Source organism: Gammaproteobacteria bacterium, from assembly GCA_022450155.1.
Lineage (GTDB): Bacteria > Pseudomonadota > Gammaproteobacteria > Arenicellales > UBA868 > REDSEA-S09-B13.
Genome location: JAKUQR010000023.1, coordinates 1 through 45243 on the forward strand (window position 1 = coordinate 1; position 45243 = coordinate 45243).

Sequence of the window (45243 nt, forward strand, 5' to 3'; positions counted from 1 at the left end):
ACTTTATGGAGTTAACTAGTTAACTACTAATGAACCGGTGACCAACAACATATAGACTTGCATTTCCACGCTGTAATCATACTGATCAACTGGAGGATAACCATGAATGTCTTAGTCATTGCACACCTTAAAGCAAGCTACGAAGACTGGAAATCACTCTTTGATGCTGACGAAGAACGCGCCGATTTTTGTGACGAGAGTCAGACTAAAGTAGGCCGAGTGGATGAACATACTGGCCTAATTACACTATTTGACGTGGACATGGAGGCTATGGGGAAACGTCTAAGCAGCCCTGATTTTCAGGCCATGATTGAAGACTACGTGGACCACCATGACGTATTCACTTTTGAACCTCTGGCTCCACCCGATTAAATCTCACCCATAATGAGGCGTTGGAGAAGTGTCAGGTCCAGTTAGAGCCACTTTGCAGTTGAGACATAACGTACATAACGAATGTCTTGACTAGATAAGACATTTCATATCCACGCTATGCCTCATCTAGGCAGTCGCCACAACACTCTTGTGGGTGTTTCGTTAGTATTCTCTCTTTCAACATGCATCTCGTCGAAAGCAACTCGTTCTATCGTCTTGACACTGCACTCTACCTGTCGACCGACGGCATCTACCAATTCCTCCTTAAGATGCCAGTCACCATCTTCTAGCACACTCTCTAGAATATCTCTGACAGAAGCACCTGTCGCACCTCTACCGGTTGAGACACTCTAGAACTCATCCAAACTCCTACCCAACATCGGGGTTCGTTTTAATTGTTTTCTCTCAGCTCAGTGTGGCGTATTTGTGGTAGGAGCAGAGGATTTGGTGGGGAGATTGGGTTAGCAGTTCACACTTGCATCAGTGTTGAGGGTTCATCGAATTGAGCCGATAAATCTTGATAAATTCAGATGGTCTGAAATGCAGCGATTCATGCATTCATAGTTCGTTGAATACAGGAATATATCTAGACAAACATAAATCAACAATATCTAAAATCCATATTTGTAAACCATTTTCATGCAGTCTGTACCAAATGGCGGTCCTTTATTGTCAACAGCCCACTAAAACTGTAAACCTTTCTGCCTTTTCGGCGATGTCTGGAAGTTCAAGCTTGTCGATCAACTCGCACAGTGAAATTGATTGCCATCTGCGCCGTACGTGTACTCGGCCAATCTTCTAGCCCACATTGCCTTACTTGACATAGAAATCTATATGTTGGGATAGTTATTCAACTGATAACTGTGGATAGGTATCGACGATGGTTAACTACATGCTGACTATTCACGGGGTATAACTTACTTGCGTTCCGTCGGTGCATACCGCTCCTCCTACTGGACAGTGCATTGTTACAGTAGAAGGACAACCCGTACATGTGCATGATCGCTACCACGATCATCAGTTCTATCAATGTGAATCCGAAATTAATGCGTTTCATACCGCCATCTTATTCCTGTTCGGTTCTACCCCGTTTCCGTACACCTATACGCGTCTGTAAACAAATTAACACCACTGTTATTTGAATCGTATATAGGGAGGGTTGAAATAACGCAATATGGAAATCAATGATGAAGGTGGTGATAATTGTCTTGATCTCGCTCAACAAAAGAGTACAGTGACTAGAGTGAAAGACTCTAATTTGCCAATTGCAGGCGGTATGTTGGTCGGACTGGCTGGTGGGTTGTGTTGTGCAGGGCCGCTGGTTCTGATACTACTTGGGATCAGTGGCTCCTGGATCGCTACTTTGACTTTGCTAGAGCCATACCAGCCTCTTTTCATGATCGCGGTGGCAGGTGCTTTCGGTTATTCCGGCTGGCAGTTCTTTCGGCCCATAGAGCAGTGTGCGCCGGGCAGTGCTTGTGCCATTCCGCGTATTCGCCATCGCCGTCAGACAGTCTTCTGGATCAGTTTACCGGTAGCCGTCACCCTGGTCTCAAGTTCTTATTGGATTCCACTGGTGGCCTAGGAGAGATACTTAATGAGAACGCTGTTATTGCTTTTGTTCCTGGCGCTGCCTATCGGCGCCGTCGCCGGTGAGCAGACTGTGACCTTGTCGGTGCCAACCATGAGTTGTGCGGTGTGCCCGATCACCGTGAACAAGGCCCTTATGCAAGTCGATGGCGTGGTCGAGGCGATTACCAATTATGAGACCAAGACCGCGCTGGTTATCTATGATGATGAGATCGCTGATGTTGAATTGCTTACCGAGGCGACCACCAACGCAGGCTATCCCTCGACGATAGTCACGCCTGATGTTTGATGGAGGTTATTTCAGACTCTGAGATCAGCTGCCCGACCTGTGGCCATAAAAAGGTCGAAACCATGCCGGTAGATGCCTGCCAGTGGTTTTATGAGTGCGAGCACTGCCATACGCTGATGAAGCCCAAGACCGGGGACTGCTGTGTTTTCTGCTCTTATGGCTCGGTGCCGTGTCCACCTAAACAGGAGAATCAATCCTGTTGTGGCCAGTGAGGGCGCAGCTGGTGGTGGTTTGTCAGGCGACGACTCAGGTCGCTCTGCCTGAGGTGAAGGTGGGTAGAGCCAGCCGTGACAACTTAGGGAAGTGGCCGAAAAGGTAGGGAGGTTTACGGAATTAGTGGGGTGTTGGGAGTAGGATAGATGGTATGAAACCTCTGCCTACCCAATAGGAGGATCAGATGAAACGATCACTCTCTGCGGTTGGTCTTTGCTTCGTTCTGATGCTGGGTTTGTCTCGGGAAGCTGGTGCCTTTGATGAGACACAACTCCAAGAACTACAATTACTTGGTGAAAACTGTCCTTCCTGTGACCTAAGTGGGGCAAAACTGAATAGAGAAGATTTAAGCAAGAAAAATCTAACTGAGGCAGATCTGACACAAGCATATCTAAATGGGGTAAATCTGTCTGAAGCGAATCTTAGTTGGGCAAACCTAACGGGTGCACATCTGGGCACTGCCAATTTGAGTAAGGCAAATCTGGAAGAGGCAAATTTGTCTTGGGCAGACCTAAGTGGAGCAGATCTAGTTTCAGCAGATTTGACTGGAGCAAATCTTAGTTGGGCAGAACTGACCGGGGCAAATCTGATGTGGGCAGTTCTAACTGAGGCAAATCTGACTGGAGCAGACCTGACTAAGGCTAAATTGAATTGGGCAAATCTAACGGGGGCAGATCTGACTGAGGTAGAACTGACAGGGGCAAGTCTAACTGGGGCAAACCTGACCAGAACTATTTTCTGTGAAACTGAAATGACAGATGGGACAATGAACAACTCAGGTTGCTAGAAGATAATCAGCCCAATCTTTCCATCAACTCTTCTGCTATTAAGTGCGTACAGCGCATCAGCAATTTGGTGTCTTTGTGTTCCGTAATGGTGGCCACCTGGGCGGGGTTGAGACTTTTTTCAAAAAGTCTCTATTTGCTTCGTGACGTAAGTCATGGAAGTGCAGATCAGCTATTTAATGGTTGGTTTGCTCGCCCCCAGGAGGCAGAGGTCAGGGGTTCGAATCCCTTCGAGAGTGCCAGTATTCTACTGTGTCCGCTGTACTGGCAACCTAAGTGCATCAATTACTTATGTCAATTCAGTTGTCGTTTTGTTCATCTCTAAATCTGCAACGCTCGAAGTTCGTTTTGACTACTTTTGACACCTAAATGTGGCCTACGTGTGGTAGAAGCAAAGGGCAGACATCATCTCAACTCTGACTAGTCCTCTGGGCTACGTGTCTTTGACCCGTGGCCGGCACCGCTCTATCCGGTTGAGCGACGGGCGCACTCTACACCGTGGGGCGAATTCGTTCTATAATTTTGGACGTAACCCAGACCACAGGATGCCAATCCTCCACTTAACCTCTGCTCCATACCTAGATCGTGGAAACTACAAAACCGACCCGGAAACTCGCGACAATCATGGCAGCTGACTGTGTGGGTTTCAGCAAGCTGATGGACAGCAACGAAGAGCTGACTCTTCAGAATATCAAGATCTGCCGCAGCCTGATTGATCCGATCATCAAGGAACATGGTGGCCGGATTTTTCATACCGCCGGCGATTCCATGATTGCTGAGTTCAACAGTGTGGTCGATTCTGTGAATACGGCCATTGAATTTCAAAAAGTACTCAGCGAACGAAACGCCAGCGTTGACGAAGAATCGCGGATGGAATTCAGGATCGGCATCCACCTAGACGACGTTATCATTGAAGGCGCCAATATCTATGGCAGTGGAGTCAATGTCGCAGCAAGACTAGAGGGTCTCTGCGAACCCGGTTGCATACTGCTATCCCGAACGGTGCATGAAAAGATCGTCAAGCGGATCAAAATTGCGATTGATAGTCTGGGTAACGCTAAACTGAAAAACATTGAAGGCGATTTTGAGATCTACCAGATCTCACCAACCCTGAAAGATCCAACCGGGTCGGCCGAACAAAATACTGCGACTGGTCCTCCGACAGAAAACAGAGTCGCAAAGTCAAGGAAAGATGGCGAGGCCAAACCCCGCCTGATGCTGCTGCCTTTCAGAAACCTGAACAAAAGTGAAGCTAATGATTTTCTCGTCGATGGCATTGTGGACGACATCATCACTGAGCTTTCAATGATCAATTCGATTGAAATCATGTCGCGTAACACCACCTTTGATTACAAAGATAACCCCATCGACGTAAAAGAAGCTGCCGAAAAGTACAAACTGGACTATGTGATCACTGGGAGTATCCGGTCAGCGGGAAATCGGGTACGCGTTTCTGCCGAACTGGGAGATCCCATTTCAGGCAATTCGATATGGAGCGCGCGCTACGACAAGACTATGGATGACGTTTTCGAGATTCAGGATGAGATCGTCAGCAAAATGGCGAATACGGTTCTGAGCGAAATCGAGGTCACCAGCCTGCAGCGAGCCAAACGCAAACCGACCGACAAAATGACCTCGTATGAGTATCTCCTCCAGGGCAAGTTCCACAAGCGAAAGTTAACCAAGGAGGACGCCAATATTGCGGTTGATATGTTCACCAACGCTATTGAGAGTGACCCGAGCAACGGAAGAGCATACGCCGAGCGTTGCTGTACCTGGGCCGATGGGCTCGGCCAGAGCTGGTTCGACGAATCAGACGACGATCTACACAACAAAATTCGGGTCACACTGGAAGACGCCTACGAACTGACCGGTCACGACTGGGACTGCCATCGGTTGCTGTGCAACATCTCCCTGTACCTTGATCTGAACTACGACAAAGCAGAAGAACATGGGAAGAAAGCGTATGAGCTGAATCCAAATAATCCGACCGTGCTGGCATCTTACGGGAAATCGCTTGTACAGAATGGAAAATGCGAAAAGGGAGTCGAATTACTCCGCAAAGCCCAAGAGCTCGATCCTTTGAGCCAGCAACTGATCGACGACTTCATTTGGGGGTCCTATACCCTAGGTGACTACGACACCTGCATTGAATTCTCCGAAAAAATCAGAAAGATCAGACCCAATACGTGGCTGTTGAAAATAGCAAGCTTTGGAGCTCTCAAGCGGCAGGGAGAAAGAGATGAGGAGATCAGTCAGTTCATCGAATCTCACGGGAAAGATGAACTGAGCGTTCAGCTGGAGAAGCTGAATTTCAACAGTCAAGAAATTGGTGAGGTCACAAGAAATTTTGTCTTGAACTAGATTGTGCCTTTTGCGACACTGGATAACCGGTGATTAGTTCGACCCTGCGTGATTAATTCAAAGACTAAGGCGGTCCAAGGCCCGCCTTAGTAGAAGGTGAACAGAACCAACTTACGGGCACAGTTGTTTAAAAGTGGCCTGTGAGTGTTTCAGCCGCCATGTCTGGGATACCCGTGAATTGAATGTCTTACCCTGGTGATCTTAAGCGGGGTCAGGCCAAACGAAATCAGGATGTAGACCTTCGTGGACGGGTCGACCATCATCCGGGGTTGGTGCGCCACTGGAAGGATCAAAAAAAGCGTGGTACGTCGCTGGCATGCTTTCCGGATCGTATCCCATTAGATTGGGGACAATTATTCGGACTCTTCGCTGCTTGTCATCAAGCATTATGGGTGTTCCACAGTCTGAGCACGTACACAATTCGAGTGGACCATCCGGATTTTGGTCGTTGAACGGCTGACGATTTAGTTTGCTGAGGTCGTCGATTTCGACGTCGGAGTGTTTGAAGAAAACGACATGAGTTGTGTCTTGACCAGTAACCCGTTTACAGACAGAACAATGACACGTGTGACTGTCGATGTTTCCGTCATTTGTGTGTGTGTGAATGTGATCACATCCTCCGGTTTGTTTTTCTGTCATAGCTGGCTTCCTCCTTAACGTTGATTAATAATAATCGATAAATCTGATTTTGTAGTTTGCTACAAACCAGACTATTACAGAATCATCAGAAATTTGCGAGAGCAAGAGGGCAAAATATCGAGATTGCTCCGGAAAACTGGATAATTCTGGAGAGGGTAAATCAGTCGCATAGAACACTGTCTGGGAAATGCCGTCTAGGACAGTCTTGGCCTCGCGCAAAGGCTGAGTATCTTTGAGTGGGCTTGTATGCTCAAGTATGGCCTATGTGTAGTAGTACATATTCAGAAGGCAGTAATGGAGCTTTAATCAGCTACTTAGACAATTGCGTGTTTGCACGCCGAAGGTAGAGATCAGGGGCTCGAATCCGTTTTAGTTTTTAGGCCATCGAGCCACTTTATTGTGCTGAGGGCACACCAGCCGCCTTTGCTTCGGCTACTAGATAGTCCCTGCCGCGGATCATATCGTCCAATGTTCGGAATCCATTGGTGTAGTGGCCTGTATACCCCATGCCTTCCAGACGCGAAAACAAAGCCTGGAAATCGATACTGCCCTTTCCTGGGAACATGTGCATTTCTTTGTCTCCTAAGTTGTCAGCGACGCGAACCTCACGCATCCGGTCGATTCCAAAGGTATCCAGAAATCCATCAATCCCTTCCGGTACCAACGTCGCGTGGTTGATCGTGAAGGTTCAATGCAGATTGTCTGACCTCAGGTTTTCAAAATAGAACAAGCATTCCTCCAGTGTATAACCGAGATAATTTACTTCCGCATCATCTGGCTCCCGGTTCATATTCTCCAGCAACAAATGAACGCCTCTATCTTCGGCATAGGACGAAGCCCGTTGCAGCCGTTCAAGGCTTGCTTGCGTTGCTCATAGTCGGCAGTGAAATGGAATCCGGCGTGAACGACGATCCATTCGGCGTCAAGACGGGTCGCCATGTCAATGTAGGCCTGGAGGTACTCGTCGGCAGCTTGCCGAAAGAAGTTGCTGAATTCCGAAGTCATTGATGTCTCCTAGGGCTTATCTGTAGCCGATTCTTTAGCTCATCGGGAGATGGCCGCGAAGTGTTTGGCAACCGCCAACCTTGTTCAACCGCCTGAATTCTCACGATACTCACGTTAGCATGTCGATCTTTTGTCTCCACCCACTACGGGGAACGGATGGATAAAGATTAAGACTTGGACTAAGATCACATTGTTCGGATCAACTCAATAAGTCATCAGATTCGCTTTGACAGGGCAACAAAGGTAGTTTGTGGGTAAGGGCAATTTGTTAATGGACGCTCTGGCACTCTGCCGCGAAGGCAAGTGGGATGCGGCTCACAAAATTGTTCAGCAGGACAACAGTCGGCTGTCTGCGTGGCTCCATGGTGTGATTCACCAGGAAGAAGGTGATCTCTCGAATGCCCGCTACTGGTTCAATCGTGCAGGTCGGCATGAGCCCGATGCCACGATTGCCGATGAACTCAATCATTTCGAGCGCGAACTGATTGGCCCAAACGTGGACAAGCTATGATTTTAGATGGGTTTGGGACCTGTGCCTGGCACACTAATAACCTGGTATTTCGGTAAATTTGACTGAAATTGACGACCTCCGCCATGTTTCAATCAGACATTGATGGGCTGATCAGGCGTCAGCAATCCGGCTGGACGCTGGAGCAGGCATTTTATCGCAGTCCAGAAATCTATCAATTGGAGTTCCAGCAGGTCTTGTCTCCTCAGTGGTTATACGTTGAACACGAGTCAGAACTGCCGGAACCTGGTGACTTCCTCACTTATGAAATTGGTGAAGAGTCCATCATTATCGTTCGCGGGTTCGATCAACAATTGCGGGCATTTTTTAACGTCTGCCGTCACCGAGGATCCCAGATCTGTTTGAAAAAGAACGGTAATATCCGGCGTTTTGTCTGTCCTTATCATGCCTGGGCCTACGACCTTGATGGCAAACTAATTTCGGCTCGGCATATGGCAGATGATTTTGATCATTCGCAACACGGGCTGCATCGCTGTCAGGTCGAAGTCCTGGAGGGTCTTATATTTATAAGTCTAGCGTCACAAGGCAACGCGGAGTTTGATCAGATCAGGCGCAACCTGTTGCCTTATCTCAAACCGCATGGTTTGGCACAGACCAAAGTTGCCCATCGGGAGGTTTATCCGACCAATGCGAACTGGAAGCTTGCAGTAGAAAATTTTCGTGAGTGCTACCACTGTCTGCCCTCTCATCCGCAATACAGCCAAGTTAACGACTATGTCCGTGCGGGTGAACGTGGTTCCAAAGCCTATGAGGCAATGACCAAACAGTTCGCGGAAGTCGCAAGGAGTAAGGGTCGAAAGGCTGGTATGGAACATTTCCCATTGCCTATTCAGCCCCACCAGGTCTGGCGGCTTCCCATACAGGAAGGTTATAGGACATTGACCCGTGATGGCAGCCCGGCAGGTCCATTACTGGGTGAGTTTGAGGAGTACGATGGCGCTGAAACCGCCACTTTTATTGGGGCACTCTCATATTTGTATGTCACAAATGATCATGCAACCACCTTTCGATTTACACCGAAGACTCCCGAATTTACGGAAGTTATGGTGTCCTGGCTGGTACGTGAAGATGCGAAAGAAGGCGTTGACTACGATCTCGAGCATCTGAAATGGATGTGGGACGTGACCACGATCCAAGATACAAAGATCATTAATGATAATCAGAAAGGTGTGAATTCAAGCCGCTATTCACCGGGGCGGTATAGTGAGCATGAACTCTCGACGGCTAACTTTGTTGCCTGGTATTTGTGGCGGCTTTCTGGGCCTACAGACACCGAATGCCCGATTAGGGAAGCTAGGTTTTTTTACGAAAAAATGTCTTAGTCTGATAATCCAGATCCTGTAACAAAATCGGAGCAACGATCAGAGTTTCTTCTTGGGGATGGTGCGAATGTTCAGATCAGTGATCAGGGTTGAGACATAGCTCGATACTTCTTTCTTGGTGCCCTGGCGGTAGCCGGTTACTGTGGACACTGAATTAGCAACGACATACTTGTAGCAACGACCGTTGGAGCCACCGCTGGGCAGGTCAGCTTTCTCGATTTCGAGCATACCATATTCGAGGTGGGCAAAATTTTCGAGATCTAGCACTATGGGTGCTTCGCCTTTTCTGTGTATTGTCTTTATGTCCGCCATTCCTGACCTTGAGTTGATTTAAGACTGTCTTTAAAGCCGGCCGGTTACTGAACAGAGATCTCTTTGTCAGCCGACAAGAAGTATTTGTTAACGCATGCATGTCACACACTACAACAAGTTGAGTATAACATTTTTGTGTAAATGAAGCCAGAATGCAGGATGAGGCGTCATAAGAAGTTACTATCTAGGCTGAAAACAGATCGAGATTGATTGAATTACGTGGTTCGTTCTGTGATTCTTGGTGTCATTCAGGCGGTCGGCCAATTTCATTATGATTATTGAACAAGGTTATTCAGGATTTGGCGGCGCAGTGACAGCGCCTCATCACCTGGCAGCACAGGCGGGCGGGCGAGTGCTGGCTGATGGCGGTAACGCAATCGAAGCGATGATTGCAGCGGCGGCTTGCATCGCAGTGGTTTACCCGCACATGAACGGGTTGGGGGGTGATAATTTTTGGCTTATACACCCGGGTCGAGGTATCCAGCCAGTTGGGTTTGATGCCTGTGGTGCTGCTGCGAAGCTTGCCGATGTTGAGTGGTATCGGGCGTCAGGATATGAGCGCATGCCCGCTCGTGGACCCAAGGCTGCGTCGACAGTTGCCGGTGCCGTATCAGGCTGGGGAAAGGCCTATGAATGGAGTAGCAGGCACTGTGGTGGGGAACTGCCATTGACGCGCTTGTTTGAGGACGCCATTTACTATGCCAGAGCTGGATTTTCGGCAACGGATACGCTCGCGAGCAATGCGCGCCTTAAGCGGGATGAGTTGGAATCTGTTGAAGGTTTCAGCAATCTATTTATGGGTAATGGCTCGACCCTGAATCCTGGAGAAAGGTTTTGCCAGCCACAACTGGCACAAACACTTGAACGGCTTGCGACCAGGGGTTTCGATGATTTTTATACGGGCGAGCTGTCGCACGATATTGCCGAAGACCTGGAACGGGTGGGCAGTCCGCTTCGATGGGCAGATCTTAATCGGCATCAACCCATTCAAGTAGACCCTTTGCAGCTGAGACTGGGTGAGACAGTGTTGTTCAATATGCCGCCACCGACCCAAGGCATCTCATCGCTGATGCTGCTAGGAATATTTGCAAGGCTGAGAGTTGAGTATGCAGATTGTTTTGAATATATACACGGTTTGCTGGAGTCGACAAAAAGAGCGTTTATGTACCGGGATCGCTATCTGACAGATCCTGAGCACATGACTGTCGACCCTTACCAATTGCTGTCTGATTCTTTGCTCGACCGTAACGCTGCAACAGTAAATTGGGACCAGGCAGCCCCATGGCCTGCCAAGGAGGACGGTGGCGATACTGTCTGGTTAGGGGCTGCCGATGCTGAGGGCCGGGTAGTCAGTTTCATACAGAGTCTTTATTGGGAATTTGGTTCCGGCGTTGTGCTGCCACAAACAGGCATCACCTGGCAAAACCGGGGGTCGAGTTTTTCATTGGATTCTGGGCACCACAACTGTTTGAAGCCCTTCCGGCGTCCGTTTCACACAATTCAACCGGCGCTTGCGCATCTGTCCGACGGCCGTGTTGTGGCCTATGGGAGCATGGGCGGGGACGGACAACCACAGACCCAGGCGATGATTCTTTCCCGTTATGAATGGTATGGGCAGGGTATTGGGCAGGCTATCAGCGCCCCGCGTTGGCTTCTGGGGAGGACCTGGGGTAGTGAGGTCACAAATGTCCGAATAGAAAACAGATTTCCAGCCGAGGTTCTTGATCGGCTGTTGTCTGTCGGTCACGAACTGGAGGTGATCGGTCCTTATGACGATACCATGGGCCATGCGGGCGCAATTGTGTTACACCCCGACGGACTGATAGAAGGCGCCAGCGATCCGCGTTCAGACGGCTCGGTCGCGGTGGTGTGAACCCATCAATCTAACGATTGGTGATATGTATCGCGCGGCCGTGTGTTGCCAGGGCGGCTTCGTGGATTGCTTCTGACAGGGTTGGGTGCGCATGTATGGTTTTCGACAGGTCAGTAGCTGTAATTTTCGCCTTCATCGCAAGCACTGCTTCCCCTATCAATTCAGAAATATGTGAACCAATCATATGTATTCCTAGAATCTGGTCAGTAGCGCTATCCGAGAGGATTTTAACGAAACCTTCGGTATTGCCTTGGGCTTTGGCGCGTCCGGTTGCCGCAAACGGGAACAATCCTTTCGAATAAGACCGTTCAGTTTGTTTGAGATTGGCCTCGGTTAAGCCCACCCAGGCTAATTCCGGGTCGGTGTAGATGATCCAAGGAATCACATTGAGGTCAACGTGGCCTTGACCGGTCGCAATTTGCTCTGCCACAGCCACACCTTCTTCAGAGGCCTTGTGGGCGAGCATGGGGCCGCGGACTGAGTCGCCGATTGCCCAGACATTGTGTTCACCTGTCAGGCAGTTTTCATCGACTTCGATAAAACCGCGACTATCGAGTGTCAGGCCAGTCGCCGGATCGAAAAGGTCATCCGTGTTTGGCTGGCGGCCTATCGCGACAACCAGTTTGTCGACCGTAAGTTTCAGTTCATGTTCCCCCTGAATATAGACTACCTCACAACCATTATTCATTGCGGTCGCACCTGTTACTCGGCAATCCAGTTGAATATTTAGATTCTGTTTCTTGAACTGGCGCAGGGCTTCACGTGCGATCTGTAGGTCAGCTGCAGGTAATAAATTTTCTGTCGCTTCGAGGATCGTCACCTTCGCACCCAGTCGGCGCCAGACGCTACCGAGTTCAAGACCGACAACACCGGCACCGATAACGCCCAGTACCTTGGGAACTGAAGGAAGTGACAGTGCAGCAGAAGAATCAATGATGTGTTCACCGTCAAAGGGTAGGCCGGGCAGGGACATCGGCTCAGATCCTGTCGCGATGACCACATGTCTGCTGCTTAGAATGTCGGGTGTTTGCCCGCCTGCTACCAGTGTGACTTCGACGTGGTGCTCAGTTAGAAGCTTGCCATACCCGTGAATTGCAGTCACGCCGTTGGCCTTAAAGAGCATGCCGATCCCATCAGTCAGTTCAGCGACAATCCTGTCTTTGCGGTCCATCATCTGTGGAATGTCCAGTTCTACCGTGTCAACAAAAATACCGTGCTTGGTAAAATCCTGGTGCAGTTGTTCAACATGCAACGAGCTGTCCAGTAGTGCTTTGGATGGAATGCAACCCACATTGAGGCAAGTCCCGCCGGGTGCAGGTTCGCCCCCGTTGTTTACCCGTTGATCAACACACGCAGTACGCAAGCCGAGCTGGGCGCAGCGTATGGCGCAAATGTAGCCGGCCGGTCCGGCACCGATGACGACAACATCGAAAGTGGCTTCAGCCATCTTCAGCTCTGTTCGACTGGTTTGACGGTCGGTTGGGTACGGTTACAGTGCCTGTACAGTCGAAGTCCGGACTGTCCGGCGTATCGCGAGATCTGTAATCACGCAGTTCCGGTATGCCCGAAACCACCATCGTGCCGATCACTTTGTTCAAAGGAATCAACGACTTCGAAAACAACTTTGACGACGGGTAGGAACGTCATCTGGGCAATTCGATCCCCCGGTTCGATCTGGAAATCCGATGAACCACGATTCCAGCAAGACACTTTGACTTCACCCTGGTAATCGCTGTCGATCAATCCCACTAGATTACCCAGAACGATACCGTGTTTGTGACCCAGACCGGACCGCGGCAGTAGCACTGCACAGACATTGGGGTCAGCGATGTGAACGGCGAAGCCCGTTGGTATCAGTTCACAACCACCGGGTTTAATCGTCAGGGTTTTATCAAGACAGGCCCTGATATCCATAGCAGCAGAGCCGTCTGTTGCGTAGGCGGGTAGCCCGAATGTCTCAGCAAGGCGAGGATCAAGTACTTTCAGCTGGATCTTTTGCATAAAAACGTTTTGCAATTTGGTCAATCAGATTTGCTGCCAGTTTGACCTTAGTGTCCTGGCCCAAGTCGGTTTCTGTATCCCGGTCAACGAGAATAAGGGCGTTTTGATCGCTCCCGAATGGCTTGTCTTTGCCTTCTACAAGATTTGCAACCATTAGGTCGACGTTCTTACGTTTGAGTTTATCGCGAGCGTTGTCGATGGCTCGTTCCGTTTCAGCTGCGAAGCCGACGATGAAGGGAGGTGACGGTCGAGCGGCCATTGAAGCGAGTATATCGGGGTTGCGAACGAGCTTGATTGTCATCTCGTACGCGTCCTTTTTTATTTTCTGGGGCATGCTTTCCGCGGGGCGGTAATCTGCAACGGCCGCAGCACAGATCAGGATATCAGTTGAATCAATTTTTAATTCAACGGCGACCAGCATTTCCTGTGCAGAAACAACATTTTCGACCTGAACACCCACTGGTGGTGTCAATGCAGTCGGACCGCTAATCAGTGTGACTGAAGCGCCTGCGATTCGAGCGGCAGTTGCCACTGCATAACCCATTTTTCCAGAACTGTGATTCGTCAAGGCCCGCACTGGGTCCAGAGCTTCCCAAGTGGGGCCGGCAGTCACCATAACTTGGACACCATCAAGGCTGCCGGGAGATCGACTCTGCTCCAGATGCTCGATGATCACTTCTGGCTCCTGCATACGGCCGGGGCCAACTTCACCACAGGCCTGTGGGCCTGTTCCTGGATCAAGGACGGTGACGTTCCAGGTACGCAGGGTGTCCACATTCCGCTGGGTGGCCGTCTTTTCCCACATCACATGATTCATTGCCGGCGCAATGGTAATCGGTGCTTCCGATGCCAAGCACAGAGTACTAAGCAGAGTATCGGCAAGGCCAGTCGCTAAGCGCGCGATGAAGTCAGCGCTTGCCGGCGCAACAATGATCTGATCCGCCCACCGGGCCAATTCGATGTGTCCCATCCCAGCTTCTGCACTGGCATCCAGCAGGGAATCGTGTACTGGATTTCCGCTGGTCGCCTGGAGAGTTAGAGGTGTGATAAACGCCTTGCCTGCGGGGGTTACAACGACGCGAACGTCGGCCCCGGCATCTCGCAGCCTGCGGGTCAGCTCCACGCTTTTATAGGCTGCGATCCCGCCGGTAATTCCAACTACAATGTTCGTGCCATCAATAGCGCTCATAAGCGGAAGTCTAACGGTTGTAGATTGGTCGGGAAACAAGGTGTCTGCTGATAATGGCCTGTTGTGCCCCAATAGCCTGGTTTTTGGCCGGACTTTCAGGGAAAGCCGATTTCTGGTATAAATCCCCCCCCTTGAATACCAGAAAAGAGCAACAGGTCAATGGCTAGAGTGTGCCAGATTACGGGAAAGCGGACAGTGTCCGGCAACAATGTTTCCCACGCAAACAACAGAACGAAGCGTACTTTTAAGCCGAATATTCATGATCGGCGATTTTGGGTCGAAAGTGAAAAGCGTTGGGTACGGCTTCGCGTGTCTCACAAGGGACTGCGGATTATCGACAAGAAGGGCATTGATTCAGTGCTTAAAGACCTTCGCGCTCGCGGTGAACGAGTTTGATAATAGTATACTGAGGGCATCAGGCTCAGGGAGAAACAGGCATGAGAGACAAGATTCGACTGACATCATCAGCTGGCACGGGTCACTTTTACACGACGACCAAAAATAAGCGGACAACACCAGATAAGATGGAAATTAAGAAGTATGATCCGGTTGTGCGTAAACACGTGATCTACAAAGAAGGTAAGATCAAGTAGATTTGTTGTTTTCGACTCGCGCCAAAGCCCTCCTCGCGAGGGCTTTTTAAATCCGATCCCAAACGAAGGATCAGTTGAGCAGTAGCCGGTATCCCTTGAGCTTTTCTGCAAATAGTTCGAGTGAGCGAATACCTGATGATTCAGCATGTCGGCACCAGTCGTTCAACTGCTGAATCAGTATCTCACTCGATGCTGAGGAACGTTGCCAGATTTCCTGGAGCCGAAGTTTTGCCTCGTACACAGTGCTGATTCGTGGCGACAGGGTCAGAGCATGAGTGAGTTTTTCCTGAGCGCGGGAGTTCAATCTGGTTTTTTCACGTAGAATCAGTTTTGACGCTCTTCGGAAGAGCCTGAACTTGGACCGACTGATGTTTCGGATTGCATGGGCTTCGTCTTGGCACACGGTAGTCACGACCTCACGCGCGTAGTCAGCCATGATCTCGAATCGGTTACCGATCAACGCGCGAAGGGTTTCGATATCACAGTGAGTTGTCTCTGACCGTGTAATCAGCACCGGTGGTTGCTTGGGTGCTTTTGCGAGGCTGAGGTATTCAAGTATTCTGATGTAGAGCCACCCGAGATCTATTTCCCAGGGGTTTGCCGAAAAGCGAGCGGATCCCGCAAATGCATGATGATTGTTATGCAGTTCCTCTCCGCCAATCAGAATGCCCCAGGGGACGATGTTTCGACTTGCATCCCCCAGTTCGTAGTTTCGATAACCCAGGAAGTGGCCGAGACCATTGATGACTCCGGCAGCCCAGAAAGGAATCCAGACCATCTGGGCCAGCCATACCAACGTTCCGGCAAGTGGCCCAAATGCAAGAAGTTCCAGGATCAGCAGCAGGGTGATACCGGTATTGGGGAAACGCGTATAGATATTTCTTTCGATCCAGTCATCCGGTGTACCGCTTCCGTATTTGTTCAGAGTTTCGCGGTCGGCTGCGGCCTTTCGGTAGAGAAATAGGCCAAGCCACAACACGCGGTGAACACCCAGTATCTGCGGACTGTGAGGATCATCGTTTGTTTCAACTGTAGCATGGTGTTTGCGATGAACCGCGACCCACTGTCGTGTGACAATACCTGCTGTTAGCCATAACCAGCCGCGGAAGAAATGACTGACCACCTTGTGGAGTGAAAACGCTCGATGTGCCTGGTTGCGGTGCAGGAACAGCGTTACCGAAATGATCGTCAGGTGGGTCGTTGCCAGCACGATCAGGATGTATCCCCACCACGGAAGTGTTGCCATAGCTACAAAGGTAACGTATTGATGAATCGGTCAGTATGGAATCTGTAAATCAGTCCAGAGCCATCTGAGATTGCACTGTGCGTCAGCGGGCACGGTAGGTTATTCGACCTTTGGATAGATCATAAGGGGTGAGCTGGACAGTAACACGGTCCCCACGCAGGATTCGAATATAGTTTTTTCGCATTTTCCCGGAAATGTGGGCATGAACAACGTGCCCATTATCTAGTTCAACCCGAAACTGGGTGTTTGGCAGGGTTTCGAGCACCTTGCCTTCCATTTCAATATGTTCTTCTTTTGCCACTCGTAAGATTGCTCCTCCTACCGCACACATGTTTCCGGAGGAGAGTATAACGGACGAGTTCGTCTTCATCCACATTGTGCCGTATCGAGAAGATGACGGTCGATGATGAGTTGTGTCAAAGTGTGCCTTTGCGTACACAAATGTTTCACTTGATTTACGGGTGGGGATTAAATGATTGATCTTTATTACTGGCCAACGCCTAATGGACTGAAGATAACTGTTCTGCTGCAGGAAATTGGACTGGAGTATCGATTGTTTCCAATCAACATTGGTAAGGGAGATCAGTTTGACCCGGAATTTTTATCTGTATCACCAAACAACCGTATACCTGCCATCGTTGATCATGAACCTGAAGGTGGTGGAGATTCGATCTCAGTGTTTGAATCTGGTGCGATCCTGTTGTACCTAGCGGAGAAATGCGGGCAGTTTCTGCCGGCAGACAAGCGATTGCGGGTACAGACTATTGAATGGTTAATGTGGCAGATGGGCGGTCTTGGGCCTATGCTCGGGCAGAACCACCACTTTAACCGGTATACCCCTGAAGACGTACCTTACGCGATAAAACGCTACAGTGACGAAACACTGAGGCTCTATGCAGTGCTGAACCGTCGACTGATCGATCGGGATTACATCGCCGGTTCATACTCTATTGCGGATATAGCAGTTTATCCGTGGGTGAATCGTTACGAGTGGCACAAAACTGATATTGATCGCTTTCCGGAAGTGAAACGTTGGTATCAAACCATCGGTAGACGACCTGGTGTTGTTCGTGCCTATGATGAAGCAAAAACGATTAACCCTGGTAATGTCGCCTCCGACGAGTCACGTAAAGTACTTTTTGGACAAACAGATATAACGATACGGCAGGCTTATGCTGAAGTTAAAGGATCAGAGTGAACTGAAGTTTAATCTGGTGGCGTATTCGGTAGTGTGACTTGGATGTTGAGGCCAGGGTTGGAGTTGGTAAGCTCTATGTGAGCTGCATGCAGATCGGCTACTGCTCGTACCAGGCTAAGGCCCAGACCATTGCCAGGTAGGGAACGACTTAGTTCCTGACGGTAGAATCTTTTGAACACTCGATCCTGATTGCCGGGTCAATTCCAGGGCCACTGTCCGAGACAGAGAAGCACGTCTTGTCGTTTAACTGAGTGCATCGTGCCGAAATGATCCCGCCGACGGGCGTGCACTTGATCGCGTTGGCCAACAAATTTGCGAAAGCCTGAAACAACCAGTCAGGGTCGCGAACGATACTCAGAGCAAAAGATTTTCCAGAAGTTTCTGGTAAATACTGGCAAGTTTATCCAGATCAGCGACAGCCACCTGCTCATCGATCTGGTGAATGGTCCGGTTCACGGGTCCCAGTTCAATGACTTGTGCCCCGGTGGTTGCGATGAAGCGACCATCCGAGGTGCCCCCTTCAGTTGACAGTTCAGTCGTGAGGCCAGTGACCGCATAAATTGCTGCAGATACGGCGTCTACAAGTTCGCCCGACTGAGTTTGAAAAGGTAAGTTGGGCTTGGACCAGTCGATCTCATAGTTAGTCCATACCTGTTGGCAAAGTGCGTTAACACGCTTTTTAATGGACTCAACAGTTGACTCTGGTGAATACCGGAAATTGAAGTCTATTTCTGCCTGCCCAGGGATGACATTAGTGGCACCAGTGCCACTGTTCAGGTTAGAGACCTGAAAGGTCGTGGGCGGAAAGAATTCATTACCCTCATCCCATGTTTGTGTGGCGAGGCGGGTCACAATATCTGCGGCTCGATGAATCGGGTTGTCCGCCAGATGCGGATAAGCGACATGGCCTTGAACGCCGTGTATGGTCAGTTTCCCCCCAAGTGATCCGCGGCGGCCGTTCTTGATAACATCGCCGGTCTGTTCCCGGCTGGTTGGCTCACCCACAATACACCAGTCGATAATTTCTTTCCGATTACACAACACCTCGACAACCTTGACTGTGCCATTGACAGCAGGGCCCTCTTCGTCACTGGTTAGGAGTAGAGCGATCGAGCCTCGATGATCCGGGTGATTGGCTACAAATTGCAGGCAGCCTGTGACCATGGCTGCCAGGCTGCCTTTCATATCGGCAGCACCCCGACCATGCAGTATGTTGTCCTGGACGACCGCGTCAAAAGGCGGATGATGCCACTTTTCGATTGGTCCTGTGGGAACTACGTCGGTATGTCCGGCGAACACCAGCAACGGATGAACCTGGCCACGGCGGAGCCATACATTCCGCACCTCACCATAGGTTAGAAAATCAGGCTTGAAGCCTGCGGGCTGTAGTGCTTCGGCGATCAGATCCTGGCACCCCGCATCCTCAGGTGTAACAGACGCTTGTCGGATCAGAGTCCGGGCAAATTCCAAAGTGGAGGACATGACGTTTAGAGACTCAAAGGTTACTTTAGCTGCATTTTAAGGGATCATATCCCTCAACGGGTCTGTGGATGGTGGGTACAACGTTGCTGAACAGTCCGATCTGCTTGAAAATGGCTGACCCTATACTCCATGTTTCCTGACGACCGAATAATTTCACAAGCTGTTAGTTTTTGAATCACATGAATGAAACCGAGACACTACTGCTACATATTGACTCCGAAAGAGCACCAACGTGGGCAGCAGCACTGAAGAGCGCCTTGTCTGATGTGCCAGTCAGGATCTGGCCCGAACTGGGTGATCCCGATCAGATTCGTTATGCGCTGTTGTGGAAACCGCCATCTTGCCTGTTCGATGGTTTGCACAATCTACAGGTGATCTTCTCTGTGGGTGCGGGCATAGACCATCTACTGAGCTGTACGACACTACCAGCGGGTGTTCCAGTGGTCCGCATGGTTGAGCCTGTGTTGACAGCGGGGATGGTGGAGTATGTCGTCTACAACGTAATACGGTTTCATCGGCGCATGCACGAATATGATGTACAGCAGCAAAAAACCCAGTGGCGGGTTTTGCCACAGATCACCGCTGGCGATGTGACAATCGGGATAATGGGGTTGGGAGTTCTAGGTGAGGCCGCAGCAGCGGTGCTTACAAAGATGAACTACCGGGTAACTGGGTGGAGTCGATCTCGCAAAAACCTGCCTGGTGTACGAAGCTACGTTGGTGAGCTTGAGTTATCGGATTTTCTTAGTGATACACAGATTCTGGTTATGCTGCTGCCATTGGATGAGGCGACACGGCATATTCTAAACCGTGGGACGCTTGCTCAGTTGCCCAGTGGTGCCTGTGTTATCAATGCCGGACGCGGAGGCCTTATCCGCGAGAAAGATTTGCTCAGTGCGCTCGATAAGGGGCATATCAGTGGTGCGGCACTTGACGTATTTGAAACCGAGCCATTGCCCAAGCCACACCCGTTCTGGAGGCATCCGAATGTGACTGTTACGCCTCATGCGGCCAGTTTGACCAATCCAGCGACTGCGGTTCAGTTCGTGGCCGAAAACATCAGGCGTTACCGGAATGGAATGAGCCTCAAACATGTTGTTGTGCCGTCTGATTGGCGTTAAAGCCTGTTGTTCTGACGGAAAGAGTCTTCTTAACGGTGTGACTAAAGCGGATCGATCTGCGTTTCGAGAACGATCTTCCAGCTGTTGTTCTGGCGTTTCCAGTGTTGTTCGAGCGTCTGTGCCGGCCCGGTTGTCGTCTGAATTCTGAAAACCGCTAGCAAGTGATCGGTTTCACCAGGGTAACTGTAGAGCTCAGGTTGTGGATTGATCACTGAAGAACTGTCGATCAGTTTCTCAGATACGGAAGGAGAAGCCGAACTGGCATAGAATTCCAACAGTGCCTTTTTGTCTACGCGCTTCCACGCTGCTGTCCAATCAAGCAATTTGCCAAGCGGTTGTTCTCGCATACCGGCTAAATCTCCGAAAGGCATCCATGCGGGTTTATCGTCAATGATCACACGGGTCTGGCTATGTTTTCCCAGTTGCTTGTACAGTGATTCAAAATCCAGGTTTGACAACGACACACAGCCGTCGGTTGCCAGTGGTGAACGGTTAATCCAGCCAGGCTCAGTACCGTGCAGCCAAATGCCGTGGCCGCTTCTGGCGCGGGACTTATCAAGACTGTTGGGATAGTTGATCGGCAATGCTCCATAACCGTAGCGCTCGTGAAGACTCTGGCCGGGTATGTAGCCGGTTGTATGATAGATCCCAATAGGAGTCCGTCGATCGCCTTCCTGTTCTTTTCCGGCTCCTTGATGACCGATGGATACATAGTAATCTTGCACCGCAACAGGTCTGTCATTGAGGTATTCGAAAAGGTATAACCTCGATGCGGGGACATCGATATAAATCAGCTGATGGCCCGGATGACCTGCATACAGCAACCGGGCGGGCACTTGCCCTTCGCGATTTGGTCCCTGACTGTGGACGTAATCCCAGCGATTCTTTAGCTGTTCTCGGAGCTTGGCGATGATAGCCAGATCTTTTGCAGGCGCGTAATCGTCTATCTGTTTGGACAGACCCGCCTGTGCTGCGAGAACGTCAGCATGAACAAGACGCCCCAATCGGCTTTGCGGATACTTCTGGGTGAGCGTCGACAGGTGCCGTTGTGCCGCTACATGTTGACCCAATACAAGTTGACGGACGCTACTGATTAGCTCAGCCTCGTAGGCGCTTGTTGCCGGTTTTGCAGCCGACGCCATGCTTTGAATCAGCAGTGCTCCCATGATGCTGACCGTAAATATTCCGATCGTGAAACAACACTCACGTAGGCGGTGTTTTATCAAGGTAAAGGGCACCGTTAGCGCTTGCGTAGTGTGTCAAGAGGCAACAGATCCGGTGTCCGGGAATCACCGGAGGACTTATCTGACTCTGTGCCCAGCAAAGCCTTGCGATATGCTGAGATGGCCCGGGCTGCGTAGAGAGTGCTTAGATTCTGGTACAGCGTTGCATAGACAGGGTCGGTTTGAAGTCCCAGTTGGAAATACTTTGTTGCTTTTTCAGGTTCACCCCCAGCGGCATAGATCAACCCAAGGTTGTTGTATGCCTCTGGTAGATCAGGTTCAACTTCAAGCAGTTTTTCGTAGACTGTAACAGCCTGATCGTTTTTTCCATCAGTTGTCAGGATGCGGGCTTTCAGGAACAGAGGTACGGTGGCATTGGGCTGGAGGCCGAGCCATTGATCAACTTTCTCGAGCGCAAGGCTTAGCTCACCGTTCTTAATGAGCAGGTTAATCGTCCCGACATCGAATGGGTCAGCAGCGTTCGAAGGCGAAAAAGAAATTCCCCAGAGCGCAACTAAGGCTAACATTCTCAAGGTCGGACAACAGTTAAGTGTGCGTCGAAACAATGAATCAGCCTCTCTACAGGAGTACAAAGGTATGCGCTGCAAAAACAGGGGTCGAGCGGGTCTGTCAACGGGTTGAAAGGGCCTGAGCAGATGCCCATCGTGCTCGCCAGTCGTCGGAGACGGTCGGCAGGGTCATCACCTGGGCGCTGTCTATCCAGCCCGAGACGGCACCGAAGATACGAAGCCTGGCCCAGTCGCCTTTGCGTGAGACAACGGTAACTTTTGTGCCGCTATCCAGTACACCAAGTACGTCCGATTCTCCAGTCGTGCTGGGGCGGGATCGGATGCGTACGCGGTTGCGGTTAATTATTGCAGCAGCACCCCGCTCGTCAATAAACTTGCCCCAGACCCACACGTCGAGTCCATCGGGTGACTGAATCATCTTCCAGTTTCCCTTGCTGCCGATTATTTTGATCGGCGTATTGGGGTCGAGTAAGGCGATTACAGTGCCACTGGCGTCTGGTCGACTCAGAACATGGGCATTGGGCTGGGTGACCAGGGCGGCTCGGAAGAGTGCGCTGGTCTGGCTGCTGTCTGAAGAAGGTGAGATATCGATAGCGGTATTTTCAGTCGTTTCACCCGAATTAAGCCGGGCCGTAGCACTTTGCCACCGATCGAGCCATTTATCGGTAACAGACGGGTGAATCTCGAGTTTCTCTGACAGTATCCATGCACGCATCGTGCGGGGTGCTGTAACCCTTTTCCAGTCTCCGGAGGTGTTGAGTACACGCACGTACTCACCTTTTTCGAAGTTTCCAATAACGCTCGAACCGCTTTGGGTTGATGGTCGTGTCCGGGCTCGAACCCCTTCACCGAGAACCCGGGCTGTGTCGCCATTTTGGGCAATCAGTGCGCCGAAAACCCAGACATTGATAGCCACTGGAATTTTTACTTGGGACCACTTGGCGCGGGTACTGATCACCTTGATCGGTGTGCCGCTGGAAAGTTTTGTGATAGCGCTGGACGATGGTTTGGATAAGTGAACAACAGCGCCACGAGTCCCGACCGTTGCCGCATTGAAGCCGGACTTGCTGGCTGGGTTGATTGAATCTGGTGCCGTCGAATCCTGGGCTGTAGTGTTCTTGGACAACTCCGTCAGTGTAAGACCGGAGCGTTTGGCTTCCTGTTGGATGATCAAAACGTCTTTGTCAGCGCCCGGGTATTTCTGTGCGGCAGCCAGGTTGATCCAGTAATATGCTTCTCGTAAATCCCGTCCTGTGCCTTTGCCTGAAAGGTAGCAACGTGCCAGATTATACTGGGCTGCCGCTTCGCCTTTCTTTGCAGATTTCTTCCACCAGTCCACGGCCCGACCCAGGTTCTGCCGGACGCCTATTCCAAACCAGTGCGCATACCCCATATTGAACATGGCGGTAGGATGCCCGCCTTGCGCTGCTTTACGGAACCAGGCGATCGTCTGGTTGAGACTTTTTTTGACACCATGCCCTTTGTGATACGCGACACCTAGAAAATATTGAGCCTGAATGTCACCTTTTGCAGCGTAGGATCGCCAGATTCGTACGGCGGTCTGGTAGTCGTGATTGTCGTAGGCTTTTACCGCATCCCGGAGTTCGTCACCCATGGCGCCATGGGGTCCAAGGAGCAAAAACATGATAACCAGAACCGAAAAGATTCTGGCACAGAGTATAGGTTCACAGGTTTTCACGGGAAAAATAGTGTGTGAAGATCTCCGGGATCTCGCCCACCTCACTCCAAATCATGGTTATTGCAACATAGAGTATTATCGCAAGCCCGGCATAAGCAATCCACCGCTGTTTCTGCAGAAGTCGCGCGATTACTGTTGCCGCGCACATCATCAGTGCCACCGACAAGGTAAGGCCGATAATCAGAACGACGGTGTTATCTCGAGCCACGCCGGCGACTGCCAGCACGTTGTCCAGTGACATTGACACATCGGCTATGATGATCAGGATAATTGCCTGGCGCACCGACTTGGTCTCGCGCTTCACATTTTGATCATCTACACGCGATCCACTGGTCCTAAGATCTTGCCACAAATTCCAGCATACCCAGAGCAGCAGCAAGCCACCGACAAGGAGTAGGCCAGGGAAGTGGAGAAGTTTTACTGTGATCAGGGCGAACAGAATGCGGGTGATTGCGGCACCTGCTATTCCGATAAATATGACCCTCTGCCGCGCTGCAGCGGGTACTCCGGCAGCTGCGAGTGCCACAACAATAGCGTTGTCACCGGCCAGAACCAGGTCTACCAGTACAACCTGAAATAAAGGCCAGATCTGATCAATAATAGTCTGCATGCTTACGAATAGATGGCGACGCTTGAAGTAATTGGAGATTGAATATCGAGATAACCGATTATACTGATCTTCGAGATAGGTCTGGATTACCTCTCAGCACAACACTGTAGTCGTAGTGATTGAGTTTGCCCGGTCGTCAGTTAAGGTGGCTAGAATACTAAGTGGCACCAGAGTGCCTGTTGCTCCAGCAGAGCAAGATGTGTAATCGATGAAAGATATACAAAAGGCCGAATTTCAGTGGATGGATCCGTTGCTGATCCAGGATTTACTCACTGATGATGAGCAGATGATCCAGGATACCGTGGCACGTTATTGCCAGGATCGACTACAACCTAGAATTCTTGAAGCGAATCGGCGAGAAACGGTAGATCGAGACATTTTTTATGAGATGGGTGGGCTGGGGATGCTCGGATCGACCATACAGGGTTACGGCTGTGCTGGACTTAACTATGTCTGTTATGGCCTTATAGCCCGGGAAGTGGAACGCGTTGATTCGGGTTACCGGTCAATGATGAGTGTTCAGTCCAGCCTGGTCATGCACCCGATAAGCGCCTACGGATCAGATCAACAGAAGGAAAAATATCTTCCCCGTCTGGCTGCAGGAGACTGGGTAGGGTGCTTCGGGCTTACCGAACCCGACCACGGATCCGATCCTGGCGGCATGAGGACGCGAGCACACCACGTGGACAGCGGCTATCGTCTGGTCGGATCAAAAATGTGGATCACGAACTCACCCATCGCAGACGTTTTTATTGTCTGGGCCAAAGACGATGAAGGCGCGATTCGGGGATTCATCCTTGATCGCGATATGGAAGGGCTGTCTACGCCTGCAATTGAAGGTAAATTTTCCCTGCGCGCATCGAGTACCGGGGAAATTGTGATGGACAATGTCTTCGTGCCCGAAGAAAACATTCTTCCCGGCGCAAGTGGACTCAGCGGACCATTTGGCTGCCTGAACAGGGCGAGATATGGTATCTCCTGGGGATCAATGGGAGCTGCGGAGTTCTGCTGGCACTCAGCACGTAACTATGTACTGGAGCGCGAGCAATTTGGCCGGCCGCTGGCTGCAAATCAGTTGATTCAAAAGAAACTCGCGGACATGCAGACTGATATTGCTCTCGGGTTAAATGGTGCGCTGCGGGTAGGAAGACTGATTGACGAGGGTCGTATGCTGCCTGACGCAATTTCAATGCTTAAACGGAACAATTGTGGCAAAGCACTGGACATTGCGCGTGTTGCCCGGGATATGCACGGGGCGAACGGTGTGTCTGATGAATATCATGTCATCCGGCATGTCATGAACCTGGAAGCTGTGAACACCTATGAAGGTACTCACGATGTTCATGCGCTGATCCTGGGGCGGACGCAAACCGGGATTCAAGCATTTACCGGTTGAATGTCGGTGGCCGGTGCACTTTCTCAGTTCAGGGTTCTGGATCTCAGTCGGGTTCTGGCCGGCCCATCCTGTACGCAGATCCTCGCTGATCTGGGTGCAGAGGTAATCAAGATTGAACGTCCCGGTGCCGGTGACGATACCCGTGGATGGGGGCCACCGTATCTGAAGGCGGCAGACGATAGTGATACCTCCGAGGCCGGCTACTATCTCTCGGCGAATCGTGGTAAACGGTCAGTGTGTATCGATATCAGTCATCCATCAGGCCAGAGAGTGATACGGGACCTGGCTTTGAAATCAGACGTCCTGGTAGAGAACTTTAAAGTTGGCGGACTCAAAAAATACGAGCTGGACTACGAATCGCTGCGCCGGGTCAATGAACGACTGATCTACTGCTCTATCACAGGTTTTGGTCAGGATGGTCCCGATTCAGCACGGCCCGGTTATGACTTCATGATTCAGGGTACCGGGGGTCTCATGAGTATCACCGGTGAGCGCGATGGTGTACCCGGTGCCGGGCCGCAGAAGGTGGGTGTTGCGATTTCGGATCTGGTTACTGGCCTGTACTCGGTTTCAGCTATCCAGGCCGCGCTGCTCAGTCGGGAAGTTACCCATAAAGGTCAGTACATTGATATGGCGCTGCTCGACTGCCAAGTCGCGATGTTGGCCAATCAGGCGATGAACTGCATGATTTCGAACCAGGTCCCGATAAGAGCCGGTAACGCACACGTCAATGTGGTGCCTTACCAGGTGTTCGAGTCGTCGGATGGGCACATTATTATTGCGATCGGGAACGATACACAGTTTGAACGCTTCTGCGAGTTAGCGGGCGTGCCGGAGTTGGCCAGGGACGCTCGCTTTTCCACTAATACGGGCCGTGTGCAACACCGTACAGAACTGCTACCCGAACTTGAGTGCATCATAAAACAGCGTAGTTCGCAAGAGTGGGCAGCAGATCTTGATCGTCACCAGATTCCGTGGGGGCCGATCAACACCATCGATCAAGTGCTGGCTATGCCTCAGGTGAGGCATCGGAAAATGCGTGTGCCAATGGCACACCCACTGTCGGACCGGTTTGAGATTGTGGGGAGTCCACTGAAACTCGCAGATACACCTCCGGTCTATGAGCGCCCACCGCCACTGCTGGGTGAACACACTGAACAGGTGTTACGCGATCTTTTACACTACAGTGACGATCGTATTCAGGTCCTGCGTCAGGAAAATGTGATCTGACTTGCCGGCTTTAAGAGTCTTCTAATCTGAAAACTATCGGTACAGTTTCGGAAGACGGTATGGCTTTCCCATTGTGTAACACCGGGTGAAAGCGCCATTTCTTTACTGCCTTTACAGCCGCTTTATCCAGCAGGCGAGATCCGCTGCTTTGTCCGACACTGATGGTTTTGACTGTGCCCTGAGCAGAGATTGAGACATTGACCACAACGCGACCCTCGATTCCCCGGTTACGGGCCAGAAGTGGATAGTGTGGTTTAGGGTTACCGGCAACGGGTCTGGGTTTGTGGTTAACCGCAGCATTTCCCGTATCCGGTGTGCTTCTGGAAGCTTGTTGTGTGGGCAAAGCCGGCGCTGCCTGTGAGTCAGATGGGGGTTGTAGTGTTCGGGCATGTTGTTCCGCAATTACCCGATCCAATTCTTCATTGATAGACGTCAGTTTGCTTAACTGTTGTTTAAGAAGCAGGTTTTCAGTTCGAAGTTCAACGCGGTTTTCTGCCAGTGACCGATTGTCCTGCGTCGCATGTGCCAATGAGGTCTGCAGGGCTTTAGCGGCGATTTTGAGTTGGTCTCTTTCCTGGGTGACCGTGGTGATCGATTCGTGAACGTGCTTGTTCATCTTACTGGTTTTATCCATCTGCTCTGTTTCAACAGTCTCAATTGTTGCCTCTGATGGCTCGATGGTCTCGCCAGCATCTCGCGTTTGCTGAATCAGCGTTGCCTGCAGGGTCGAGGCAAAGACAATCTCTTCAGTCAACTCCGGAGGACGGTTTGTATGGGCAAATACAGCCAGGACGCCGACGTGAACAACACACGAGAAAACGGCGGCTGTGGCCATTGGAGACAGGGTCATCGGCCGGTGCCAGATGTCTGAATCTGTCGGCACATTCCTGCGATGCGGATTGTCACGCTCATCAAAACGGCTTGCTCCGGTCTGTTCGGCGTCGCCGTTCCGGATTACCGCACCTCAAGCTTTTCCCGGCCACAAGGTGAGCGACGCGTGCTGCTGGCAGGTCTCCTGGCTTGCGGATCACGGCGGTAGATTCACCTTCCCGGTCAATGACCAGTGGCGTAAACAGTCTGCCGCTCGCCGCCTACAGTTGCGGGTACAGCCAAGGTTGACACGCTCTAGCGTGCGCCTTGTTCCCTTTTAACCCTGTTAGGACCAGCTCGCAGGGCGATATTCTCTTACGGCACAGTCAAATTCAAGTCTGATCCTGACTAAAAGGGGTTCACAAGAGAGTGTGTTCAGAGTGGCTATACTAAGTGTCACCCCTGTTGCTTAATTCACCGCAACCCATGCCTTCCTCGACCGTTAAACGCACAACCTCGGTTAATTCAAGGATCTTGCTTGTGCTTTTACTGTTAGCGATCGGTGCATTCGCGGTTGCATTGTCAGCCGGCAGCGTGTCTATCGACTGGGCCAGTGTGGTGGAGGGTCTTAGGGGACGAGATTTGTCGGTCGACTACGCGGTCGTGTTTCAATTGCGGTTACCTCGTGCTGCTACCGCATTTGTTGTTGGCGGAATGCTGGGGCTGGCAGGTGTGCTCATGCAGATACTGCTGCGAAATCCACTGGCAGATCCGTATGTGTTGGGTGTTTCCGGTGGAGCGGCAGTCGCTGCTCTGCTCGCAATTTTACTCGGCTGGCACGTGGCCGGGATCTCAGGCGCTGCCGCAGTTGGAGCACTGGCTTCAATGTTTCTGGTATTTGTGCTTTCACGGGGGAGTGGAGACTGGTCGACGACCCGCCTTCTCCTGACCGGTGTTGTTCTGGCATCTGGCTGGGGTGCGGTCGTCAGTTTCATTCTTGCAGTCAGCCCAGACGCTCATGTTCGAGGGATGCTGTTTTGGTTGATGGGTGATATCAGTGAAACCTTTCCGGGTTGGATCCGCTTGGGACTATTGATCGTCTCGCTTTTGGTTGCGTTTGGTTTTGCGCGCAGTTTGAATCTCCTGTCGCTGGGTGAGTTGCGCGCTGAATCTCTTGGAGTCAATACAACCCTTTTGAGGGTGGGATTATTTTTCATGGCGGGGTTGCTGACAGCATCAGCAGTTACACTCGCTGGAGCAATCGGTTTTGTGGGTCTTGTTGTGCCGCACATGGTGCGGCTCTGGGGAGGTTCAGATCACCGACTGGTTCTGCCCGGATCAGTATTGCTCGGTGGGGTGCTTCTGGTGTTGGCTGAAGCAGCAGCCCGAACAGTTCTGGCGCCAAATCAGCTACCCGTTGGTGTAATCACAGCATTCATCGGTGTCCCAGTATTTCTCTATTTACTGCAGCGTGACAGGGCAGGCGGTCGGGCATGAGTCTTCTGGCTCTGAAAAATCTGTCGATCGAGATCAGTAATACCTGTGTCTGTCGGAATCTATCGCTTGGGATCAATCCAGGTGAAGTCTGGTCCGTTCTTGGGCGCAACGGCGTAGGTAAGTCCACCCTGCTTAAGACCGTGGCTGGTTTGAGAACTCCGGTCAGTGGCCAGATAATCCTGGATGACCAGGAGGTCATGAATCTCAGTCGCCGTTCCCGGGCGCAACGACTGGGTATCCTGTTTCAGGAAAATGAGACCCTCTTTCCTGCATCGGTGCTTGATACGGTGTTGACCGGGCGTCATCCCTGGTTGAATCCCCTTCAAGGAGAGTCCGTTGAGGACATTCAGAAGGCCCAGGAGGCACTTGAACTGGTCGACCTTGATCAAATGAGTGACCGCAGTATGACATCGCTTTCCGGCGGAGAGCGTCGCCGAGCGGATCTGGCCACCCTGGTGACGCAGGAGCCGCTTGTTCTTTTGTTGGATGAACCCAGTAATCACCTTGATATGCATTATCAAGTTGTTATGCTTGGGGATCTAATCGCCGACTGGCGCAGCCGTAACGGGGTGGTGATACTCGTGATGCACGATATCAATCTTGCATTGCGTTTCAGCGACCATTTGTTGTTGTTGTTCGGCGAAGGGCGGGCCGAATCAGGTCCAGTAGAAACACTGGCAACTGAAGCCACGCTCTCACGGGTCTATAACCACACCATGCGAATGGTCAATACTGCCGACGGCATATGGTTCTACCCGGGGTGAGAGTGATTGACTTAAGCGTTTTTCCTATTTATCGTTCGTTACTCCTTGCAGGTTCTGTGCCGGCGGTTTGCCGCGCAGATAAATGGGAAGCCGGTAAGCATCATGTCAAGCAAATCCGGCACTGCCCCCGCAACGGTAGGTGAGTTATATCGAGCAGCACACGGCCACTGTGGTTTTAACCATGGGAAGGCGTTGTTCGAAGTGTCTTAAGACACTCGCTCACGAGTCCGGAGACCGGCCTGCAGAGGACCCTTTAATTAACCGCGTGGGGCGGTTGCGGGCCATCTGCTGAAGTCGGTCGGTTACCCCCCACCCAACAGCATACGGGTGGTGTGCCGGAGACAAACAGTGATCCGTTTTTACCTTCTGAAGTTTGTAGTTGCAGTCCTATGTTTAACCGTAGTGAGAGGCGCCCTTGCGTTTGAGCCAGTTGTAGTCACAGCGACGCGAACCGCGCAAACAGCTGATCAGATACTGGCTCCAGTCACTGTCATCAGCAGTGAAGATATCCAGAATAGCGAAGCGCGGGATCTGGGAGAACTTTTATCCTCTGTGCCGGGTATAGAACTTACGCGCAATGGCGGTTATGGGAAGAATACCAGTATTTTCATGCGCGGAACCAATTCCGGACATGTTCTGGTGCTGATAGATGGTGTCAAACTCTATTCGGCAACAGTTGGTACAACAGCGTTTCAACATTTGCCGCTGAATCAGATCGATCGTATTGAGATTGTTCGGGGGCCGAGGTCCAGTCTGTACGGTTCCGAAGCGGTCGGCGGGGTAATCCAGATATTCACCAAGGATGGTGCCGGGAAGACAAGTTCGCACGCTGAAGCGGGTTACGGGACTTACAACACGTTTACCGTAGGTGCGGGGTCAACAGGATTCAGTTCAGACTCCAGCTACAGTTTCAATGTGGGTTACTTAAATACCGATGGTATAGACAGTCAGACCGGTGCACAGCCGGATAAGGATGGCTACGACAATACCTCCCTGACAGTCCGCTGGACAAAGTATCTGGATGCTGAAAACGATCTGAATTTGTCGTTGCTGCATGCGAGCGGCAATACAGCATTTGATAATGCGTGGGCTGGAGAGTCAGTTGTCCACGACTCGGACTATACCCTGCAGGTTCTGAATCTTCGGCTGGAACATGCCGATGAGGCAGGCTGGCTGGGTAGCATCCAGTTCGGGAGAAGCCTGGATGATTCGGAGACGTTTGCAGACGGTGTGTCAGACGGAAAGTTTGATACCACGCGGTATCAGCTAAATGGTCAATTAGACTGGCCTGTTGGCGGCCAGCACTTGCTCACCGTCGGTTCAGACTACTCTAATGAATCTGTTGACAGTTCGGTAACCTACGATGTCAGCGAGCGTTCAAATCTGGGCGTGTTCTTGCAATGGCAAGGTGCCTTTGGATCTCAGAATGTAGTGGCCGGTACAAGAATTGACGATAACGAACAGTTTGGTACGCATACGACTGGAAATGTTGATTACGCGCTCGATCTGACAAGTGGGTATCGTCTCAACATCGGTTATGGGACCGCGTTCAAAGCGCCGAGTTTTAATGATCTTTACTATCCGGGGTTCGGTACCCCGACACTGGATGTCGAAACGTCATCATCGTTTGAAGTCGGGTTGAGTCGAGACACTGGATCGAGCCGGTGGGCGATACGTCGTTTCGAGACAAGAATTGACGATTTAATTGGTTATGACCCTGTGACCTTTGCGTCGGTCAATGTCGATGAAGCCAGAATAGACGGAGTTGAGATCGAATGGGCGGGCCAGTTACAGGATTGGCAGATAGTGACCAGCCTGATGTTGTCTGATCCCATTGACAAAAGCACAAACAACAGGTTGCCCCGGCGTGCGAAGGAAGTGGTCCAGCTGGATTTAGATCGTCAGCATCAGACGTGGCGTTATGGACTGAGCCTGCAGTATCACGGAAGCCGTTACGACGATAAAGCCAACAGTTCCCAGCTCGATAGCTATGCCCTGGTTCACGGGCACTTTGTGTACGAGTTGAACAGGTCCTGGGCCATCAGAACAGAGGTCAATAACCTTCTAGATGAAAAGTACGCCACTGCAACAAACTACCGTGAGCCGGGACGAGCTTGGTTTCTTCGTCTACATTACCAGGCAGAGAACTGATGGTCTCCGGTTAGTTTCACTGCCGCGCCTGCTCCAGAGTCTCACAAAGTTTCCTCAGTCCAAGGATAATTCGTGGAGAGTGTCTGTGTAGCAGATCAGCACTCACAGAAAAAAGATGTCCGCGGGCGACTGCAGTGATATCACCCCAGGCCTCCCACTTTTTCAGCCACTCAGGCGCACCATCTGGTGTTCCGCCAACAACGATGACCTCCGGATTTCGTTTGATTACTGACTCCAGAGACACCACGGGGGCAATGTCCGGAAGGTCGGAAAACAGATTTGTTGCACCGCAACTACGGAGCAACTGACTGACGATGTGGTTGCCATTGAGGGTGATGATCGGTTCATGCCAGACCTGATAAAAAACGGTGAGGTTTTTTCTATGGCCGAATTCTTGCTTAATCCCATTGGCCTCGATCAGTAGTTCCTGACTTCGCGCCAATCCCTCCTGAGCCCTTCCAACCACTTTGCCAATCTGCCGTATTGTGGTTGCCAGGCCTTCAAGTGTGCTGGGTTCTGCGCGATAAACAATCAGTCCGAGTTTCTCGAGGCGGTTCAGCTGATCTGACGGATTGCCGCTTGCCCAGGCAAGTATGAGATCCGGCTGGAGTTTCAGTATGGTCTCAAAATCCAACCGGTCGTGTGCACCGATGCGCTGAATCTTGCGTGCGGCTGCGGGATAGTCGCTGTGCTCAACGGTACCGACCAGGCTATTACCGCCGCCAACGTGATAGACGATTTCCGTCAGTGCCGGAGCTAGACTGATTGCTCGATGGACAGGTCCTGACAGCGTGATGACGTTTCCAATGTCATCGGTTACTGAGATTGGTTCAGCCTTTAATTGGCTGGCGCAAACCAGAATCATCACCACGAGTAATTTTACTGACCAGGACAGTATGGTAGACATCAGATTGCGCTGTGTGTGGGAGCGACTAGATCCAGTGCGCAGTACCTGTCATAACCCGACTGGCTAGGCGCATCAGCGATTTTACGGGTATCGGTAGGTCGGCCGAACCGGCCTGATGTGCAGTTTCCCCATGTTGTTGCTCATCTTCTTTCATGGCGTCGACGACAGCTCGGCTAGCGAGATCTTTTTCTGGTAGGCGATCCAGATGGGAGCGAAGATGGCCTTCAACCTGTTTTTCAGTTTCTCTAAGAAATCCCAGGTTAATCCGGTCTCCAGCAAATCCGGCGGCAAGCCCGACCACAAATGAACCCAGATACCAGGCTGGGTTCAATAGGCTTTTCCGTCCGCCAAGGGAATTGATGCGGTTCTCACACCAGCGCAAATGGTCTTGCTCCTCGAGCGCAGCCAGGCTCAAGGTTTTTCGCACCCTCTCTGAACGCGATGTCAGGGCTTGGCTCTGGTACAGAGCCTGGGCACAGATTTCGCCAACGTGGTTAACCCGCATGAGTCGTGCAGACAGATTTTTCTCTGTCGGGGTCAAGTCCCCTTCGACGATTCCTTCCGCGGGATCAGGTCGGTTCGTACCGGCTTGACGACCAAATAATACGGCTAGAGTGTCGTCAGCGGCACAGATCAGACGGTCTAGAGAAGAATAGGTGCGTTCAGCCAAGGGCCTGGGCTCGGGTTGCTCAAGTCTAGTAGTGCTAGTTTAAAGGCTACGACCATTTTAGGGGGGCTGATCATAAAACCAGACGCCGTCTGACCAGCGCTACGGCGACCCAGGTGCCAACGATACCAAAAACTGCCAGTACACCGATATGCAGCCACGCGTCTATTACGGGTCGGCCTACAACCAGCGGTCTGATCAAGGCCACCGCGTGCGTGAGCGGCAAAAACTGAACGAACGTCTGCATGGGAGCAGGAAGACTGGCCGTGGGATAGAAGACACCGCACAGGATGAACATGGGCGTCATGACCAATGTGAGATAGAACGTAAAGAACTCATATCCTTTCGCCAGTGCGGTCATAATGAGTGCAGGTGCTGCAAAGCAAAATCCGGTCAGAAAATGTTGCGGGCAAAGCCAGTACAGCCCTCCAGTCAGCAACGGCACCTAGAACAGCAGCCACGGCGAGGATCGCCGAGCCACTGACCAGGCTTTTGCTGGCGCACCAGAGCAGCTCCCCAATGACGATATCGTCGTAATGGGTGGTCAGTAAAATGGTTTTACCATTGCGTTTTAGCCGATGGATCAGGGACCAAATCATGTGCCGGGCCTGAGGATCAAGGCCCGTTGTTGGTTCGTTAAAAACCAGTAGATCGGGGTCATTTATCAGCGCTCTGGTCAGGATCAGTCTGCGTTGCATGCCGCCAGACAGGGTTGAAATGCGATCCTTTGCCCGGTGATCAAGTTCAACCAGTTTAAGTAGCTTGGGAATGCGGTGTTCCAGTAACGAGGATCTGATCCGAAAGTGAAGACCATATATTCGCAGGTTTTCAAACACTGAAAATCTGGGTCGAGGTTGTCAGCCTGGGGAACGATACCTGTACGTTGTCGGATTTCACGCAGATTGCTGTCAATACTTTTACCGAAAATACTTAGAACTCCCGAAGTTCTCCGCGACTGTCCCAGGAGCATGCGCAAGGTAGTCGTTTTACCAGCACCATTGGGCCCTAGCAGGCCAAAACAGCAGCCGCGCTGGATGTCCAAGGTCGAGGCCCCGAGACAGCCTCCAGTTCGCCGTATGCTTTGTGCAGGGCCCTGCACATGATGATGGGGTCGGTCTGTATTTGGGTAGCCGCGGTTGAGTCCACTCGGTCTGGGAACGCGTTCAATTGTTCTTCAATTCTTGAAGTTGGATCTGTACCACTGGGGCAACTCCGCTATGGAGTTCAATACCCAATCACAGCCCTTCGGGGAGGTGTCTGCCCCATTACCCGTGCGAACCTGAAGGGTCTTCAGGCCTGCACTAATCGCGCCAGCGATGTCTGTCTGAGGGCTGTCACCAATCATGATCGTGTTTGATCTCTGGTAGCCTGCCCGTGTGAGAGCCATTTCAAAAAAAGCCGTTTCAGGTTTGCCGATCAGTGTGATCTTTCCGGAGATTGCCGATTGGAGTGCGGCAACGATAGGTCCCAGCCCGATTCGAATGATGCCACCGTCTGGCCAGGTGGGATCCTTGTGCATCGCCACCGGTTCTGCACCGGCTTCGACCAGACGCCTGGCTATATCGATCTCTCCAAAATGGGCCCATTGCGCCTGCCCGATGACCACCGCATCAACGGGTTCTTCGTTTCGGGTGACTGTGTGACCATGGCTTCGAAAGAGCGAATCAAGATTTTCATCACCAATCAGGAAGCAGTGTGCATGACCGTACTTGGAGTTCACATATTCCACGGTGGCTTGAGAGACCGGGAAAATTTCTTCGCCAGTGATTTTGTAGCCGATGTCATTGAGTTTGTATTCAATATCTAAAGCAGACATTCTTGTGGTGTTGGTGACGAGCAAGAACCTGCTGCTTTGGGAACGAAGAAACGACAGCGATTGCGGTCCACCTTCAATCAGGTTCGGCCCATCACAAAGCACACCGTCTATGTCGATAAAAAAATCAGGCTGCGGCACTATTCATCTACGGAGATGGGTTGAAGGTGGGCTAGTCTAACCGCAGAACACGAGGAACAGAACGTCGGGGCAAGTTTCGAGACGGCGTTGCGGTTCCGGGATCTGTTGCCAATAACTGCGTATTGACGCACAGTTAGCTGGTATGGACACTCAGGCCGAGGCTTTAGAGCAAAGCTTTTTGGGATGGCAATGCCGCTTACGTCAGATCGCCATGCGTCGGGGCGAAGGCCGGCCGAGCGATGGTATGCAACCTCGTATCCTACTGAAAGAGGATGGCCTGAAAGAGGATGGCCGTTATTCCACCGCAATCACTGTACTTATCAACAGACAGTCGGCAGAAAGTGATGCAAGCCGGTTTCGATATTTGGTGCAGAAGACCCATGATCCAGCAGATCGATTCGCCAATGGTCTTAAGTTCCTCTCAGCGACGCATTATCAGAGGCCACACGAGTTCTCTGATGAGTTAACCGCGTTGTTTCAGCCCGGCGGTCTTTTGGTTCGAGCGTTGCTGGCCAAGCGGCTCTGCACCTTGGCGTTTTCTCAGTTCAGCGCAGCTTACACTTTACCTTGTACGGTACGGCAGCTGGCCGACGACACCCCTGCCTATCAGGCAACATACTGGCACAACCGGCTGTTCAATTCCCGAATGCCCGAGGATGTAATCATTCTTGGGTTTAAACCAGACTGGAATAAAGCGAGCAGTACAATCTGACCTACATCATCAAGATATTGTGGACCTGTACTTTATTTACGTATCGCGCCGATGAGATCGATGCGTGCGCGCTCGAGGTGTTCGTGAATCGTTGCAATTGCCGCGTCGATATTACGGCTTGCGATCGCGTTGTAGAGCTGTCGGTGTTGGGCATTGTATTTGGCGATACGCTCAGAAGTCAGAATTGTATCCTTCATTGAGGCCCATTGGGTGTGCGTACGGGTTTCATTGATCAGCTGATAGAGCCAGACCATCAGTCGGTTGCGCGTGCATTCTGCCAGTGACAGGTGAAACTCGCTGTCAGCCAGCGTGAATTTTTCCGGGTCAGTCGGTGTTGATTCCACTCGAGCAAGTGCTTTGCGGAGTCGTTCGATATCAATCGCCGTGGCGTTGGCAATTGCTAGTCTTACCATCTGAGGCTCGATGCCAAAGCGTACATCGATCAGTTCGAGAGGGCTGGTGACGTCGGCGATGGCAGTCTGTTCGGCAAATTCTCTATAGGTAACAAAGGTGCCGCTGCCGATCTCTCGTGTGACCATCCCAAGTTCTTCGAGTCGACGGAGTGCTTCGCGAATCGTTCCTCTGGAAACGTCAAAGGTTTCGGCAAGATGCCGTTCCGCGGGTAGACGGTCACTAAACCCATAAACACCCTCAACTATTGAGCGTCGTAACTGTGCTGCGATACCCGCGGAACCGCCGACATCGGCCGCATCAGGTATACGCGCGACCGCGTGATCGGGATGACTGGATTGTATAAGAGTCTGATTAGCCATCACTCGGTTTAAATAGGTATTAAGTTGGTATAAATCGGTACTAGCTTATCTAGTATTGGTCCGGTATACAAGAAATAAGATTTAAGTTTACTGTGTTGACATCGGCTTATTCCAAGAGTTAATGTTGACCGTTTCTGGTCTCCTCCACAATCTTTAAAGGTCTTATATTGGTATAATCACAGAACACACCAGTCCAGCTGGACACTAAAGGAGAGAAAAATGACCGACCTAGAAGCCCATGTAGCACAGCCAGGACGCGACGATCTAGTCAAGCAGGTCAGCGAAAAAATTAAGGAAACCGGTGTCGACTATATGTATTACCAGTTTATTTCGGTCACTGGACGCATCGTCGGCAAGGGTATTCCGTCCGCGCATTGGGAGCGCCTCGCCGAAAAAGGTTTCCAGCTGGTTTATGGGTCAACCGCAAATCTATTTGTTGACCGCCATGGTAACTATATTGGTTATGGCCCTGAATCCTCTGAGCTTGTTGGTATTCCGGACCCCGAAACTTTTTGTCAATTGCCCTGGGACAAACGGGTCGGCCGTGTATTTTGTACACTGTTTCGCAATCGCGAGGAGCGCGAGAATCCGGGTGGTGCATTAACTTCGGATTGCCGTGGTAATTTACGCCGTATTCACAATGCATTCCAGGATAAGCATGGACTGGATATGCGCTGTGGCACTGAGCCTGAGATGATGTGGTTGAAGCGCGGTGATGATGGTAAGCCGAACGGTGGTGTGACCAAACCCAATTGCTATCATATCGACCAGTTCGAAGAACTTCGCCCCACTTTCATGAAGGTTATAGAGTATTCGCAACAAATGGGTCTCGATATTATCCAGGGCGATCACGAAGATGCACCCGGACAACTCGAGTTGAATACCCAGTTCGATGATGTGCTGCGTAATGCGGATCGGCTGACCACTTACCGCCAGATCTGTGCGCAGGTTGCTCGCGAGGATAACTTGATCGCCTGTTTCATGTCGAAACCATTCATGGGTGTATCGGCCTCGGGCTGTCACCATAATATGTCGCTATGGCGCGGCGGTGAAGATGTGGTCAATACGCTCGGGTTTGATTCCTTACCCGGTATGGAAGGGGCTTTTACCTACCGGGTCGGTGGTGAGAATACCTTCATGCCCGATCCATCGGTTGACGAGCGTGCCCCCGGCCCGATTGGTTTGCAGTCTATCGGCGGTGTTATCAAACACCTCAGTGCGCTGACTTCGATCGGTTCTTCGACGGTTAATTCCTACCGCCGTCTCTGGGATACGGGTTTCTGGGCGCCGATCTTTGCTGACTGGGGTTATCAGAACCGTACCTGTGCATTGCGTGTATCTGCACCAGGCCGATTCGAGTACCGTTCGGTTGATTCGATGGTGAATCCTTACCTGATGGGTTCCGCGCTGCTGAAAGCTTTCGACGACGGTATCGATAACGATCTGGATCCCGGTGAAGCGGAAGAACGCAATATCTATGAGGCGATTGACGCGGGTAAAGAAGTCAAGAAATTGCCGATGTCGCTGGGTGAGGCCCTGGAAGAATTGGGCAATGACGAGGTCATTAAATCATCGATGCCTGGTGAAATGTACAGGGTATTCGAGCATTACAAACGCGACGAATGGGAACGCTTTATGCACACCACGACGGAGTGGGATATGGAAACGTATCTGGACTGTCTGCCTTAATACCCGTTCATTGTGTATCGGGTTGCTGCCCAGGACAGCACTCACCCGACCAGTTTGACAGATCAACCAATTTTCGGAGGGATTTTCTATGTGTGGTATAGCCGGGCTGATTCACCGCGGTAAGAGTGCTGATGTCGGTAGCGAGCTGACTTCCATGTTGCAGGCACTTAAGCACCGGGGCCCCGATTCAACTGGGTTTGCCCTCTATGGGAACCCTCGGGATAACGAGTATGTGATGCGGTTCAAAGTGGCAGAACAGGAAGAAATGCGGCATGGGTTTCTTATTCACGACCAGGTCAAAGAAAGACGGGCAGAGGTAGACAGACGTCTTGAGGAATCCGGTGTGCGTAAAACAGCGGAGTTAGAAGCAACTGAATATGCATTCCGTTACCAATTCTCATTTGACGGAAACATGAAGCGCATCGCTGATTATGTCGAAGATATTGAGGGTGTCGAGATTCTATCCGTAGGAAATTCGCTGGAGTTGATCAAAGATCTTGGTGACGCAATGGTTGTGTCTGAGCAGTATTCGCTAAGCGGGTTTGAAGGTACTCATGCAATTGGACACACCCGTATGGCAACGGAATCGGATGTGGATATTCGATCTGCTCATCCTTACTGGGCATATCCATATAACGATATCGCCGTCGTGCACAACGGACAACTGACTAATTATTGGGGATTTCGTCGTGAGATGGAGCGGCGGAATCACCGGTTTATGTCCGACTGTGATTCCGAACTGATCGCGGTCTACATCGCAGACCGGCTGGATCGAGGGGATGATCTGGAAGAAGCGATGACACGATCTGTGGATGAGCTGGATGGTGTTTTTACCTATGTCGTTGCGACTGAAGACAAACTTGGTATGGCAAAAGATGTGATGGCAGCCAAGCCGATGGTGCTTTATGAAAGTGATGATTTTGTGGCCCTGGCATCAGAGGAAGTGGCAATCCGAACCATATTTCCGCATGAAATCGATACTTATGATCCCTACGAGGGAGAGGTAAAGATATGGCAGAGCTAAAAACCGTTGAGTCATCCCTGGAGATGGGGATGCACACTGAGCAGTTGTCGGGGCGCACACAGCAGGTCTTCTTCTCATCTGAAGAGAGTGATAACTATACCTATCCGTGGGCAGATGAGGTTGACTTCGCCAAGTCTACTGAGATTGATGCTGAAGGTGTCGAGAGTAAGGAAGTCAATAGCAAGATCCGAGAAGCGATGGAGCAGGGTTACGGGACGATCACTGTTTTGAATCCGGCTGCCAAGCACTCGTTGGGTGTTGGTATCCTGAACCGTCTAAATCTACGCTTCGAGGGCAGTCTGGGTTATTTTGGATGCGGTCTGATCGATGGGCCGAACATCGTGATCACAGGTCGGGTGGGCTGGTCCTGTGCCGAGAATATGATGGCGGGGACGATTATCGTCGAGAAGAATGCAGGTTCCACATTTGGCGCTGCCATTCGCGGCGGTGATCTGGTGTGTAAAGGCGACGTCGGCAGTCGTACCGGCATAGACCAGAAGGGCGGAACGATTATTGTCGGCGGTCGCACGGGGGCATTTTCTGGGTTCATGATGCAGCGGGGTCGCATGGTGATCCTGGGGGATGCAGGTAAGCACCTGGGTGATTCAATGTACGATGGCACGATCTATGTGGGGGGCACGATTGAGAATCTCGGGGTAGATGCGGTTGAGGGCGAGATGTTGGATCTGGATGTCCAGTGGTTGACTCAGAAGTTTGGCCTGTACGGTTTAGAGGCACCAAACGGCATTGAAAAAATGACCAAGATTGTCGCCGGAAAACAGTTGTGGAATTACGACAATCTCGAGCCTTCAGAAAAGAAACTCGTGCTTTAACGAACTCAGGACAAAAATCATGTCAACGAATAGAAATACAGATGTCATCGGGCACAGTTTTATTTTCCCGCCTGAGGTGATTGATGATATACACATCAAGTCCGAGCTCGGCCGTTACCGTATGCGGGGGTTTTCACTATTTAAGAAAATTCCAAGCTGGGATGACTTGACGTTTCTACCGGGCACGCTGACAAGATTTGTGATCGAGGGCTACCGGGAAAAATGTCTGACTAAGACGGTTATCGGGCCCCGGGCGAAACGTCCACTGGAGCTGGATATACCGATTTACATTACCGGAATGAGTTTCGGCGCACTATCGTACGAAGCAAAGACAGCGTTGGCACGTGGCGCGACAATGGCCGGCAGTGCGACGTGTTCCGGAGAGGGCGGAATGATACCGGACGAACGGCGGTATTCCGAAAAATGGTTCTATCAGCTTATTCAATCGCGTTACGGTTTCAATCCCCATCATTTACGCCTGGCCGACGGCTGTGAATTTTTTATTGGTCAGGGATGTAAGGTCGGCCTGGGCGGTCATTTGATGGGTCAGAAAGTCACTGATCAGGTGGCGGAAATGCGGTCCCTGCCCGCGGGTATCGACCAACGTTCTCCCGCTCGTCACCCCGATTGGCTGGGACCCGATGATCTTTCGCTAAAAATTCAGGAAATACGGGAAGCGACGAACGGCGAGATCCCCATTCAGCTCAAGCTGGGTGCCGCACGTGTTTATGATGATGTGCGAATGGCAGCTAAAACGGATCCAGATTCGATCTACATCGACGGGATGGAAGGTGGCACCGGTGCCGGCCCACACCTGGCAACCGAGGAGACGGGTATCCCTGGCATAGCAGCAATACGCCAGGCTCGGCGGGCGCTTGAGGACGTGGGTGTGTCCGGGGATATCACGCTGGTGTATGCCGGTGGTATCCGAAATGGTGGGGATGTCGCAAAAGCGCTGGCTTTGGGGGCTGATGCGGTCGCGATTGGCCACTCATCTTTAATGGCGCTTAACTGTAATAAGGATATTCCAGAAGCTGATTTTGAGAAAGAGATCGGGGTCGAGGCGGGCCATTGTTATCACTGTCACACGGGTCGGTGCCCGGTCGGCGTGGCGACCCAGGATCCAGAGCTTAGAAAGCGGCTCAATCCGGATGATGCAGCTGAACGTGTGTACAACTTTTTACACACGCTCACAATTGAGTGTCAGATGCTGGCCAGGGCATGCGGCAAGACAAATGTACATTCGCTGGAACCTGAAGACCTGGCAGCATTGACAATGGAAGCATCGGCTCTGGCCCAGGTGCCACTAGCTGGCTCCCAGCATACGGTTGGCCGGCCTGACATGACCCGGTTCTGAGGAGACGCTCATTATGACAAATGAAAAAGATATTGATCATTTCATCAACACGGATGGTCTAGATACAGAACGGGAGCAGACTATTGGCCAGCACATCGGCTATCGGTACGACGTTAACTTGGTACCAGACCCCCGCCGGGTAACACCATTTCTACAAAAGTACATCGATACCATGGGTTGGCGGGATTTAAACTGGCTCGAGGATGTGCATATGGGTTACGAGGATGGCCGACCGGCTGTTTTTGACCGTAACATCAATGGCTGGGTCTCGATTCCAGAAGATATGAAACTGCCTGATAATCAGCAGGATCGTGACATGATTGCTCGCGAACTGCTCATACGGTTTCAGATGTCACCCCGTCACCCGATGGTTGACTTGCGCAAGGCCTACGCAAAATTCTAGCTGTTAGTTGTAAAGGAGTAATGTAAGGGAGCCTTGGTTATTGTTGTTGGGGCAGTGTTGTTTGGTGCGCCTCAACCAAGTCACCAGAACAAGCCACAGTTCTTAACTGATGTGAGCTGGCAATCGTACAGTATACTCAGCTCTATTTTTACACTGTGGCATCCTATCAGAATCGGGTTCCTTCGGCTGTTCGGCAAATTGGCTAGATCTCTTGAAGGGCGATTTCCAAATTGGAGAACAAAATGTCTACACCTGACAGTGATATTGAAATCGCCCGAGCAGCGACTACTGAACCCATTCAGGTTATTGGCGAGAAGCTTGGCATTCCCGAAGAATCATTACAGCCCTATGGACACACCAAAGCAAAGATCAGTTACGATTTTATAAAGTCGCTGGAGTCCAGACCCTATGGAAAACTGGTGTTGGTAACCGCTATTTCTCCAACACCCGCCGGCGAGGGCAAAACGACAACCAGCGTCGGCCTGGGTGATGGCTTAAACCGGATCGGCAAAACCGCCGCGATCTGCCTGCGTGAGCCCAGCCTGGGCCCATGTTTTGGGATGAAGGGCGGTGCGGCAGGCGGCGGCTATGCACAAGTGGTCCCGATGGAGGACATTAATCTCCACTTTACCGGTGATTTTCATGCGATTGGTGCCGCGCACAATCTGTTGTCCGCATTGGTGGATAACCATATCTACTGGAGTAACGAGCTGGAGTTGGATTCGAGACGTGTCACCTGGCGTCGTGTAGTCGATATGAATGATCGGGCGTTGCGCCAGATCACGACTTCCTTGGGCGGTGTGGCCAATGGGTTTCCAAGAGAGAGCGGTTTTGATATTACGGTGGCGTCGGAAATTATGGCGATTTTTTGTCTGGCTGAAGATCTAGATGATCTGAAGCGTCGTCTAGGCAATATAATTGTCGGTTATACGCGAGACCGCAAGCCTGTCCATTCTCGAGATGTGCATGCGCCGGGTCCGATGACGGCGTTGCTCAAAGATGCGTTTATGCCCAATCTGGTCCAGACGCTGGAAAACAATCCGGCGCTGATCCATGGTGGGCCATTTGCGAATATTGCCCACGGTTGTAATTCTGTGGTGGCAACGAAGACAGCGCTCAAACTGGCTGATTACGTTGTGACCGAGGCTGGTTTCGGCGCTGATCTTGGTGCGGAGAAGTTCTTTGATATCAAGTGCCGCAAGGCAGGTTTGGCACCGGATGTGGTTGTACTGGTGGCCACTGCCAGAGCCCTGAAGATGCACGGGGGTGTGGCCAAGAGTGATCTTAGTTTAGAAAACGTGGCTGCAGTCGAAGCGGGCCTGGAGAATTTAGGACGCCATCTACGCAACATCACCCAGTATGGTGTTCCGGTTGCTGTCGCGATCAATCGATTTACAGCCGATACTGACGCCGAGTTGGGTGCTATCAGCCGGTTCTGTTCAGAATTCGGTGTTGAGGTCTTTAGCTGCACACACTGGTCAGATGGTGGCGCCGGGACTGAAGCTCTGGCAACCCACGTTGCAAATCTTGCCGACAGTGGTCAGTCGCAATTCCGCACCCTGTATGACGACAAGCTCTCGCTTTGGGAAAAAGCCCGGTGTGTCGCCCGTAATGTATATGGTGCGGATGACATCATCGCAGACAAAAAGGTTCGTGCGCAATTTGATGAATACAACAAGGATTATGGGCATTTCCCAGTCTGCATGGCAAAGACCCAGTACAGTTTTTCAACCGATCCAAATCTGCTTGGGGCTCCCTCGGGACACATGGTGCCTGTTCGGGAGATTCGACTTTCGGCTGGCGCGGAATTCCTGGTGGTAATTTGCGGCGAGATCATGACCATGCCGGGTTTGCCGCGGGTACCCGCCGCAAACAGCATCTCGGTCAATGAGCAGGGTGAAATAGAAGGTTTGTTCTAGTGCAGAAGGCTCTATTGGGGAACGAGAGACCTGATAAACAAGCGCACCGGTGCTGGGATGCGGTAGCAGCCAGTATTGAAGCGTGAACTTAAGTTATGCCAGGTCGAGCTGCTGTTCGCGCCGTACAGTCCAAGCCTGGAGTAATTTGTCTATTAGGAGAGTAGTTTTAAGCTAATCCTAATACTTTCTTTCTGTCGTTGGCCCAAGTTCGTATCACTTGATCAGCGGCCAGACCAATAAAGGCAACACAAAGCCCTAGGGTCAGTCCATTGCCTGTTCCATTTTTATCGGATAAAGCTTTCAAAATAAATTGTCCAAGATCATCGGTACCAATCATCGCGCCAATGATGATCATGGATAACGCAAACACGACGGTTTGATTAACGCCCAACGCCATGTGTGGAAAAGACATGGGCAATTCAATTTTGATCCATCTTTGCAGTCGATTGACACCTGACATTGAGCCCGCATCATGCAAATCTGGCGACACACTGCGCAGTCCTTCCACGGTATAACGGGTAGCAGGAACCGTGGCATAGACAATAACTGCGATTAATACGGAGGTATCGGTTACGCCAAAAAGCATAATCACGGGAATCAAATATATAAAGGATGGAAAAGTTTGAAACGTATCACAAACCAATAAAATGAATTTTGCGGAATACGAATTTTGCGCACATAAAGTTCCCACCGTAACGCCAATAATGGATGACACAATGACTGCAAAGCTCATTAAGTACATCGTAATAAGGGCTCTATCCCACCATTCTGTCAAAGCGATAAACAAAATAAATCCGCCAACAATTGCTGCCGATCGTATTCCGCCGATGATGTAACCAACGCCCATGGTTAAAGCAAGCGTTGCAACAACCGGCATACTGAGATACGCGGCTTTCATCGGCATCAGGATCTGCTGAATCAAAAATACATTAAACCCTTTTAATGTGAAGAAGAAGGTATCCCATATCCAAT

The 45243-nt window shown here is 51.2% G+C and carries 48 protein-coding genes, 1 tRNA gene, 1 pseudogene and 2 riboswitches; of the genes and pseudogenes, 26 read left to right on the top strand and 24 right to left on the bottom strand.

The window, feature by feature from the left end:
- The first annotated feature begins 102 nt into the window (after positions 1 to 102).
- Positions 103 to 372 carry a hypothetical protein gene (locus MK323_11765; GenBank protein ID MCH2482829.1) on the top strand — a complete coding sequence of 90 codons (270 nt, stop codon included), beginning with the start codon at positions 103 to 105 and terminating at the stop codon, positions 370 to 372.
- A 122-nt stretch (positions 373 to 494) separates the two neighbouring features.
- Here MK323_11765 and MK323_11770 read toward each other — a convergent pair whose 3' ends face one another.
- Positions 495 to 665 carry a hypothetical protein gene (locus MK323_11770; protein ID MCH2482830.1) on the bottom strand — a complete coding sequence of 57 codons (171 nt, stop codon included), beginning with the start codon at positions 663 to 665 and terminating at the stop codon, positions 495 to 497.
- A 983-nt stretch (positions 666 to 1648) separates the two neighbouring features.
- On the opposite strand from MK323_11770, the gene MK323_11775 reads away from it, so the two are divergent.
- The 6 genes from MK323_11775 (at position 1649) to MK323_11800 (ending at position 5613) form a co-directional block, all read left to right on the top strand.
- Positions 1649 to 1957: a mercuric transporter MerT family protein gene (locus MK323_11775; protein ID MCH2482831.1), complete on the top strand. Its 309-nt coding sequence runs from the start codon at positions 1649 to 1651 to the stop codon at positions 1955 to 1957.
- 12 nt (positions 1958 to 1969) lie between these two features.
- Positions 1970 to 2251: a mercury resistance system periplasmic binding protein MerP gene (merP, locus tag MK323_11780; protein ID MCH2482832.1), complete on the top strand. Its 282-nt coding sequence runs from the start codon at positions 1970 to 1972 to the stop codon at positions 2249 to 2251.
- Entirely contained in the window at positions 2251 to 2463 is a 213-nt protein-coding gene (locus MK323_11785) for a hypothetical protein (GenBank protein ID MCH2482833.1), read from the top strand. The genes merP and MK323_11785 overlap by 1 nt, the downstream gene beginning before the upstream one ends.
- A gap of 185 nt (positions 2464 to 2648) precedes the next feature.
- Positions 2649 to 3251 (top strand): pentapeptide repeat-containing protein, encoded by a 603-nt coding sequence (locus tag MK323_11790; GenBank protein MCH2482834.1) that lies wholly within the window; start codon positions 2649 to 2651, stop codon positions 3249 to 3251.
- Positions 3252 to 3414: 163 nt separating this feature from the next.
- A tRNA-Leu gene (locus tag MK323_11795) sits at positions 3415 to 3491 on the top strand.
- Positions 3492 to 3873: 382 nt separating this feature from the next.
- Positions 3874 to 5613 (top strand): adenylate/guanylate cyclase domain-containing protein, encoded by a 1740-nt coding sequence (locus MK323_11800; GenBank protein MCH2482835.1) that lies wholly within the window; start codon positions 3874 to 3876, stop codon positions 5611 to 5613.
- 201 nt (positions 5614 to 5814) lie between these two features.
- Here MK323_11800 and MK323_11805 read toward each other — a convergent pair whose 3' ends face one another.
- From MK323_11805 to MK323_11815, 3 genes are all read right to left on the bottom strand, one after another.
- Positions 5815 to 6252, bottom strand: coding sequence for a GFA family protein (locus tag MK323_11805; protein MCH2482836.1), 438 nt, complete (start codon positions 6250 to 6252; stop codon positions 5815 to 5817).
- A gap of 394 nt (positions 6253 to 6646) precedes the next feature.
- Positions 6647 to 6916, bottom strand: coding sequence for a hypothetical protein (locus MK323_11810; GenBank protein ID MCH2482837.1), 270 nt, complete (start codon positions 6914 to 6916; stop codon positions 6647 to 6649).
- A gap of 122 nt (positions 6917 to 7038) precedes the next feature.
- Complete coding sequence (locus tag MK323_11815) at positions 7039 to 7257, bottom strand: hypothetical protein (GenBank protein ID MCH2482838.1); 219 nt, start codon at positions 7255 to 7257, stop codon at positions 7039 to 7041.
- Between the two features lie 271 nt (positions 7258 to 7528).
- Here MK323_11815 and MK323_11820 point away from each other — a divergent pair, with 271 nt between their 5' ends.
- Positions 7529 to 7768: a hypothetical protein gene (locus MK323_11820; protein ID MCH2482839.1), complete on the top strand. Its 240-nt coding sequence runs from the start codon at positions 7529 to 7531 to the stop codon at positions 7766 to 7768.
- Between the two features lie 83 nt (positions 7769 to 7851).
- Positions 7852 to 9108 carry an aromatic ring-hydroxylating dioxygenase subunit alpha gene (locus tag MK323_11825; GenBank protein ID MCH2482840.1) on the top strand — a complete coding sequence of 419 codons (1257 nt, stop codon included), beginning with the start codon at positions 7852 to 7854 and terminating at the stop codon, positions 9106 to 9108.
- Between the two features lie 39 nt (positions 9109 to 9147).
- Here the strand turns inward: MK323_11825 and MK323_11830 are convergent, their stop codons facing one another.
- On the bottom strand, positions 9148 to 9375 hold the full coding sequence (locus tag MK323_11830) for a hypothetical protein (GenBank protein ID MCH2482841.1): 228 nt from the start codon (positions 9373 to 9375) through the stop codon (positions 9148 to 9150).
- 316 nt (positions 9376 to 9691) lie between these two features.
- Between MK323_11830 and MK323_11835 the strand changes: the two genes are divergently transcribed.
- Positions 9692 to 11293, top strand: coding sequence for a gamma-glutamyltransferase family protein (locus tag MK323_11835; protein ID MCH2482842.1), 1602 nt, complete (start codon positions 9692 to 9694; stop codon positions 11291 to 11293).
- A gap of 10 nt (positions 11294 to 11303) precedes the next feature.
- Here MK323_11835 and lpdA read toward each other — a convergent pair whose 3' ends face one another.
- The 3 genes from lpdA to coaBC form a co-directional block, all read right to left on the bottom strand.
- Positions 11304 to 12740, bottom strand: a complete 1437-nt coding sequence (lpdA, locus tag MK323_11840; protein ID MCH2482843.1) for a dihydrolipoyl dehydrogenase — start codon at positions 12738 to 12740, stop codon at positions 11304 to 11306.
- Positions 12741 to 12838: 98 nt separating this feature from the next.
- On the bottom strand, positions 12839 to 13294 hold the full coding sequence (gene dut, locus MK323_11845; protein MCH2482844.1) for a dUTP diphosphatase: 456 nt from the start codon (positions 13292 to 13294) through the stop codon (positions 12839 to 12841).
- Positions 13266 to 14483 (bottom strand): bifunctional phosphopantothenoylcysteine decarboxylase/phosphopantothenate--cysteine ligase CoaBC, encoded by a 1218-nt coding sequence (coaBC, locus tag MK323_11850; GenBank protein ID MCH2482845.1) that lies wholly within the window; start codon positions 14481 to 14483, stop codon positions 13266 to 13268. Before coaBC ends, dut begins: the two co-directional genes overlap by 29 nt.
- A gap of 159 nt (positions 14484 to 14642) precedes the next feature.
- Here coaBC and rpmB point away from each other — a divergent pair, with 159 nt between their 5' ends.
- Entirely contained in the window at positions 14643 to 14879 is a 237-nt protein-coding gene (gene rpmB, locus MK323_11855; protein ID MCH2482846.1) for a 50S ribosomal protein L28, read from the top strand.
- 41 nt (positions 14880 to 14920) lie between these two features.
- Positions 14921 to 15076: a 50S ribosomal protein L33 gene (gene rpmG, locus MK323_11860; protein ID MCH2482847.1), complete on the top strand. Its 156-nt coding sequence runs from the start codon at positions 14921 to 14923 to the stop codon at positions 15074 to 15076.
- A gap of 70 nt (positions 15077 to 15146) precedes the next feature.
- Here rpmG and MK323_11865 read toward each other — a convergent pair whose 3' ends face one another.
- Both MK323_11865 and infA read right to left on the bottom strand, forming a co-directional pair.
- Positions 15147 to 16322: a fatty acid desaturase gene (locus MK323_11865; protein MCH2482848.1), complete on the bottom strand. Its 1176-nt coding sequence runs from the start codon at positions 16320 to 16322 to the stop codon at positions 15147 to 15149.
- An 82-nt stretch (positions 16323 to 16404) separates the two neighbouring features.
- The gene (infA, locus tag MK323_11870; GenBank protein ID MCH2482849.1) at positions 16405 to 16623 is read right to left on the bottom strand and encodes a translation initiation factor IF-1; all 219 of its coding nucleotides are present in this window, start codon (positions 16621 to 16623) and stop codon (positions 16405 to 16407) included.
- Positions 16624 to 16794: 171 nt separating this feature from the next.
- Here infA and MK323_11875 point away from each other — a divergent pair, with 171 nt between their 5' ends.
- Positions 16795 to 17520 (top strand): glutathione S-transferase N-terminal domain-containing protein, encoded by a 726-nt coding sequence (locus tag MK323_11875; protein MCH2482850.1) that lies wholly within the window; start codon positions 16795 to 16797, stop codon positions 17518 to 17520.
- An 8-nt stretch (positions 17521 to 17528) separates the two neighbouring features.
- Here MK323_11875 and MK323_11880 read toward each other — a convergent pair.
- Together MK323_11880 and dapE are read right to left on the bottom strand one after the other, a co-directional pair.
- Positions 17529 to 17743: pseudogene (locus MK323_11880) on the bottom strand (sensor histidine kinase).
- A gap of 131 nt (positions 17744 to 17874) precedes the next feature.
- Complete coding sequence (gene dapE, locus MK323_11885; GenBank protein ID MCH2482851.1) at positions 17875 to 19002, bottom strand: succinyl-diaminopimelate desuccinylase; 1128 nt, start codon at positions 19000 to 19002, stop codon at positions 17875 to 17877.
- A 179-nt stretch (positions 19003 to 19181) separates the two neighbouring features.
- On the opposite strand from dapE, the gene MK323_11890 reads away from it, so the two are divergent.
- The gene (locus MK323_11890; protein MCH2482852.1) at positions 19182 to 20123 is read left to right on the top strand and encodes a glyoxylate/hydroxypyruvate reductase A; all 942 of its coding nucleotides are present in this window, start codon (positions 19182 to 19184) and stop codon (positions 20121 to 20123) included.
- A gap of 41 nt (positions 20124 to 20164) precedes the next feature.
- On the opposite strand, the gene MK323_11895 is transcribed toward MK323_11890, so the two are convergent.
- The 4 genes from MK323_11895 to MK323_11910 form a co-directional block, all read right to left on the bottom strand.
- Positions 20165 to 21361: a L,D-transpeptidase family protein gene (locus MK323_11895; protein MCH2482853.1), complete on the bottom strand. Its 1197-nt coding sequence runs from the start codon at positions 21359 to 21361 to the stop codon at positions 20165 to 20167.
- Positions 21362 to 21363: 2 nt separating this feature from the next.
- Positions 21364 to 21873 (bottom strand): tetratricopeptide repeat protein, encoded by a 510-nt coding sequence (locus MK323_11900; protein MCH2482854.1) that lies wholly within the window; start codon positions 21871 to 21873, stop codon positions 21364 to 21366.
- 103 nt (positions 21874 to 21976) lie between these two features.
- Positions 21977 to 23521, bottom strand: a complete 1545-nt coding sequence (locus tag MK323_11905; protein ID MCH2482855.1) for an SH3 domain-containing protein — start codon at positions 23519 to 23521, stop codon at positions 21977 to 21979.
- Between the two features lie 40 nt (positions 23522 to 23561).
- A complete protein-coding gene (locus tag MK323_11910; protein MCH2482856.1) occupies positions 23562 to 24185 on the bottom strand; it encodes a YjbE family putative metal transport protein in 624 nt (207 codons plus the stop codon).
- A gap of 208 nt (positions 24186 to 24393) precedes the next feature.
- Between MK323_11910 and MK323_11915 the strand changes: the two genes are divergently transcribed.
- Entirely contained in the window at positions 24394 to 25581 is a 1188-nt protein-coding gene (locus MK323_11915; GenBank protein ID MCH2482857.1) for an acyl-CoA dehydrogenase, read from the top strand.
- A complete protein-coding gene (locus MK323_11920) occupies positions 25582 to 26811 on the top strand; it encodes a CoA transferase (GenBank protein MCH2482858.1) in 1230 nt (409 codons plus the stop codon).
- 10 nt (positions 26812 to 26821) lie between these two features.
- Here the strand turns inward: MK323_11920 and MK323_11925 are convergent, their stop codons facing one another.
- Positions 26822 to 27694 (bottom strand): energy transducer TonB, encoded by an 873-nt coding sequence (locus tag MK323_11925; protein MCH2482859.1) that lies wholly within the window; start codon positions 27692 to 27694, stop codon positions 26822 to 26824.
- Positions 27695 to 27798: 104 nt separating this feature from the next.
- A riboswitch (cobalamin riboswitch) is annotated at positions 27799 to 27993 on the bottom strand.
- Positions 27994 to 28161: 168 nt separating this feature from the next.
- On the opposite strand from MK323_11925, the gene MK323_11930 reads away from it, so the two are divergent.
- From MK323_11930 to MK323_11940, 3 genes are all read left to right on the top strand, one after another.
- Positions 28162 to 29118, top strand: a complete 957-nt coding sequence (locus MK323_11930) for an iron ABC transporter permease (protein MCH2482860.1) — start codon at positions 28162 to 28164, stop codon at positions 29116 to 29118.
- Positions 29115 to 29882, top strand: coding sequence for an ABC transporter ATP-binding protein (locus tag MK323_11935; protein ID MCH2482861.1), 768 nt, complete (start codon positions 29115 to 29117; stop codon positions 29880 to 29882). The genes MK323_11930 and MK323_11935 overlap by 4 nt, the downstream gene beginning before the upstream one ends.
- A gap of 32 nt (positions 29883 to 29914) precedes the next feature.
- Positions 29915 to 30140, top strand: a riboswitch (cobalamin riboswitch).
- Between the two features lie 90 nt (positions 30141 to 30230).
- A complete protein-coding gene (locus MK323_11940; GenBank protein MCH2482862.1) occupies positions 30231 to 32033 on the top strand; it encodes a TonB-dependent receptor in 1803 nt (600 codons plus the stop codon).
- A gap of 16 nt (positions 32034 to 32049) precedes the next feature.
- Here MK323_11940 and MK323_11945 read toward each other — a convergent pair whose 3' ends face one another.
- From MK323_11945 to MK323_11965, 5 genes are all read right to left on the bottom strand, one after another.
- Complete coding sequence (locus tag MK323_11945) at positions 32050 to 32940, bottom strand: cobalamin-binding protein (GenBank protein ID MCH2482863.1); 891 nt, start codon at positions 32938 to 32940, stop codon at positions 32050 to 32052.
- Between the two features lie 25 nt (positions 32941 to 32965).
- The gene (coq7, locus tag MK323_11950; GenBank protein MCH2482864.1) at positions 32966 to 33610 is read right to left on the bottom strand and encodes a 2-polyprenyl-3-methyl-6-methoxy-1,4-benzoquinone monooxygenase; all 645 of its coding nucleotides are present in this window, start codon (positions 33608 to 33610) and stop codon (positions 32966 to 32968) included.
- A gap of 70 nt (positions 33611 to 33680) precedes the next feature.
- Complete coding sequence (locus MK323_11955; protein MCH2482865.1) at positions 33681 to 33968, bottom strand: ABC transporter permease; 288 nt, start codon at positions 33966 to 33968, stop codon at positions 33681 to 33683.
- Positions 33943 to 34443 (bottom strand): ATP-binding cassette domain-containing protein, encoded by a 501-nt coding sequence (locus MK323_11960; protein ID MCH2482866.1) that lies wholly within the window; start codon positions 34441 to 34443, stop codon positions 33943 to 33945. The genes MK323_11955 and MK323_11960 overlap by 26 nt, the downstream gene beginning before the upstream one ends.
- Before the next feature lie 338 nt (positions 34444 to 34781).
- On the bottom strand, positions 34782 to 35561 hold the full coding sequence (locus tag MK323_11965) for an HAD-IIA family hydrolase (GenBank protein MCH2482867.1): 780 nt from the start codon (positions 35559 to 35561) through the stop codon (positions 34782 to 34784).
- Between the two features lie 142 nt (positions 35562 to 35703).
- Here MK323_11965 and MK323_11970 point away from each other — a divergent pair, with 142 nt between their 5' ends.
- On the top strand, positions 35704 to 36273 hold the full coding sequence (locus MK323_11970) for a hypothetical protein (GenBank protein MCH2482868.1): 570 nt from the start codon (positions 35704 to 35706) through the stop codon (positions 36271 to 36273).
- 32 nt (positions 36274 to 36305) lie between these two features.
- On the opposite strand, the gene MK323_11975 is transcribed toward MK323_11970, so the two are convergent.
- Positions 36306 to 37046, bottom strand: coding sequence for a FadR family transcriptional regulator (locus MK323_11975; GenBank protein MCH2482869.1), 741 nt, complete (start codon positions 37044 to 37046; stop codon positions 36306 to 36308).
- A 219-nt stretch (positions 37047 to 37265) separates the two neighbouring features.
- Between MK323_11975 and MK323_11980 the strand changes: the two genes are divergently transcribed.
- The 6 genes from MK323_11980 to MK323_12005 all read left to right on the top strand — a co-directional run bounded on the left by MK323_11980 (position 37266) and on the right by MK323_12005 (position 44271).
- A complete protein-coding gene (locus tag MK323_11980) occupies positions 37266 to 38735 on the top strand; it encodes a glutamine synthetase family protein (GenBank protein MCH2482870.1) in 1470 nt (489 codons plus the stop codon).
- Positions 38736 to 38823: 88 nt separating this feature from the next.
- Complete coding sequence (locus MK323_11985) at positions 38824 to 39759, top strand: class II glutamine amidotransferase (GenBank protein ID MCH2482871.1); 936 nt, start codon at positions 38824 to 38826, stop codon at positions 39757 to 39759.
- Complete coding sequence (locus MK323_11990) at positions 39747 to 40592, top strand: GXGXG motif-containing protein (protein ID MCH2482872.1); 846 nt, start codon at positions 39747 to 39749, stop codon at positions 40590 to 40592. The genes MK323_11985 and MK323_11990 overlap by 13 nt, the downstream gene beginning before the upstream one ends.
- Positions 40593 to 40611: 19 nt before the next feature.
- Complete coding sequence (locus tag MK323_11995) at positions 40612 to 41949, top strand: FMN-binding glutamate synthase family protein (protein ID MCH2482873.1); 1338 nt, start codon at positions 40612 to 40614, stop codon at positions 41947 to 41949.
- A 13-nt stretch (positions 41950 to 41962) separates the two neighbouring features.
- Positions 41963 to 42352 carry a hypothetical protein gene (locus tag MK323_12000; protein MCH2482874.1) on the top strand — a complete coding sequence of 130 codons (390 nt, stop codon included), beginning with the start codon at positions 41963 to 41965 and terminating at the stop codon, positions 42350 to 42352.
- A gap of 242 nt (positions 42353 to 42594) precedes the next feature.
- Positions 42595 to 44271: a formate--tetrahydrofolate ligase gene (locus MK323_12005; protein ID MCH2482875.1), complete on the top strand. Its 1677-nt coding sequence runs from the start codon at positions 42595 to 42597 to the stop codon at positions 44269 to 44271.
- A 166-nt stretch (positions 44272 to 44437) separates the two neighbouring features.
- Here MK323_12005 and MK323_12010 read toward each other — a convergent pair.
- The coding region (locus tag MK323_12010; GenBank protein ID MCH2482876.1) for an ABC transporter permease subunit at positions 44438 to 45243 on the bottom strand (806 nt) is incomplete at its 5' end.

Bases quoted from the DNA above. Each gene is read 5' to 3' on its own strand.
- MK323_11765 (MCH2482829.1), top strand. From the start codon at position 103: ATGAATGTCTTAGTCATTGCACACCTTAAAGCAAGCTACGAAGACTGG.
- MK323_11775 (MCH2482831.1), top strand. From the start codon at position 1,649: ATGTTGGTCGGACTGGCTGGTGGGTTGTGTTGTGCAGGGCCGCTGGTT.
- merP (MCH2482832.1), top strand. From the start codon at position 1,970: ATGAGAACGCTGTTATTGCTTTTGTTCCTGGCGCTGCCTATCGGCGCC.
- MK323_11785 (MCH2482833.1), top strand. From the start codon at position 2,251: ATGGAGGTTATTTCAGACTCTGAGATCAGCTGCCCGACCTGTGGCCAT.
- MK323_11790 (MCH2482834.1), top strand. From the start codon at position 2,649: ATGAAACGATCACTCTCTGCGGTTGGTCTTTGCTTCGTTCTGATGCTG.
- MK323_11800 (MCH2482835.1), top strand. From the start codon at position 3,874: ATGGCAGCTGACTGTGTGGGTTTCAGCAAGCTGATGGACAGCAACGAA.
- MK323_11805 (MCH2482836.1), bottom strand. From the start codon at position 6,252: ATGACAGAAAAACAAACCGGAGGATGTGATCACATTCACACACACACA.
- MK323_11815 (MCH2482838.1), bottom strand. From the start codon at position 7,257: ATGACTTCGGAATTCAGCAACTTCTTTCGGCAAGCTGCCGACGAGTAC.
- MK323_11820 (MCH2482839.1), top strand. From the start codon at position 7,529: ATGGACGCTCTGGCACTCTGCCGCGAAGGCAAGTGGGATGCGGCTCAC.
- MK323_11825 (MCH2482840.1), top strand. From the start codon at position 7,852: ATGTTTCAATCAGACATTGATGGGCTGATCAGGCGTCAGCAATCCGGC.
- MK323_11835 (MCH2482842.1), top strand. From the start codon at position 9,692: ATGATTATTGAACAAGGTTATTCAGGATTTGGCGGCGCAGTGACAGCG.
- lpdA (MCH2482843.1), bottom strand. From the start codon at position 12,740: ATGGCTGAAGCCACTTTCGATGTTGTCGTCATCGGTGCCGGACCGGCC.
- dut (MCH2482844.1), bottom strand. From the start codon at position 13,294: ATGCAAAAGATCCAGCTGAAAGTACTTGATCCTCGCCTTGCTGAGACA.
- coaBC (MCH2482845.1), bottom strand. From the start codon at position 14,483: ATGAGCGCTATTGATGGCACGAACATTGTAGTTGGAATTACCGGCGGG.
- rpmB (MCH2482846.1), top strand. From the start codon at position 14,643: ATGGCTAGAGTGTGCCAGATTACGGGAAAGCGGACAGTGTCCGGCAAC.
- rpmG (MCH2482847.1), top strand. From the start codon at position 14,921: ATGAGAGACAAGATTCGACTGACATCATCAGCTGGCACGGGTCACTTT.
- MK323_11865 (MCH2482848.1), bottom strand. From the start codon at position 16,322: ATGGCAACACTTCCGTGGTGGGGATACATCCTGATCGTGCTGGCAACG.
- MK323_11875 (MCH2482850.1), top strand. From the start codon at position 16,795: ATGATTGATCTTTATTACTGGCCAACGCCTAATGGACTGAAGATAACT.
- dapE (MCH2482851.1), bottom strand. From the start codon at position 19,002: ATGTCCTCCACTTTGGAATTTGCCCGGACTCTGATCCGACAAGCGTCT.
- MK323_11890 (MCH2482852.1), top strand. From the start codon at position 19,182: ATGAATGAAACCGAGACACTACTGCTACATATTGACTCCGAAAGAGCA.
- MK323_11900 (MCH2482854.1), bottom strand. From the start codon at position 21,873: ATGTTAGCCTTAGTTGCGCTCTGGGGAATTTCTTTTTCGCCTTCGAAC.
- MK323_11905 (MCH2482855.1), bottom strand. From the start codon at position 23,521: ATGTTTTTGCTCCTTGGACCCCATGGCGCCATGGGTGACGAACTCCGG.
- MK323_11910 (MCH2482856.1), bottom strand. From the start codon at position 24,185: ATGCAGACTATTATTGATCAGATCTGGCCTTTATTTCAGGTTGTACTG.
- MK323_11915 (MCH2482857.1), top strand. From the start codon at position 24,394: ATGAAAGATATACAAAAGGCCGAATTTCAGTGGATGGATCCGTTGCTG.
- MK323_11920 (MCH2482858.1), top strand. From the start codon at position 25,582: ATGTCGGTGGCCGGTGCACTTTCTCAGTTCAGGGTTCTGGATCTCAGT.
- MK323_11935 (MCH2482861.1), top strand. From the start codon at position 29,115: ATGAGTCTTCTGGCTCTGAAAAATCTGTCGATCGAGATCAGTAATACC.
- MK323_11945 (MCH2482863.1), bottom strand. From the start codon at position 32,940: ATGTCTACCATACTGTCCTGGTCAGTAAAATTACTCGTGGTGATGATT.
- MK323_11955 (MCH2482865.1), bottom strand. From the start codon at position 33,968: ATGACCGCACTGGCGAAAGGATATGAGTTCTTTACGTTCTATCTCACA.
- MK323_11970 (MCH2482868.1), top strand. From the start codon at position 35,704: ATGGACACTCAGGCCGAGGCTTTAGAGCAAAGCTTTTTGGGATGGCAA.
- MK323_11975 (MCH2482869.1), bottom strand. From the start codon at position 37,046: ATGGCTAATCAGACTCTTATACAATCCAGTCATCCCGATCACGCGGTC.
- MK323_11980 (MCH2482870.1), top strand. From the start codon at position 37,266: ATGACCGACCTAGAAGCCCATGTAGCACAGCCAGGACGCGACGATCTA.
- MK323_11985 (MCH2482871.1), top strand. From the start codon at position 38,824: ATGTGTGGTATAGCCGGGCTGATTCACCGCGGTAAGAGTGCTGATGTC.
- MK323_11990 (MCH2482872.1), top strand. From the start codon at position 39,747: ATGGCAGAGCTAAAAACCGTTGAGTCATCCCTGGAGATGGGGATGCAC.
- MK323_11995 (MCH2482873.1), top strand. From the start codon at position 40,612: ATGTCAACGAATAGAAATACAGATGTCATCGGGCACAGTTTTATTTTC.
- MK323_12000 (MCH2482874.1), top strand. From the start codon at position 41,963: ATGACAAATGAAAAAGATATTGATCATTTCATCAACACGGATGGTCTA.
- MK323_12005 (MCH2482875.1), top strand. From the start codon at position 42,595: ATGTCTACACCTGACAGTGATATTGAAATCGCCCGAGCAGCGACTACT.